Below are 57,671 nucleotides of genomic sequence, written 5' to 3' on the forward strand. Positions count from 1 at the left end.
GAAATTACGTGACTCATATTCAAAACTTGCAGAAATAATAAATATGCATGACCGAACACAGCTTAAAAAATCTCACAATATTGCATTACATGCATGGGCTAAAACGACTGGAGATAATGAGGATGCTATCTTATTATCACAATATTCCAAATCCGATATAGAAGAAGGTAAGGTTAAAATAGACCCAATAAATTGGAATGATTATTCCGTAAGGGTGATGAATAAAGGACGTATTGTACAATTTTACAACAAATCTAAGCCGACATACTCTCCATTAACATATCATTCTACTGACAGTGACGGCAGTGAAAGCATGGGTTATTACGCCCCAATGTTCTCCCTGATCAACGGTAAATTTGTTGTCGTCATCTAAACCGGAGCCCGATAATGCCAATAGCAGCAAAAGTGAACGATATAGGATCGCAGCATGAAGGGTACCCCGCGACACCCGTGATCGCAGGTTCAAATTCGGTCTTTTTCGACAGTTTACCGGCTGCCCGAATGGGCGATCCGCTTGTGCCGCACAGCTTACCTCTGCACCCTTCGCATCCGCGTAAGATTGCCAGCGGTTCCGCTACCGTGTTTATTGATGGGAAACCGGCGGCAAGAACCGGTGACAGCATCGACTGCGGTGGTGTTCTTATCGGAAGTGGCACTGTAAATATCGGTTGAAGCGACATCATGGCAGCGGTTTGCCCAAAAACCGCTGCTTTAATTATTGAACCGTCACCTCACGCCGCGCCCGTACACCAGCGACTCCGCGCCTATCTCCGCGATACTTCGTGCTCCGGTCAATGTCATCGCCACCCGCATTTCTTTTTCTATCAACGTCAGCAAATTAATCACTCCCGACTCACCCGCTGCAGCAAGCGCGTACACAAATGCACGGCCTAACAATACGCTGTCAGCGCCCAGCGCGATCATACGTACTACGTCCAGACCGGTACGAATGCCGGAATCGGCGAGAATTTTGATGTCGCCTTTCACCGCGTCAGCAATAGCCGGTAAGGCGTGGGCGGTGGATAGCACGCCGTCGAGCTGGCGGCCACCGTGGTTGGAGACCACGATGCCGTCCGCACCGAACCGGACGGCGTCTTTGGCATCTTCCGGGTCGAGGATGCCTTTGATGATCATCGGGCCTTTCCAGAAATCACGGATCCACTCGAGGTCTTTCCAGGAGATAGACGGGTCGAAGTTCGCACCCAGCCAGCCAATATAATCTTCCAGCGTCGTCGGTTTGCCGCGATATGCTGAAACATTACCAAGATCGTGCGGCTTGCCGTTCAGGCCGACGTCCCAGGCCCATTGCGGATGCGTCACTGCCTGCAACATGCGGCGAGCAGCGGCGTTCGGGCCGCTCATGCCGGAATGCGCGTCGCGATAACGTGCGCCGGGCACCGGCATATCGACGGTAAAGACCAGCGTTTTCACACCCGCAGCCTGCGCGCGTTCCAGCGCATTTCGCATAAATCCGCGATCTTTTAAGACGTAAAGCTGAAACCACATCGGCCGGTCGATGGCGGGCGCTACTTCTTCGATCGGGCAAACCGACACCGTGGATAACGTGAAAGGAATACCTTTTTTCGCGGCGGCGCGTGCGGCCTGCACTTCTCCGCGACGGGCGTACATGCCGGTCAGGCCAACCGGAGCGAGGATAACAGGCATCGCCAGTTTCTCGCCGAAGAGCTCCGTTTCGAGGCTCAAATCCGACATATTTTTCAGAATGCGCTGGCGCAGGGCAATATCGGCCAGATCGGTCGTGTTGCGCCGGAGGGTATGTTCGTTGTACGCCCCGCCGTCGATGTAGTGAAACAGAAACGGCGGAAGTTTGCTTTTTGCCGCTGCCCGGTAATCCGTTGAAGCAGAAATAATCATCGTAGTTTCTCGTTATTGTTGTTTTGGTGAACGTTGTAGGGACGCAGGTCATGCCCAGCAAGTGTAGTTTATATAAATCAAAGTGATGAAAATTAAACCAACGCGCTTTCCATAAACAGACTAAGCTGTGGAGAGACGCTCGCTACAGGTGTCTATTCCGAAATGCCTCCCTGCCCCTGACCTCTTTTTCTCATGATGTGAACTCTTATCGCAGCTCAGGCAACTGCCTTCTCGGGTCCGCGTAAGGAATGACGACGTGAAAAATGCTGTCTTCAGTTGGTTCAAAAGTAAAGGAGCTCCACCTGCATCACCGGCCACCCGACGTCACCGCGCCAGCGCGCTTGAACAGTCATCGCCGATCCGCGCCGAACTTTTTTCGGCTGACCAGATGGAACGCTACGGCGGAAAACTGGCCCTCTCGCATAAATTATCTAAAAAGAAACTTCCGTACTATTTACTGAAACGCCTCGATGACAACGAGAAGGTGTTAACCCGCAGCTGCCTGATTTTAAGCAGTGGTGAAAAAGCCTCGATTACGCCCGCCGGTGAGTGGCTGCTGGATAACTACTATCTAATCGAAGAACAAATCCGTGTCGTGCGCCAGCTTCTGCCGAAAAACTTTGGCAAGGGTCTGCCCTCCCTTGGATCACCGCATTTTTGCCCGCGCATTTACGATATCGCCACTGAAGTCGTCAGCCACAGCGACGGCCTTTGGGATATCAAAACCCTCACCCGCTTTCTCTCGACCTATCAGAGCGTCCGTCCACTGACGCTCGGCGAGCTGTGGGCGTTCCCGGGGATGTTGCGCCTGGCGCTGATCGAGAATCTTCGTCGCGTCAGTATTGAAGTGGCAAATGCCCAGAAAGAACGCAATCTGGCGGATTTTTGGGTCAATAAATTGCTCGACAGTGCTGAGAACGATCCGGCCAATCAGATCATCGTGATTGCCGACATGGCGCGAACCAATCCGCCGCGCACCAGCGCATTTGTCGCTGAACTGGTTCGACGTCTGCAAGGGCATGGATCGATGCTGGCACTGCCGCTGACCTGGGTAGAACAACGCCTCAGTGAAGTCGGACTGACGCAGCGCGAAGTCATCGATAAATTTAATCAGCAGCTGGCAGCCAATCAGCTGACGGTCAGTAACAGCATCATGGGATTACGCCACCTGACTGAGATGGACTGGGCAGATTTCGCCGAGAATCTCAGCGTTGTGGAGAAAATCCTGCGCACCGATCCGGCCGGTATATACGCTACGATGCACTTCGACACGCGCGATAATTACCGCCATCAGATCGAACGTCTTTCGCGCAATTCCCCTCATGACGAAGCCGCCGTTGCCGCCCGTGCGGTGGCTTTGGCGCAACGGCCCGGTGATTCTTATCAGCAGCAGCACGTCGGTTTTTATCTGATCGGTCCCGGCCGTCCGGCCCTGGAGAAAGATCTCGGGGTACGCTATTCGTTGCAGATCCGCGCCCGCGCCAAACTCAGCCAGACGCCGCTCCTTTCGTGGCTCGGCAGCCTGATGTTGCTGACCACCGCCGTGACTGCTGATGCGCTTTTCCGTACCGGTCATCCGGCCAGTAACTGGCTGTGGTGGGCGATGCTGGTGCCGGTGGTGTTAGTCGCCAGCCAGTTCGCCCTCAATCTGCTCAGTGAAATCACCACCCGCAGCCGTATGCCGCAACCCTTGCCGCGTCTGGAGTTTGCCGGGGGTATTCCCGAAAATGCCAGTACGCTGGTGGTGATCCCCTGTCTGCTCGGCAGCCGCAAGAATATCGACGAGCTGATAAACAGCCTCGAAGTGTGTTATCTCGGCAACGTCCTGCCGCATCTGAATTTCGCATTGCTGAGTGATTTTCACGACAGCGTGGAGCGGGATAATCCGGATAACGATGCCCTGCTGGCTTATGCCGCGCAGCAAATCCAGTTGCTCAACCGCCGCTATCCTGCCAGCCAAGGTGCGCGTTTTACCCTGTTACATCGCGACAGCGAAATGAATGCGCCGCAGGGCGTTTGGATGGGTTACGAGCGTAAACGCGGCAAGCTGAATGCGCTCAATCACTGGCTGCGCGATCGGGGCGACCCCTTCTCACTGATCGAAGGCAGCACTCAGGCACATTTGCGGCAAGTGAAGTACGTCATTACGCTCGACAGCGATACCGTGCTGCCGCGCGCGACAGCGCATCAGCTGGTTGCCGCGATGGCGCACCCGCTCAATCATCCGGTCTACGACGAGCAGCGCCATCTGGTGGTCTCCGGCTACGCGATTCTCCAGCCACGTCTGGCAGAGGAGATCCCTGCTCATGGTCAGGGACGCTATGCCGCCCTGTGCAGCAGCGTGCCGGGAAACGATCCGTACTCATCGATGTCATCGGACATTTATCAGGATTTATTCGGCGAAGGCTCATTTGTCGGTAAAGGCATTTACGACGTCGATACGTTTATCCGCGCCAACGAAAACACTTGCCCGGAAAATCTGGTGCTCAGCCACGATCTGCTGGAAGGCTGTTACGCCCGTTCGGGGATGCTCAGCGATGTGGTGTTGTACGAACAATATCCCGATCACTATCTGGCGGATGTGGCGCGTAAAACCCGCTGGATCCGCGGTGACTGGCAGTTGCTGAACTGGCTGCGTTTTCGTGTACGGCAAGAAGACGGCCAGCGCTGCCCGAACCCGTTGACTACGCTTTCGCGCTGGAAACTGTTCGATAACCTGCGCCGCAGTCTGGTTGCGCCTGCGTTTTTAATCATCATCTTTTGCACCGTGGGGCTGGTGCCGAACAAGCTCTACTGGCTTGGATTTATCGCCGTGATGCTTCTGTTCCCGGTGCTGGTCGCGCTGGTACTGGATTTAATGAATAAAGGCCCGCGCCGCAAACTTATCCCGCATCTGAAAAGCGTGGCCTCCGCCACCCTCAGCCGCCTTTCACGCATTTTTGTGACGTTAATGACGCTGCCGCACGAAGCGGTCTATTCCTTACAGGCAATTTTACTGACGCTGTGGCGGCTGGGCATCAGCCACCGGCACCTGCACGAATGGTCTAGCGTGAAGGTCAGCAGCAAAAACCGCGCACAGTCGCCGGAGTATTTCTATCTGCGGATGTGGGCGAATCCGCTGGCGGGGATCGCGATTGTGATGCTGCCAGCAATGACTCATCCGTCGCTGGTCTGGGCAGTATTACCCCTCGGCGTGTTGTGGTTCCTCGCCCCGCGCATCATGTGCTGGCTGAGCCAACCCGCCCCACCTCCGGCAGCCAATCTCGATGCGGAACAGCGGATATTCCTGCGTCAGGCTGCGCGCCAGACGTGGTCATTCTTCGAAACGTTTGTGACAGAGAAGGAAAACTGGCTGCCGCCGGATAATTATCAGGAAATTCCAAACCCGATAATTGCCCACCGCACATCGCCTACCAATATCGGCCTCTCGCTGCTGGCAAACATCACCGCGTGGGATTTCGGTTACCTCACGCAGGGCGAAGTGTTACTGCGCACCGGGCAGACGCTGGATACGCTGGACAAACTCGAACATTATCGCGGCCATCTTTATAACTGGTACGACACGCGCACACTTGAACCGCTGAATCCGCGCTACATTTCCAGCGTCGACAGCGGGAATCTTGCCGGCCATCTGCTGACCCTGAGCACCGGCCTGCGCCTGTGGCGTCGCCAGCTCGCGGTGAATATTCCGCAGTGGCTGACCGGTCTTGAAGACACCCTTTACATGGCCGAAAATAAATACGGTGCGGCACCGATGGCCAAACTCCGCGAGAGCTGGACGCTGGCGGCTGCAGCAAAAGGCGAAGCCATTTTCGATAGTTTGCGTGCGATGCGGGCACTGATCTCTTCATCCGCAGACGGCTGGCTGCAACAGCTCGCGTTACAGCTGGATGCAGGGCTTGCCGAGTGGAATGAATTTTATGGCTGGCTGTCCCCACAAGCGCATGACGAACCCTTGCCAACGCTGCTCTGGCTGGCGCAGCAGGACGCGCTGACGTCGCCGGGTTTATCCCGCGCTATCGGGCTGGCGCGTCAGCGTGTGGATATTATCGGCGAACTGGAACAACGCCTGAACGAACACGCGCACATGGATTTCCGCTTCCTGTACGACAACACCACGCATTTGCTGACTGTCGGTTACAACTGCGACGCGCACAAGATGGACAGCGGAAAGTACGATCTGCTGCCGTCTGAAATCCGCCTGACCAACTACGTGACCATTGCGACCAACCAACTGCCGCAAAAAAGCTGGTTCGCGCTGGGGCGGTTGTTCACCGTGATCGACAAACAGCCGTCGCTGATGTCGTGGAGCGGGTCGATGTTTGAGTATCTGATGCCGCAACTGGTGATGCCGGCTTATCCGGACACGCTGCTGGTACAAATGTGCCAGACCGCCGTTGACCGGCAGATAGCCTGGGGGAAAGAGAACAATGTCCCGTGGGGGATTTCAGAGTCCGCGTATGCCGCATTCGATATCAATCAGAATTATCAGTATCACGCATTTGGCGTGCCCGGACTCGGGCTGAAACGCGGGCTCGGCGAAGACATGGTGGTCGCACCTTACGCCACCATGATGGCGCTGATGATCCGCCCGCAGGAAGCTTGTCTCAACCTGGTCGAGCTGGAAAATCGCGGCGCACGCGGCGAATACGGCTTCTACGATGCGCTGGACTACAGCCCGTCGCGGCTGGTTCGCGGACAAATTTACATCGTCGTACGCTCTTACATGGCGCACCACCAGGGGATGGGATTCCTCGCGCTGGCCAATGTGTTACTCGATTCCCCGATGCCCGCGCGCTTTGCGGCCAATGCGGCCTTCCAGTCCGCCCGTTTGTTATTACAGGAACGCGTGCCGGATGCGGTCGAACTTTACAGCCCGCGCCGTCACTTCGAGTCTCACGACAGTACACTGCAAAAAGTGAACGTCGAACTGCGTGAATTTATCGACGTAGACAGCCCGACGCCTGAAGTTCAGCTGCTTTCTAATACGAATTATCATCTGATGGTGACGCAGGCCGGGGGCAGCGTCAGCCGTTGGAAAGACCTCACGCTCACCCGCTGGCGGGAAGATGCGACGCGCGATAATCGCGGCATCTTCTGTTATATCAGCGATCCGGCGACCGGCGAAGTGTCAAGCAACAGCTGGCAACCGGCAGGTAAGCAAAAAGGGTCTTATCACGCGGTGCTTACCGACTCCGGTGCGGAATTTACCCGCACACAGGGCTCGCTGACGATGAATACGCACATTGTGGTATCACCGGAAGACGACGTCGAAATCCGCCGCATGACGGTCACTCACCACGGACGCCGTCCGCGCACGCTGGAAATCACCACCTATGCCGAAGTGGTTCTGGCGCCAGCGGCCAACGATGCCAGCCATCCGGCGTTCAGTAATTTGTTTGTGCAGACCGAACTGGTGCCCGCGCAGGAAGGCATTCTCTGCCATCGTCGCCCGCGCGAGCCGGATGAACAGTGCCCGTGGATGTTCCACATGATGGCGATCCACGGCCCGGTGGAGCGGGAAACCTCTTTCGAAACCGATCGCGCCGCCTTTATAGGACGCGGCAACACCGCCGCCCATCCGCAGGCACTGCAACAACCGGGCAAACTCAGCAACAGCGCCGGTGCTGTTCTCGATCCGGTGCTCTCTATCCGCCAGCGGATTCGCCTCAAACCCGGCGTACCGGTAGTGATCGACATGGTATACGGCATCGGTGATACCCGGCTGCAAAGCCTGGCGCTGCTGGAAAAATACCGTGACCATCATATTGCTGATCGGGTATTCGAAATCGCCTGGTCCCACAGTCAGGTGGTTCTGCGCCAGCTCAACGCCACCGAAGATGACGCCGGGCTGTTTAACCGCCTGGCCGGTGCGGTGCTGTTTGCCAGTCAGGAAATGCGCGGCGAGGCACAAACCATCATCAATAACCGACGCGGACAGTCCGGCCTGTGGGGGCTTTCGCTCTCCGGCGATCTGCCGATTGTGCTGCTGAACATCTCCAGCAGCGAGAATATCAATCTGGTGAAACTGCTGATCCGCGCCCACAACTATTGGCGACTGAAAGGGCTGAAAGTCGATTTGGTCCTCCTCTCTAACGATCCGGGCGGCTACCAGCAGGCGCTGCAAAACCAGATCCTTGGATTAGTCGCGTCGGGCGCAGGCTCCAGTCAGACCGATATTCCTGGCGGCATTTTTGTCCGCAACGGCGAACAAATCACACAGGATGACCGTACGCTGCTGATGAGCGTGGCGCGTGTCGTGATAGACGATCGTCACGGCCCGCTCACGGATCAGCTCAATCAGCGGATGCAGATGCCCCATGTCGGCCTGCCCGCACTGCTGCCGGTTCGCAGCGACGAGCCACTGACGCCGGTTGCCGCCGAACCACGCGATCTGACCTATTTCAACGGCACCGGCGGCTTTTCACCGGATGGTCGCGAATACCAGATCCTGCTTAACGACGGGCAAAACACGCCTGCGCCGTGGTCGAACGTGCTGGCGAATGCGGATTTCGGTACCGTGATTTCGGAAAGCGGTCAGGCGTATACCTGGTACGAAAACGCACATGAATACCGCTTAACGCCCTGGGAAAACGATCCGGTCAGCGACAGCTCAGGCGAAGCGTTTTATCTGCGCGACGAAGAGACCGGACGCGTCTGGTCACCGGCTCCCCTGCCGGTTCGCGGCGCGGGCGGCTACTTGACGCGCCACGGCTTCGGCTACAGCGTGTTCGAACATACCGAGCGCGGGATCGCCAGCGAGATGACGGTGCTGGTCGCCGAACATGCGCCGGTTAAACTCATTATGCTGACCCTGACCAACCTCTCTGGCCGTCCGCGCAGGCTCTCGGTCACCGGCTATGTGGAATGGGTGATGGCCGATTTGCGCACCAAATCCGCCATGCATATCGTCACTTCACAGGCGCGGGTGTCCCAGGGTTGCGCCGTGCTGGCGACCAATCACTACACCAGCAACGGCGCTGATCGTACGGCCTTCTTCGCCGTGACGGGCGCGCATTGTTCGGTCAGCGGCGATCGCCGTGAATTCCTCGGCCGTGGTGGTTCACCGGCGGCACCTGCTGCGCTAAAAAATCAGCGGCTGTCGGATAAAACCGGCGCGGCGATGGATCCGTGCGGCGCAGTGCAGTCGGCGACCACACTTATCGATGGAGACCAGCGCACCTTCACCTTCGCGCTGGGTCTGGGACAAAACGTCGATGACGCCGAAACGCTGATTCGCCAGTTCTTACAGGAAGGCGAAGCGCAGGCCGAACTGGATCGCGTGCATCAGCACTGGCATCTGGTACTGGATAAAATCCAGGTCACCACGCCGGATCCTTCCATCAATTTACTCGCCAACGGCTGGCTGATTTATCAGACCTTAGCCAGCCGGATACTGGCGCGCAGCGGCTATTACCAGTCCGGCGGCGCATTCGGATTCCGCGACCAGTTGCAGGATACGCTGGCGCTCACTCACGCTGCGCCGCAGCGAATGCGCGAGCAAATCTTGTTGTGTGCTTCACGTCAGTTTGTTGAAGGCGACGTGCAACACTGGTGGCATCCGCCAACCGGTAACGGCGTGCGCACGCGCTGCTCAGATGATTATCTGTGGCTGCCGCTGGCCATCAGCCATTACATCTCGGTGACCGGCGATCATGAGATTGCCGAACAGCAGGTTCCGTATCTGGAAGCCCGATTGCTGGCCGCCGGTGAAGAATCGGTGTACGAGTTACCGGCGGTCAGCGCGACGCAGGAAACTCTCTGGCAGCACGGTGTTCGCGCCCTGAAGCACGGTCTGAAAATGGGTGAGCACGGACTGCCGCTGATGGGGGCTGGCGACTGGAATGATGGCATGAATCTGGTTGGTCTCGGCGGACGCGGAGAAAGCGTCTGGCTGGGCTTCTTCCTGTACGATGTTTTGCAACGCTACGGCGCACTGGCCGAAGAGCGGCAGGATATTGAAACCGCCGCGCTGTGCCGCGAACAGTCCGCGCTGCTCAAACAAAATCTCAACGATCACGCATGGGACGGCGACTGGTATCTGCGCGGCTACTTCGACAGTGGTGAAACGCTCGGCTCGCATCTCAATGATGAATGTCAGATAGACGCCATCGCCCAGAGCTGGTCAGTGCTTTCTGGTGCAGGCACGCCGGAGCGCACTGCCAGCGCCATGCGTTCAGTCGATAAGCGGCTGGTGGATAATGACGCAGGGTTAATCAAACTGCTGACGCCACCGTTTGACGGCAACGGCCCGAACCCCGGCTACATTCGCGGCTATCTGCCGGGCGTGCGCGAAAACGGCGGGCAATACACCCACGGCGCAATTTGGGCGGTGATGGCCTTCGCCAAACAGGGCAATATCGAACGTGCCTGGGAGCTGATGTCGATGATCAATCCGATCAATCACAGCCTCAGCGCCGACGACATCAGCCGCTACAAAGCCGAGCCTTACGTTATTTCCGCCGATATCTACTCGGTAGAACCGCACAGCGGTCGCGGCGGATGGAGCTGGTACACCGGCTCAGCGGGCTGGACGTACCGTCTGATCACCGAATCCCTGCTTGGCATCACCCGCCACGGCAATGCGCTGTCCATCCACAGCCACCTCCCGGCGGCATGGCCGGAAATCACGCTCAGTTACCAACAAGGCAGCAGTTATTACCAAATAACCGTCCGCCGCAGCGAAGGCGAATACCGCGTTCTTTTCGACGGTAATACGCTGGAAAATGATCGGATCCCGTTGCTGGATGACGGGGTGGCACATCGCGTAGAGGTGGAGTTGGGAAGTTAAAGGCAGACGTCAGTTCTCAGGGAGCCCCGTTCTGCGGGGCTTTTCTTTTTCCACACAAGTTAAGCCATCAGCTGTCAGGTTCAAAAAAAACCGAAGGAAAACATGATCATTACTCTTTCCGTCGCCGTGATAACCAGCGGTATCGGGCTGGCGATTATTCACGATCTGGCGCGTGACCATCGGGTTTACGCACTCGGGCGTAGTAAAGACAGCCTGCTGGCATTGCGGCTGATTGAAACTGTCGGAGCGGTGGAAATCTAATTGCTGCATTTCACTGCCGAACAAAGTTTTGAGTCGTATAGCACACACTAAATTAAAATTAATCCATTAATGTGTAATAAAGGTAACGGTATTTGAGGAATCGTCGAAGTTGACGTATTGGGACTAAAGCAGGATATTTTTGCCAAACTGACCGGCGTATCACGTAAGACATTATCTGAAGTAGAAAATGATAAGGGTAACTATACCTCTGACATTATCAATAAAGTCTTCAAGCCTTTTGGCTTAGAAGTCGGTCTGGTACCCACTTCTCGTCATACGCTGTCTGCTCTGTTTAAAGAATAATTATTAAACAAAAAAGCCGCTCTCCCCTGAGCGGCTTCCTGCAATTTACCCCTGACCTTATTCCTTGGTCGCAAATTTCAGCAGCACAACACCTGCGAAAATCAGAAACGCGGCGATTACGCGCAGCGGATTAAGACTCTCGCCAAACATCGTCACGCCGAGAATAAATGCGCCGATCGCACCAATACCCACCCAGACGGTGTAAGACGTGCCGAGCGGCAGCGTTTTCATGGCGATGGAGAGCAGCGCGAAGCTGAGTAACATGAAAACGATGGTGATGATGCTGGGAATCAGGCGGCTGAACCCGTGAGACTCTTTCATCGCCACCGACCAGACCACCTCGAAAATTCCTGCGAAAAACAGATATACCCAGGCCATGATGTTTCCTTTTTAGAATGCCAGGGTCGTCCCTGAATAATTATGCCGAATCTCTGGTCGTCCAGTCAGCGAATTAAGGCTGATTATAATGCAGTCTGCTACACCGGCACAGAAAACTGAAAACACGCGCCACGTTTCGGTTCTTCGATTAGCCGGATATCACTGCCGTGCAGCTGTAAAATACGGCGTACGATCATCAGCCCGAGGCCACCAGCACGATGTTTGTTGGCGCTGAGGATCGACGGGCGTACGAATAAACTGTCTTTTAGCTCCGCGGCGATACCCGGCCCGGAATCTTTCAGTTGCACCATCACCGGCCCTTCGCTTTTCCACAGTTTGATTTCGATGGTACCGCCTTCCGGTGTGTGGCGGATGGCGTTATCGAGCAGATTGGTCAGCACGCGCTCAATCATGCCCAGATCCGCATTCACCAGCGGAATGCCGGGAGTGATATCCGCCAGCAGTTTTTGCCCGCGTGTTTCAGTGGCCAGTTCGAATTTCGCAAACACGTCCTGCACCAGTTCGCACAGCGAGAACGGCTCTTTTTGCGGCTTCACGACGCCGTACTCCAGCCGCGCCAGTTCGAAAAGTTCCTGTGCCAGACGCCCGACTTTTTTACTCTGCGTCAGGGCGATGTTCAGGTAACGCTGGCGATCTTCGTTGCTAAGATGGTCCGATTTCACCGACAGCGTTTCCAGATAGCCGTGTAACGAGGTCAGCGGCGTGCGTAAATCGTGAGAAATATTGGCGATAAACTCACGGCGTTGTTGATCCTGAACCATCAGGCTTTGCCACTGTTGATCGATACGTTTTGCCAGCGCGACAAACGCCTGTTGCAGCTGTGACACTTCATCGCGCGGTGCAACGGCGGGCAGCTCTGTTTTCGCCAGCGCCTGAATAGCATCCATACCGCCGCTGTCGAGCTGGGCAATCTGCGCGGTGAGTTTACGCACCGGACGCGTCACCCAGCGGAAAGCCAGCGCACCGGCCAGCAAACCAAACAGGGCGACCAGTCCCATAGAACGCAGCGCCAGATAAATGGCCGACTGATATTGCGCATCGCTGGTCAGCGCGGTGTATTCGTCGCCGAGCAGGACGATATACACGTAGCCTTTAGTCACACCGTCCACTTGTAACGGCGCGGCGCTGAAGACCTGGCGGGTCTGCGGATCGCGCGGATTATCGCCATAGACCGGCATTTTCGCGCCCTGTAACAGCGCGGTCACCGGCCTGAGATCGATTTTTTGCTGTCGCAATCTGCCCGTCGGCGCAGCATTGCCGACGATCTTGCCGTTATTATCGAGCAGATACACTTCGACGCTCGGATTCACCGCCATCAGTTGGTTGAACAGCGTATGCACCGCTTTCGGATCCCAGTCACCCTGGCTGAGCAACGGATTATTGGCCGCGATCTGCGTCGCCAGATTGGCCGACAAACGCTGGATCACCGCCTGACTGTACTGATTGCTCGAACGCACCTGCATGTAGCCGGAAAGTGCGCAGCAGGCGAGCAGCAGCAGCGTAAATACCAGCGTCAGTCTTTGGGCCAGCGTGAGATTTTTCATGATTTACCCTTGCGCCTCTTCCGGGGAAGACGCGAATTTATACCCTTTGCCCCACACGGTCAGAATACGTTCCGGCTCAGCCGGATTGGTTTCTATTTTGATGCGCAGCCGGTTGATGTGGGTGTTTACCGTATGCTCATACCCTTCGTGTTCGTAACCCCAGACCTGATTGAGCAGGCTGAGACGCGAAAACACTTTGCCGGGATTTTTGGCAAAGAAATACAGCAGATCGAACTCACGCGGCGTCAGTTCCACCGGCTGATGATTGAGCATCACTTCGCGCGCAATCGGATCGATTGCCAGCCCGGCGAAACTCAGCGTTCCCGCATCCATCTTCATGTTGCGGCTCATGGCTTCCTGACGGCGAAACAGCGCTTTGACCCGTGCCACCAGCTCGAGCATGGAGAACGGTTTGGCCAGGTAATCGTCGGCGCCGAGTTCCAGCCCTAGCACGCGATGTACCTCGCTGGAACGGGCGCTGATAATAATGATTGGCGTGTAGCGCGTCATGTTGCGGGCGCGACGGCAGATCTCCAGTCCGTCAACGCCCGGCAGCATCAGGTCAAGAATTAACGCATCCCAGCCGCCCTTTTCCAGCAACGCCACGCCCAGATTGCCGTCGGCGGCGTGGGTGATCTCATAGCCTTCGTCGCGCAGATGAAGACTCAGTAAATCGGCAATATCACCGTCGTCTTCCACGATCAGGATCTTCTTCGTTTTATCCATTTTATTCTCAGCCCGTTCTTCCAAACCCTTCCCTGAGTCTACACAAGCGCATGCCGCAGAGTTATCACATTTAATTTAACTTTGCGTGAGGTCTTGGGGAACAAATCCGCCCAATACTCATTGCATCAACAGGGCAGATGGCGGGCAGACATCATGACGACGCACACAGAATTACCTCCGGTCGCGACACGCAAACCGGCCACGGTTCACCCTTTATGGCTGCGGCTGACCCACTGGCTGAATGCGCTGGCGGTGCTGATCATGGTGACCAGCGGCTGGCAGATTTATAACGCATCGCCGCTTTTTGATTTTGATTTTCCGTCCGCAGTGACGCTTGGCGGCTGGCTGGGTGGCGCGATTCAGTGGCATTTCGCCGGGATGTGGCTGTTCGGGTTTAACGGCATGTTTTACCTGCTGATAAACATTTTCACCGGCCGCATGAAACAGAAATTCTGGCCGCTGACGCCGCGCGGCATTTTCAATGATCTGCGGGCAGCATTACGCGGCAAGCTGCAACATGACGATCTGCGCCACTACAACATGGTGCAGCGCGCCGCTTATGTGTTCGTGATGTTCGACGGCATCGTGCTGGTGCTTTCCGGGCTGGTGGTGTGGAAATCGGTGCAGTTTCCGTTACTGCGTGAGCTGATGGGCGGTTACGACACCGCGCGCTACGTGCATTTTCTGGCGATGGCGTCGCTGGTGGGGTTCGTGGTGCTGCATCTGGTGATGGTGGCGCTGGTGCCGAAAACGCTGATCGCCATGATCCGCGGACGTTAAGGAAAACACATGAAAAACATCATCAAAAAAAGCATCAGTCACATTTTTAGCCCGTCCGACAGTGAGGCAATCGTGCAGGAAGCGCAGAAACAGATTATCCGTCAGCTGGATGCGCCATCCCGCCGCCTGTTCCTGCAACGCGGGCTGACGCTCGGCGGCGTGGCGATGCTGACCGGCTGCGACATCAGCGATAACGCCAGCGTGGAAACCGCGCTGGGTAAAATCTCCGGTTTTAACGACCGTGTTCAGGGCTGGCTGTTTGGCTCCGTGCGCCTCGCGCCGGAATATGCCGAATCGATGATCACCCGCCCGTTCCCGTTTAACGCTTTTTATGCCGAAGACGACGCACCTGAAGTTGACGGCACCGCTTATCGCCTGAAAATCGCCGGGCTTGCACTGGATAAGCGCGAGTGGTCATTGCCAGCACTGTACAAAATGGCGCAGGTCAGCCAGGTGACGCGGCACATCTGCGTCGAAGGCTGGAGCGCCATCGGTAAATGGGGCGGCGTACCGTTCGGAGATTTTCTCCGTCTGATTGGTGCTGACCTAACCGCTGAATACGTCAGTTTCAAATGCGCCGACGAGTATTACACCAGTATCGACATGGCGACCGCCCTGCACCCGCAAACTCTGCTGGCGCTGACCTATGACGGCCAGATTTTGCCGCGTAAATACGGGTTTCCGATGAAGCTGAGAATGCCTACCAAGCTCGGCTACAAGAATCCGAAACACATCGAAGTGATTGAAATTACCAATAAGTTTACCGGTGGCTACTGGGAAGATCAGGGCTACAACTGGTTCGGCGGGAGCTAAACCTTCCGGACTCAAAAACCATTACCTCAATAAGACCCTAATAAAGGAAATACCATGAAAAAGTTAACCGTAATGATGATGTCTGCCTGTCTGATGATGGGCGCAGTGAGCACCACCTATGCCGCTGACGCGATGATGAAAAAAGACAGCATGTCCAAAGACTGCATGAAAAAGGACAGCATGAGCAAAGATTCCATGGCAAAAAACAGTATGAGTAAGGACTGCATGTCGAAAGATAAAATGTCGAAAGATCACATGAAAAAAGACAGTATGTCTAAAGACACCATGTCAAAAGATGCAATGAAAAAAGACACGTCCAGCCAGTAAATTTCGCGCAGTCTGATTTTTTTAACGCCTCCGTCCTTTCTGGCCGGGGGCGTTTTACTGTTCCTGGCAGCCAAACGTTGAGGATCACCCGCTTTCGGCGTAATATACGGTTCATATATGATTCGTATACTGCCGAGGTCACCCAATGGGTATCATCAAGATTTCAGAACTGATGCATGAAAATCTGCGCATCGCCAGTCTGGCTTACACCCGCTCGATGAATGCGCAGGCTGAACACTGGATGAAAATTGGCATGCTGATGGAGACGCATCCCGATATGACGCACAGTGAAATTTCGCGCCTGCTGGTGCAGTGCAGCCTGGAATCTGATGAAAATACCGGCAGTATCCGCACGCTGTTAAACGTGGGTGGCACACACAGGAAGGCAAGTAATGAATAATGGTTTAGACAGTAAGTACTTTGTGAACAATAACCGGATGATCAAAACGCCGGAAGGCATCGACAAAGCCCGCATCGCTGGCAAGCTGGCCGCCCGCGTGCTGCACATGATCACACCGCACGTCGTGCCGGGCGTAACCACCAATGAGCTGGACCGCCTTTGCCATGATTATATCGTCAACGAATTGCAGGCGATCCCGGCGAACATTGGCTATCACGGCTACGAAAAAACCGTTTGTACGTCAGTCAATCACGTGATTTGTCACGGTATTCCATCAGACAAAGCGCTGAAAAAAGGCGATATCGTCAATATTGACGTCGCACTGATCAAAGACGGCTGGTACGGCGATACCAGCCGGATGTATTACGCCGGTGAGCCGGGCATTATGGCGCGCCGCCTGGTGGATACGACACTCGAAGCGATGATGGCCGGGATTGACGTCGTGCGTCCGGGTGCGACCCTGGGTGATGTGGGTTTTGCCATTGCCGCCGTCGCACACCGTGAAGGATTTTCTATCGTCGAAGAGTATTGCGGTCACGGCATAGGCATGGGCTATCACGAAGATCCGCAGGTGCTGCATTACGGCGAAAAAGGCCGTGGTCTGGTCTTGCAGGAAGGCATGTTATTTACCATTGAGCCAATGCTCAACGCCGGTAAGAAGCAGAATAAAGTGCTCGGCGATGGCTGGACGGTAGTCACTAAAGATCACTCGTTGTCTGCACAATGGGAGCATATGGTAGCGGTGACTAAAGACGGATATGAAATCCTGACACCGTGGCCCGAAGAGAATTAATTCCCCTGTGAAAAGCAAAAAGCCTCCAAATTACCCGGAGGCTTTTTCTTTTTATCACAGGTCAAGACATCAGCTGCGCTCAATTTCTTTGGTCGCGCGATCCAACGCATCAGTAATTTTATACAGCGTCTCCTGCTCGATAGGGCCTTTGGCCAGCCGCAGATTTAACGCCATGCGGATATTGTTTATCGCACGCTGCATTTCAGGAATACTGCGGTTATTGGATAATATCGCCAGCGAATGCAGTTTTTCAGTCACTGATTTCAATAACTCACCCTGCCCCGCCAGCGATTCTGCGCCTTCCGCCGTGATTGCATATTGTTTTTTACCGCCCTCTTCCTGGCTGGACGTGATTAACGCCTGCTCTTCCAGAAACGTCAGATTCGGATAAATAATACTGGCGCTCGGCGTGTATTCGCCTTTGGCTAATTCTTCTATTGCTTTGATAAGCTCATAGCCATGTGCCGGGCGCTGCTGTAAAAAATGCAGCATCAGTAACCGGATATCTCCGGTTTCAAACATCCTTTCGCGGCGGTGTTGTTTATTCATCAGCATTATTTATCGTGCCAGTACGCCACGCAGCGCACATAGGCCGGATCCAGCCCCTGATCCACAGTGAAATAATCATTCAAACCTTTTACCAGCTTGCCTTCGCCGGTCGCCCAGACGTAGTAATTGTTGTCCGGCAGCGGCAGACTTTTCACCTTTTGCACCAGCGCGTCTTCGCCGACAATCCATTGAATATCAAAGCCGGATCGCTCTTGCAGATAACCCTCGCAACCGGCGTTTTTCACTTTCACCAGCACGGTGATTTTCACATCAGTTGCCGCCTGTTCCAGTTCACCGAGACGACGTTTCAGCGCCGGAAGGCCAGTTTCATCGCACAGATACAATTGCCACTGATAGTCGGTCGGGATGATAAGCGACCCGCGCGGACCGCCAATGATCAATGTGTCACCAGGTTTTGCGCCAGCCGACCATTCACTCGCAACGCCGCCGTCGTGGAGATAAAAATCGAGCGTTAACTCATTTGCCTGTGCATCAAAATGCAACGGCGTGTATTCGCGGTTTAGCGGACGCGGGCCTTCGCCCCAGACGATGCCCTCTTCGGTGGCGACCGGTGCGGTGATCACATCACCCACATTGGCTGGGAAAAACAGTTTGATGTGATCATCAAAGCCACGAGAACTGAAGCCCCTGAGGTCTTCACCGCCGAGGACGATGCGTTTAAAACAACCCGCCACGCTTTCGCTGCGTTTCACGGTGAGGGTGCGAAAAACCAGTTCATTTTTTACACGAACCGGCAAGTTTGCAGCAGGGGAATCTTGACGAGGTTGTTCCATATTGTTTTCTCTTTCAGGGAATCTGTTGCCCTGAAAGATATATCTTAGCAATATTTTCCGCAAGCGTCTTAGCGCACGCCACCGCGTAAAAACATATCGACGGCGTTGAGAACCAGCTGGCGGATCTCGGCGATCTCCAGCGGCTCGGGATTTTGCTGATAAAGCCGCATATTGGTTTGTGCCGTGACCAGCGCCAGAAATTGTTGCGCGCGCAAAAGTGCGTCGGCCTTCGCCAGTTGCCCCTTTTCCATCGCTATCGCCATAAATCCGGCCAGCGCATGAATGGCTTCTGCCGGCCCGGAATCGTGGAACAGCATACCGATATCGGAATGCCCGGCTTCCGCGATCACCATGCGGTATACCGCCAGCGCTTCGCCGTCGTTGGTCAGCACCAGCAGCATTCTTTCGCCAAAACGCGTGAGTACGGTTTCTAAATCGAGATCCGGGAACGGCGCAGCGAGGCCGTTAACTGCTTCTGAAAGATGCCCGGTGGTGCAGGCTTTCACGACGGCAACCAGCAGCGCTTCTTTTGATGGGAAATAACTGTACAGCGTGGCTTTGGAACCGCCGAGGCGTCTGGCCAGCTCGTTCATGGACGCGCGCTCATAGCCCGTTTCTTTAAACAACGTGGCGGCAGCTTCGACAATTGCTTCCCGTCGGGCTTCGGTACGAACTTTCATCCTCACTCCTGTTCACTATTCAAGCCTGACAGCAGATGCCTGCCGGGCGCTAAACTGTACTGTACAGTTCTTATAACCACTCTAACGGCGGGTTTAGTGGTTGTAAAGATGCGTGCCCTAACGCAAATCCGCCGACAAAGTGCAAAGATTTCGTTAAGAAAGGCATTTATCTTTAACATTAGTTGATAACAATTATCAGTATCATTATCATTCGCACCAAGCCAAAGTGGGTATCGCGTATCAATAAACCCATACTTTATAAGGACAAAGGCATTCTCAGGAAGAGATCCTAACTTGCGTCTTAGCATTTGCAGGGCAGTTTTGTTGAGCAGAACTTAAAAATTAGTGCAGGACTAAAAACACATGTTCAAATCCTTTTCACAGCAGGGTTTGGTGAAAAACGTCGTTTTAATGGGGACGATTCTCACCACCACCTTTAACGTTAACGCAGCGGATGCCGTTAAAGAAAGTACCGATCTGGCACAAAACCAAACAAAGCCTTCTGACGTGATCAAGAAGAAACCAGTACGCACCGCTCAGGATCTGGCGCAGAGCCACGAAGAAGTGATGACCGTGACTGAGACGCTGCCGGATAAAAAACCGGGCTCAAAAACCACAATTTCCGCTGCCGATATGCAAAAAAAAGGCGGCAAAAATTTCGGGTCGATCATGCGTTATGAACCGCTGATCAGCGCAACGGGTTCCAGCGGCGGTTCCGGCAACGGTAAAAGCGGCTTCGACCGCGCAGGCTACACCGGCTATAACATCCGTGGTCTGGAAAGTAATCGCGTCAGCATTGACGTCGATGGTATTCCTCAGCCAAGCGCCACTGGCCGCGCTTATGCAAGCCGCGCGGGTCTGGGCACTTTCGGCATTGGCCGTGATTACATCGACCCGTATATGTACGGTCAGGTGGATATCGAGTCCGGCGCCACCTCCGCCGAGCGCGCCAACACCTCCATCGGCGGTGCCGTCTCCTTCCTGCCGAAATCCGCAGACGATTACCTGCGTCCGGGCAAAGAAACCTACTTCGGTTATCAGTCGGATTACAGCTCTTCAGATCGCTCCTGGCATAACGGTATCACCGCCGCCGCGGGCGATCAGGAGTTGCGTGGATTAGTGGCGATCAGCCGCCGCGACGGTCAGGAAACCAGCAATAACAGCGGCACACATGATGCGTATCCGGCTAACTGGCACTCCACCGCTATCATGACCTCCGGGATCTGGCAGCCGAATGATGAGCACAAATTCACCGGCACGCTCGATTACTACGAGAAAGTGAATCACACCCATTACGATGCGTGGGACAGCTCTGGCAACAGCGTGCTCGGCACGGCGCAGCAGCAAAGCAACACCCGTCGCTGGGGCGCGAGCCTGAAAGACGAATGGACGCCGTTTAACGATTTCGCCGATGCGGTCGTTTCGAAAGTCTATTACCAGTACACGCAGGCGCACGACAACACCTACATGCCAAACGCCAGCAAGCAGATGATGAACGTGTATTCTAACTATGACACCGACACCTACGGCGCAGAAACCAGCTGGCTGAAAACGTTGGGACGTCACGAACTGAGCGCCGGGATCAACGGTCGCGTGTCTGACACCGAACGTCCGTTCCGCGAAACGCCTGCGCAGAGCATTTACACCACCACCATGCAACCGGAAGCTAACAGCCGGACTTACGTGTTAGGCGGCTTCCTGCAAGACACCATGAAGTTTGACCTCGACGGCCATAACTTCTCGGTGATCCCGGCGGTGCGCGTGGCGTATCAGAACACTAAGTCGAAAGACCTGTCCGATCTCTCCAACAACGTCGTTTCAGAAGACTCCGTCTCAACCCTGTACGGTAAAGCCAATTCGGATACACAGGTTCTGCCGTCTCTGGCCTTCACCTATGATCTGACGCCAAAATTGATGACGTACCTGCAGTACAAACGCGGCGCACAGTTCCCGGATGCCAGCCAGCTTTACGGCTCATGGAACCTCGGCTCTTCTTACGCCGGTGCGGCGCAGTACGCGCTGATCGGTAATACCGATCTGAAAACTGAAACCAGCAATAACGTCGAGTGGGGCGTGAAAGGTGAAGCGACGCAAGGCGTGAGCTTCAAAACGTCGGTGTTCTACAACACCTACAAAAACTTTATCGCCAATACCCGTTACACCCGTGCTAAAAACGGCAACATGTTCACCAACGTGCCTTCCAACATTTATACGATCTATCAGGCTGAAAACCGTGATAAAGCGTATATCTACGGCGGCGAGCTGAGCACCAAAATCGATTACGGTACATGGTTTAGCGACGTGAACGGTTTGAGCACGACCTTCGCTCTGGGTTATGCGCAGGGTAAATCCAAATCCAGCTATGCGGGCGACAAGTACGTCGATCTCGACAGCGTTCCGCCAATGAAACTGGTCGCGGGCGTAGCATGGGATGATCCATCCGGCGTTTACGGCACCGCCGTCACTGCGACCTTCGTCAAAGGCAAAAAAGCCGAAGCCACCAGTCGTCAGAGCTATACCAACAGCGGTACGCCAATCGCGGATTCCAATGTGGATTACATGAACGTGCCGGGCTACGGCATGGTCGACGCCACCGCCTATTGGCAGGTCGCGAAGAACGTGAAAATCAACGGCGGCGTGTATAACATCACTGACCGTAAATACTGGGATTATCTGAGCAGTCGTACGCTGACCGACACCACCAATCAGGATGCTTACAACAAAGCGCTGGCGGTGATGCCAGGCCGTAACTTCCAGCTGGGCGTGAACGTCGATTTCTAACCGGTTATTAATCCGATAAAAGTCGTTAAGGGCGCAGGTGTGAATCTGGCGCCCTTTTTGTTTTCAACTCATGACGATGTTTTCGTGGGCAACCAGCAGTATAGGTTTTCCTAAAAAACTGAATATTCGTCATTTGAAATTGCTGTTATATACAATCCCCATAAGGCATAGCATTTTTAGCAATCATTTCCGTGCGCACAACATTCGCCGTGCGAGCACCTTGCATACGGTCGTGCATTTTGTACATTTTCTGCAACGCACAATCAACGGCATGAATCGCCGTAGGCGTAAAGCAATCCTCGTTCCAGCGGATAATCATTCCGCCCGCATTAGGATCAAAAATAAAGATTTCATCCCCGGTACCGTAGAAAGCTATCCCCTCATGATTCATTGGATAAAAGCTGTTTTTTAAGAATGCACAATTATCAGTACGTTTGCAGGTATCTCCCACCGATAAAACCAGCAATACTACACCGCACCCTTTCACAAATGGCTTTTCAGGAAAAATAGTGCAGGTATATCGGGAGTGCAGATTAAAAATTCTTTGACGGAAAGTCTGAAATCCGGGCGTAGTCGTATCTTCCAAAATATTACCGGACATACGAACCGCGCCCATATACTCTTTTATATATTTATACGCCTGAAGCGGTGTCAGTGGGAGTGACAAACCTTCTGCACATTCAGTGAGATGTACTGCCAATGCTATACTCAGCCCACAACAAAACCCACCCTGAGTTTGTAATTCATACTGACGACAACGAAAGCGATTAAGCGCCTGAATAGACATTTTTACATTCCTTTATCATAAACATCCCTTAAAGACTTAAACATGAGTCATTTGAAATGGCTGTTATGTATAATCCCCAAACGGTAAATAGTTGTCAGCTATCATTTGTGGCATCACGACATTCGCCGTGCGAATACCTTGCATGCGGTCATACATTTTGTACATTCTCAGCAACGCACAATCAAGGGCATGAATCACCGTAGGTGTAATACTATCTTCGTTCCAGCGGATAATCATTCCTCCCGTATTAGGGTCGAAAATAAATATTTCATCTCCTGTACCATAAAATGCTATTCCCATGTGATTCTTCGGATAATAGTCTGGGCTTTTTAGGTAAGCACAATTATTACCACGCCCGCGAGTTTTCGCCACAGATAAAGCCAGCAAAACCACTCCGCATCCTCTCACGAATGGCTTCATAGGATTTTTAATAATCCTATGTCGTGATTGAAGATTAAAAATCCTTTGACGAAAATGCTGAAATCCTGGCGTGGTCGTATCTTCCAAAATATTCCCCGACACACGAACAGCTCCCATATATTCTTGTACATAATCGAAGACATGTACCGCGCTAAGGGGGTGTGAAAACCCTTCGCCACATTCAAGAAGATGTGTCGCAAGCGCTACACTAATCCCACAACAAAACCCGCCCTGAGTTTGTAATTCAAACTGTCGACAGCGAAAACTTCTTAGCTCCTGAATAGACATTTTACCTCCCTTTACACTAAACACGCCGATCACAAATCTTATTTATTAGTAATATTACTAACACATACAGATAAATAATTAATGGGATTGCTATTATCCTATAAATATTTCTGGTTGAAAAAATCAACACAGATGAATATAAACGAGACAGATAAAAAATCTCATTATTTATTCTGCTATTTATTGATAATACTCATTTTTTAGAAAACCATCATAAGAAGATAAGACCATGCCTTTTCGTATGTTGGGGGTTGTCGATTAAAAGAATCCGTGCTTTTACATTATCCGATCATTTTTTAATTTTTCAGTTACAACCCTCTTTGCACTACTGGTTTGTATCCCTGCGCACAAGGGAACGTGGCGCGTCGCATCAGGTGTGAAAATTTACGCCGCCAGCCCGAACTTGGTATCGTTGGCCATCGCAACGGTCTCCGCTCGTCAGTAAAGCGGAAGACGGGCGCAACTTGCCTCGCCTTGCGAACCGAGCCGGTCTGGGCACTTTCGGCATTGGCCGTGATTACATCTACCCGTACATGTGCGATCAGGTGAATATCGAGTCCTGCGCCACTGATAACTCGCTATTCGCTGCTGATATCGGCGGCAATGAATGATGGCTGCAAAAAAAACCTTAGGCCAAATATCTTTTACGTTTAAGACCTTATATAAATTAAGAATAGCTAAAGTGTAAGTTCATTTTCAATTAATTATCATAACCTATTGATTTGAAATTAAATAGATCAAAACAACGTGAGTTATTAAAATGAATTTACATTCAGCTTATGTTTAAACATTCATTTTCTGGTTTAATAGATTCTTATGGTCAACTTTATTTTTTGCCGTCCTTCCAATAATTGGACAAGGAGTGTCTCCGTGATTAAACCTTCTAGAAAAAAATTACTTACCAGTATCTTATACGGTCTTATGTTCCCAGCCAGTTACTCCGGTGCTCAGGATCCTATCTCTTTGGTAGACGGTGAAACCGGGACTTTTGAGGGTGCATCAATTTCTATCGACCAACCCAATCAGGTTGCAGTAAAAGTTACCGATTATAATAGTGATGCCATTCTCAACAATAGCAATCTCTCTATTACCGGCAAGAACGATGTTGCACTTTACGCACTAAACAACGGCAATATAAATTTCGTTAATGGTGAAATCACATCGGCTAACGGTCAGGCAATCTATGCCAAAATCGGTGGGACAATTAATTTAAATACCGTAACTGTAAATACTAAGGGTGGTGATACAGACACCATCATCGCTGATGGAGATGGTTCAAAGATTACTGGTCGCGGAATAAATATTGTTGACACATCAGATTCGTCTTTGAGTTCTGTTGTTACAGCCATGAATGGGTCAGTTGTAAACTTTTATGACAGTACAATTGACAGTACCAGCGTATCTTCCTTTAACGCTCAGTCATCTACTGTATCAATTAATAACTCAAAAATAAACCAGGCGAGTGATTATTCACAAAATGTCATTAATGCATTAGGGAAATTGAAAAAAAAGGCAGTCGTTAATATTTCCAACAGTAACATTTCCGGGCACGGAACAGGTTCACCGGGATTACTAATCAACAGCAATGCGTATAGTGAAACCACTATTAGTAATTCAACCTTTACAGCGACTGGTGATAGTTATGTTGGAATTTGGGTATCTGGATCCACTGCCAATCTAAATGCTGAAAATATATCTTTATCAACGAATGGTACAGGATGTCATGCTGTAGAAGATTATGGTTATATGAATCTTAAGGATAGCGATATTACAACGTATGGCGAACAATCATACGCGTTGTATAGTACATATCAGCTCCATTCCGATAACCTTGATTTAAGTACATTCGGAATCAATAGTCCGGCGGCAGTGGTAGCAAGAGGTGGAACACTAACACTCAATAATAATAAAATTAAAACACAGGGTGTGAACAGTGCAGGCATATATAATATGTATGGCTCAAAAATTATCGCAGATAGCACTACCGTAGAGACAGTCGGTGATGATTCAGCGGCTATACGAGTTTCCTACGGTACCACGACTAAAATTTCTAATAGTCAATTTACAACTCAGGGAGAGAGAGCTAATGGGATCTTTTCAGCCGGTTCCAGTACATCTGATCCAACATCAACATTAGCAATAACTCACTCTACTTTTAACACAGAGAAAAGTAGTGCAATAGCCTTGGTTGGAGCAAAAATAAATATTGATCTGCAAGATAGTTCTGAACTCATTGGTGGAAATGGCATTTTGCTTGAAGCAAATACCGGTATTGTTAATAAATCCCCTCTATTAAGTACAGTCAATCTTGCCGCGAGTGGTGATTCTTATTTGCAAGGTGATGTCATTACTCAACGAGATGAATACGGCAATAACACGTCAAACATTATGCTCTCCGATAGCTCAAGATGGCAAGGCAGTAGCACATGGGTGGATAGCGTAACCGTTGATGAGTCAAGTCAGTGGGATATAACTGATAGTTCAACCGTCAATCATTTAGCATCAAATGGTACATTAAACTTCCTCTCCAATGGTAATCAATTTTCAACACTCAATGTTGCAGGTAACATGACAGGAGGAGGAAAATTAATATTAAATACCCAGCTTGGGGATGATTCCTCAGCGAGTGATGTTCTGCATGTATCAGGAAATATGGAGGGGGATTACAATCTAACGGTAAATAATACTGATGGCACTGGGGCGCTGACGACCGGTGACGGCATTGATATTATTCAAGTAGATGGAACGACACAAGGTAATGTGAAACTTGCTAATCGTGTTGCAGTGGGTTCCTATGAATATCTCTTATATAAGGGTAGTTCAACAGACGCGAATGACTGGTATTTGCGTTCATCATTTACCCCCGACCCAACGCCTGTGCCAGACCCAACACCTGAGCCAGACCCAACGCCTGCGCCAGACCCAGCACCTGCGCCACACCCAACGCCTGCGCCAGACCCAACATCTGAGCCAGACCCAGCACCTGTGCCAGACCCAGCACCTGTGCCAGACCCAGCACCTGTGCCAGACCCAGCACCTGAGCCAGACCCAACACCTGTGCCAAACCCAGCACCTGCGCCGACCAGCACTGATATTCCATGGCGGCAAGAAGTTGCGGGATATATAGCAGCACCGTCCCTCAATCAGCGCTACGGTTTCGATTCAATTGGTACCTATCATCAGCGAACCGGCAACGGAGTTTCACACAACAGCAATGTTTGGGGCAGAACTTCTGCCAGCCACCAGCGCAATGATCCAAACCGTTTTAGTTATTCTACTGATACCTGGTTCGCTCAGCTTGGAATAGATCTCTATGAGAATAAAGACAATGAGCAAACCGAACACAAAGCCGGGATAATGACAACTATTGGTAATCAGAAAACGGATGCTGAAGATAGTGCGCGGGGAGTGAATCCTTTACTGTCTGTTAATACCGGGAGTATCAATTCTGATATTTATAGTCTCGGTGGCTATTACACGATAATGGGAAAAAACGGCGGATATATTGATGCTGTTTCGATGGCTAGCTATTACCGTAACCATTACAATAGTGCAAGCGATGCCCAGCAGCAGGGTTATGGGATCGTCGGATCTGTAGAGGCAGGGAAACCTTACACATTATATAACCATTTTAAAATTGAGTACCAGGCACAAGTAAAATATCAGTATCTTAATCTTGATAGTTTCAGTGATGATATTAGCGCTATTTCTGGAGTCTCTCAAAGTGCAGTTGAGGCAAGAGGTGGTATACGTCTTATGAGAGATGACCCGGTATTTATTCCTTACATCACCCTTGATGCTGTAACGTCCACAGGTACGGATCCTGATGTTACGATTGCCGACCAATCTTTAAGCAGCCAAATGAGCGAAGATTATTGGCAAACAGGAGGGGGTATTTCATACAAGTTCACGAATGAAAGTGAACTCTATGCCGAGGGGCAATATCAAAAATCCTTCAATAACGCCTTTGAAGGTTACAGTGGTATAGTCGGAGTCAAGGTCAACTTCTAAGTGAAATGTTAAAAAGCCAATCCCTTAGGATTGGCTTTTTATTACGTAAATCAATTTGCGCACTTCAGAACATTTAGAAAAGTACCGTACGTTCAATAATAGGTAATAGTAACATTAGCCTTCGCAGTGATCTTACCAGTAAAACTATTCCCCCCGGAATCCGTTACATTGGCTGCTGTCTGCACAATTGCCGCCTGGAAAGAGGCGGTATTTTTACCCTGCTGCCCCACCCCCAGATTTTGTTTCACGCCGGTTTTGACCACCTTTCCCTCACTGTCATAAATCTCAACAGCGATACCGCTGAGCGCTTTGTTGTCAGCCGCATCATGAACTACCAGAGTATCTTTCCCATTAATCACGGCATTCGCATCGTCAAAGGTAAACTCTACATTGCTGGTGTAGCTGCTACAGGTAAAATCCATCCCAAAACGGGTCAGTGGCCCTTCCTGAGGGAAAGTCCCACTGCTGCTTTTGCGGATACCGCCTAAATCAACTACCTGATGTTTGTTATCCAGCGAGCAGGAAGGCGCGGCGATATAGACGCCAGAACCAAGAGGTACATCAACAGTTGCAATGCCGCTAAGCCCGTCGATAGTGAAGGTCAGATGTGCCCCCGGCGGGATCACCGCCTGGGAACCGTATTCCATCCAGCCAAATTTAATAAGCTCCGCGCGCATTGATTCGATGGCGAAGTTATATTTATTATCGTATTTGTACAGCGTCTTTGCGGCGTTATATTGCGCACCGAACTCCACCAGTGTGGTGTCATCTTTACCATTAATGATGGGATACTCCACGCCAAGGCGTTTTCCCGCAGCCATTGCCGCAGGTGGATAACTGTTTGGCAGAGTTTCTTCATTCATTGAAACTGCCTTAATGTACATCTTAAGCTTGATGCCGTTGTTTGTGGTATCCGCCTCGCCGGTCCAGTTCAGTGCCTTATCATTCACCGCACTCAGACTAAGGGTTATCGTGCCATCGAAGGCCACTGGCGGTTCAAATTCTTGTCCGTCAGAAGTGCATGTCATACGCATATTGGGCAAAAACTGTGCGTAATCCAGTGAAAGCACAACCGAATAGTCGGGTATGTTTTGATCGGCGGCAATAGGGTTTTCCCGGGTATAAGGCGAGAAAGGCTGAGCACCTCCGGAATCAATATCACAATGCAAAACCGCAGCAAATGTTGTGGCTGGAAATATACAGAACAACATGAAAGCCGCAGTATAAGAAGGGACGTTAAATCCCGAGACCTTTCTTTTCATATTTGCTGCCCGCTAAAATTTCAAAGACTGATGCAACACTGGCGTTTCGCCACCAAAATCATTGATCGCAGAGTAATTCAATGTACCTGTTTTCCCGACAACACCCGCGGGCAGTGCATAACGGGTTTCACCTTTCGCCGGAACCATCGCGTTTTTATCAGCTAACGGTATTGGTTTTCCCCCGGCCGTGACACTTAACTCGGAGAAACTGGCATAATATTCGGTCGGATTTTTCGCGATAAGCCAGATTTTTCCATCCTGACTGCTGACATACCACTGTAATTTATTAATGGTATCAGCGGGTCTTTCTTTTAGCGCGGTAGGTCGAATAAAGACTTTCAGACGCGTTCGTACGGCGACCTGCAGCTGATTACCCTCGACTTTGCTTACCGGCGGTATCTCCTGGATCCACAGCCAGTAAACGGATTCGCGATCTTGCTGCACTTTGCCCGGCACAATCACCATGCGTAATTTACCTTCGCGCCCCGCGCCGATTTTAAATAACGGCGGTGTGAGGATCACCGGCAGATTCTTATCATTACCTTTTTGATCCTCAACCCAGGATTGGACCAGATAGTCATGGGTTTTATCGTCGTTGAGTAACTTAATAGAGGTCTCTTTATCACTTTCCAGTGCGATAACCCTTGTCAGAGCCGGCCGTACTGCCGCTGAAGCTGCATTCGTTAATAATAGAAGGCTCATCAATACTGGCACTGCAATGTTAGTCAATTTCATACATTCCTCTGTTAGCGACAAATCGCATTAACTTGTTGATACCAGGGTTCTGACTGGTCTTTGGATAAAGGTAAAATAAACTGACACTGGGTGTTGTTTTCCATTGTCAAATGCAGGGCTGAATCTCCATCATCCAAAACACCATTGAGATACAGCAGCCCGTTATCGGCCACCATGCCGATCTGCTCCTTGCCTTGCCATGCACTGGCACCAAAAGGTGCCGGTTTACCGTCGGGCATCGATAGCATGACGATTGCCCGGCGCCCGACTTTGGTCTGAAAGCGGCGGACAACGACAGCGCCGTGGGTAGGGATGACGTTTTCACCGCCATCAACCAGTTCGACATTATCCGCAGCGTGACGCGTATCAAGTGACAATGAGTTATCACGGTAAGCCGATATCGAGGGTACAACAGCACGTCCCCAGCGATTGGTCGATACTCCCGGCTGCCCTTCCACACTGATGTTCTCCGCCCCTGGCGTTTCAATGATGGCAATGGTATCTCCCAATTGCTGGGAGAGCACGACCCCCTGTCCATACGCCACTACGCCGCCCGAAATCCCGGCTGAATACTGATTGCCGCCCTGGCTTGCACTTGCGCTGGCATTCATATTTGCCATGCTATTGCGATAAGCCAGTGAACCCGCCGGTGAATAACCGTTGCTGTCGTGCTGCGCCGAGAGTGAATAGTTCAGGGCGCTGTCCAGCTCAGTGCCGGATACGGTCGCCATCTGCGATCCGCCAGAATGGTTACTGCTGTTGGTGCTATAGGAGAGATTGCGGCTGCGTTTTTCCCCCATATCCAGTGGCACAGAGAAATTCAATGACAACTGGCGATCAGGGCTGTTGCCCGCGGACGAGTCATCTCCGGAATTAGCCTGATAGCTATAGCTCACATTCACATTGACGGCCCGGACATTGAAGCTATACCCCATAGTTAAGGACGTATCTTTCACGTTTGAGTCATAATAACTGTCTTGCTGTAACGTGAAATAACCACTGCCAAATTTGCCTAAGCCTTGATTTACAGTGGTTTGAATTTCATTTTTACGATGATACCGCGTCTCCTCATCCCCCCATCGCCAGCCCGCGTATTCGGGAAAATCCATAAAATCCTGGGTTTGATAGCGATATCCCATAACTTGCAGAGAGGTATCCGAGCTGTCGAACCGCCTCGCATAAAGCAGACGTAACGCCCGGCCGCCGTCTCCCACGCTCTCAGCCTGAGTGTAGTTCTGGTTGCTCCGATTTCCATCACTCGTTGACTGATGTTGCTCCAGCGCCCAGTCCAGCGAAACACTCCCCAGCACGCCCATATTGAACGCGCTGCTCAGCGCCATAGACTGATAACCTTCCCCCATGACCAACAGGTCACTGAGGGTTAATTGATCCCAGCCGTACTGTAAACTTCCCTGAGCAACCATTGGCTGATAAGAAATGCCACTATCGCGATAACGGCCTCCGCTGATACTGTAACGCCAGGTGCCTGGACGCAGCATGTTGGGTAGCGACGTATAGGGCACCGTAAAATGTTGCTGGCTACCGTCGCTCTCTTCGACCGTGACGTCTAAATCAGCGCCTATCTGCCCGTTATTTAAGTCCGAAATGGCAAAGCTGCCGGGTGAGACCGTTTTACTGTAAATAATGTTGCCACGCTGGCGGATAACAACGCGCGCATTGCTGCGTGCCACGCCACGTATGACTGGTGAATAACTGAACGTGTCTGACGGCAGCATCTGGGCATTCGTTTCCAGCGTCATCCCGCGTACGGGCAAAATGCCTAAGACGTCACTTGAAGTACTTGCGTACACATCACCGACGGTAAAACGGGATACCAGAGCGGCGACATCTCGCTCAGCATATGCACGGTCGTGGTTTTGCTCCCAACCCCTTTCAGATTTGTTGAAAGTATCAAAACTGTAGAAACGCCAGTTGCCAAAGTTTACGCCTGAATTAAGGCTCAGATAGGCTGTATCACTGCTGGAAGGATCGGTATTCGTATCATGATTTTCAGTATGGTAGACATAGCCGGAGTAACTTAATCTCAGGGCGTTCACCCCGTTGTCCCAAAGCGTAGGGTCAATCATCTCGGTTTGTGTAGAAACATTCATTGCCGCCTGAGGTGCGGTGACAACTAATTGCTGCATGGATTCGTCATATTGAATTCTTGCATCCGGCCATTTGGCTGAAAGGTCATAGCAAACTTCATCGCCATTCTTTGCCAGTTCATTCAGATGGTGATCTAATCCCATTTGATGTAATAAAGCCTGGGTTAAACAAGGTACAGCCCCTTCTCTGCCTTTTACGGAAATAAATTCGACTTTTGTTTTAAATAACATCCGGCCATTGAGAACAATATCTGCCGTTTTGACACCAGGTTCTGTTTGATCCGGATGATAAAACTGTTGTGGGACTGTCTGAGTATCTTTGCGTAAAAAGTCAGCATCGAAGGAAGGGGACTCGGATGAATTTGGTGCAGGAGTATCTTGCGCGTGACTATTAAATGAATAAAAAGCAGACATACATATGATAATAACCATTAACAAATTAGAATGAATTTTCATCAAAATATGTCTGCTTTTGTTATTTAACAATACGAGAACTTAAATTACCGGTAACACAAATATTACTGATAAGTAATATCTACAAACGTTTTTGCGCTAACATTACCCGCGGTCACTGCCGGGGTAGAGGTATTGGCTTTATAAGCCACCTTAAATAAAAGTGAGGTATTCCCGACAGAAAGAGCCTGAGCTTTTGAAGGCGTACCCCCGTTAATATCTACCAGCGTAGAACCGTCGTTTTCCAGAATTGCGATACCAACACCTGATGCAGGCCCGCTGGTTTGGCTATTCTTAAGTATTGAATTATCAATAATATCTGGTGTTCCGCTGAAAGAAACCTGTGCGTTTTTCACCGTAGTCGTATCACAATCTTTAAGATCGATTGTGAAATCTTTCATACCTGCATAACCACCTGCTGAAGCGAACGAGGATGGGGTTACTGAGGCTAATGACATCACCGCACCATTAGCAGAAGTACCGCCGTTAAAGCCGCTAAGGGTGCACGCAGAAGCTACTACCTGACCATTAAAGGTAATATCACCATCTGAAGCTGATGCCAGCGTGGTATAGCCCGTAGCAGAGAGAAAAATGAATGCGGGTAGTGATTTAAGAACAAAACGTTTCATTATATAGTCCAATGTTGATCATTATACATTCGACACACCATTTAATGTGCACCAGTATTATTCCAGAGATATCAGTATAATCCAAATAATATCAATTAACATTTAGCCACACTGAAACCGTAATTTAGAAAAATTTAATCAAGATCTTTATTTCTAAAACACTTCCATTAAATCAACACATTCAGAAAGCATGAAAATCGCACACCACATTCATTAACTATATGAATCGACACCATAATGAGTGATTTCGTAAATACAAGAGGAGGGATACTGAGGAATGAGACAACAAGCTTATTATATTTTAGACTGGGCATCGCCCAGTCATGTCGAATGAATATCAGATGTTTTTATCAGGGCCACGCATATAACCCTGCATCGTTTTTACAACACGGGAAAGCTCCGGGTTTTTCACTAAATTTTTATGATATGTCATGTAGGTTTCAACTATTGGCAAAACAAAGTCACATGTTAATATTTTAAGATTAAAACATTCTGCGAATTTCTCAGCAAACCAGTCAGGAACAAAACTGATATAATCTGAAGATTCTGTCATACCCAGAATAGTGATAAGTGAACTACTGCTGTAGGCAAAGTGTCTTTTTACGAAGAAGTTTTCAATAAGTACCTGAATGTTTTTCACGGCATCCGTTTCATTCAGCAAGAAGGTCGACATTTCATTTTTCATATCTTCTCGTAACAGTATGTCACCGATGCGTGGATGACCTTTACGGCAAACGGCAACAGCCTGAGCGGAGTCGAAAACCTCCGTAATGGTTGAAAAACTATAATAGGGAGCTGAATCAAACACCAAATCGGCTTTACGGTAGGTCAAAACATCCTCCGTAGAGTCCACCATTCCATCAGAACTGATATGCTTTATACCACAGTGTAAACCGGCATCTTTTAACGCCAATGCAAGTGATGGCATGACCCGAAGTGCTGTAAATGGCGTGCAATAAATCGTCACCTGGTTGAACGCGGCAGGTTCAGAAATCAGCAATTGTTCAAAAAGCAATCCGATGTTTTCGCTGATGCTTTCATGTATTTTGTCGGCAAAACTGGTCGGAGAGACCCCTTTCCCCTCACGGATAAAAAGCGGATCATTAAAAAAGATTCTGAGTTTTTGCAATGACTGGCTTATCGCCGAAGCTGTGACACCCAGAATTTCCGCGGCACGAACACCACTGCCGCTGATGTAGACTGTTTCAAATACCCTCAACAGATTTAAATCGAAATCTTTGAGTTTGTGCAGATTTTCAAGAACATTTGTGTCTTTCACAACTCCTCCCTAGTTTATATACACAGGTTTCATCGTCCCTAAGTATCGGTGGAGTTATAAGAAAAAGCCAAATTATTGAAGAAGATAATTAACCAGAGTAGGTAAGTAACCGGAAGTGGTAGCACTCCTCGCGTTTACGGCAATAAAACAGCCTGGCAAAAGCAAGGTTTACGAGGTGTCATACAGTCCAGCATCTCCAGGGACTTTTTTTGCCCGGAGACAATCGTTAACTTAACATTCGCATTCTGAACAATACCGATATTTTTATAATGATCGGAATGTGGTGCCATACTGTTTAAACGCATCAGCAACCGTAGTGCCTGCGAGACAATCAGTAATATTGACTGACAAAATTAAGTATGAGGATACAAATTCTGTTGCTTAAAATAAGGAGATAATCTACAGAACTATTTTGATGCAACTCTAATTTCGTCTTTTTGTGCTTGTTCTAATGCTTTTATCAAGGAGTTAAAGTTGTCATTACACATTGATGATTTATTGTAAGTCATATAGGTCACAACAGGGTCAGTGACCATTGCCGACTGAAGAATGCGAACATCAAAACTTCCTGCGACCTTTTCCGCAAACCATCTTGGCACATAACCTATGCAATCCGTTTTCTCCACCATGGCCATCGTCGCCATGACAGAGCTGCTGCTAAACAGAAACTCACGGTCACCGTAATATCTGTTTATTTGGGTTTGAGTCAGATGTAACATGTCGGAATCTATTGTCAGGAAAGTCGACTTTTCATTTTGAACAGCTTCAGGTGTTAATACATCGGCCAGCCTTGGGTGATCGTTCCGGCAAATTGCCGCCACACTGTCTTGCAGATAGGCTTGCGTTACCGTCGAAAAACTGTAATGCGGATTGGTATCAAAAACAATGTCTGCTTTGCGGTAACTAAGTAAATCCTCAGTAGAGCCAATCATATCGTCTGAACTGATATGGGTAAATTCAAAGTCCAGCCTTTCACGTTGTAGTATATTGACCATGTTAGGAAGAATACGAGTCGCCGCATAGGGCGATGAATAGATAATGAATTTTCGCGAGTTTTCCTGCCCCGAAAATTCACTTAAGGTATTCACAATTCGCCCGAACCCCAAGCCTATCTGTTCATGCAGGTTGCTCGCTACCGATGTAGGAGCGACGCCCTTTCCGTCACGTACAAAGAGCGGATCCGAAAAGTAATTGCGCAATTTTTGCAAAGACTGACTGACGGCTGAAGGGCTGACACCCAGCACGGTTGCAGCTCTCATCCCACTTTTGTAGGTATATATTGTTTCAAACACCACGAGAAGGTTAAGATCAAATTCTTTTAAACTTTCGATATTATCTATGACGTTATTTTCTTTCATTGTAACTATCCGTTATCATTTATAGTAAAGCTCTAGATTTGCTCAAGGCAATGAAATATCAGGATGTAAATGAATATAATTGATTATGGGTAATATTAGTGACACACGCTGTTCTGCATCACGTTTTATATTACCCATCAAGTAAGTCATAAATAAATTCCGATAGGGTATGACATTATTTTCCAAGCAAAAAAACAACCTCATCTTTATCTTAAAATACTTTAATAATGATGGCAGAGTATTACTCGTTTATGGGCGTTATTTACTCATATGTCATAGTCAGATAAGCCACAGCACTCACCTTACCCTCCGTGATAGCTTTCTGAGTCTGATAAATACGCGTAGCCAGATTAATACTTGCAGTTGTTGAGGAGGAAGTTACCAATAACTTTTTAGTACCAAAACTCACAGATTCTCCCCCAGAATAATAAAGTTGTACCCCAAACCCGGTCGCAGTCCCAGTGCCGGATGTTGGTTTAATAACTGAGGTCGCTCCGGAAGAATCTTTGGTAGCATCAATGGTTGTGGATATCTTCGTACCCGAGTAACAGTTCAATGGAATGGTGAAATCCTTCCAGGCACTTGCTGAACCCACGCCAGTAAAAACGGTGCTACTTATGCTACCAAGATCAACATTGACTGAAGATGCCACATTACACCCTACTATAGTGGCTATAAAGGTCGTATTGCTGAAGGTAGCCTGGTTTGTTAACAAAGAACCGTAATACAAGTTGGCGATTGGAGATGGGAATGAGGTGCGACCACTCTTATAAGCCCCCGTGCTCCAGAACTCGACTTTATATTCCGATGCAGGAATATAATTCATATAGTTATTGAAGTTATCAACAGTCGATTTTCTTGGCCAATCTAGATATTGCATATTTCCGCCAAGGGTATGACTGTTTGAATAGTATACTCTTATACCTATTCCAGGTATGCCTGTGTCATAAATGCTGTATCCAGCAGAAGATAGCTTAATAGCATTTGCATATCCGACTTCCGTTGTAACCGAATCGCTCATTGTAAAACCGGTGGAGGTACATGTTACGTGAGTTTCACCACCATTAATCCATCCAGAACTCCATAAGAGAGTACTAGTAGGAAGGTCTCCACGAATTCTCACGGTAGAGGGGAGAACAATTGTTGTTGAATTAGCTGAATATCCGCTATCAAAAGAACATTTTGATGCATATGCACTAGGAAAACCCGAGAGCAAAAATAAAGCCAAAATAATAAATATTTTATTCATAATACGCCTCAATATTTACAATGATTTTTCTTGGGTTTGTGTTTTCTCACCTGAGTCTTGAATCGCTTGCCAGGTTATGATTTTGGTACTTTTTTTATTTTCTGGGACTTTTAATAATAAGGCGTTTCTCGGGGGTACCATTTTTGCGTCTTCTACCTCTTCGCCATTGAACTTCAACGAATAAAAAGATACATAAAACGGTGTGGGATTAGTCACTTTAAGCTCTTTCCCATTAACACTGAAAGTTATTTTTTTATAAGCCTCCTCTGGGTCTCCATCTAAACTTTTAGGACGATAAAATAATTTAAGCCGTGACTTTACGATCAGTTGCAAAGAGTTTTTTGTATTCTTATCATCCACACTCGGTATTGCTTTAACATCCAGCCAGAATTGGGACTCGCGATCTTTAGGTAAATTATCACCCGTCTTTATAATTCTTAATGCATGTTCTTCATTACCTCCACAACGAAATAAAGGAGGGACGATAGTAAACGGAGGCCTTACACCAGAATCAGATTCCACCCAAGACTGAACTAAGTATGTATCCGTTGCAGCGGTGTTTTTAATTGATAATGAAGCTTCTTTATCATCAAAGTTATAAATAACTCTGGTTGCCTCCATCTGCACACCAGCCATGACTGAACTGGACACTAAAGACAACATACTGACAAATAACACAGGGATGATTTTTTTCATAATTTCAGCTTTGATTTATTCACTGTGACAAGATGATTATTTCATTCATTATAGCACTGAGATAATCCATGGAAATAACAGCAATGGTATTATTAGCACCATCACGCTCTATCACGAATGTATCCTGATGATAACTCTAAAATTATTTCAAAAATAAGCCTGGTCATATCAAGAATTAATTAATACTAAATACCCATAACAATATGATTCAATGGGCATAGTATAAGGGAGGCAAATTCGCCCCCTTATTTATTGGAAGTCAAAAGATAACTCCATTACCCCTGAAACACTACCCGATGTGGCTTCACCCTGCGGTGATGTCATCCTGCCCTTCAGATCCATTTTTGCCTGATGCTGCGAATCTACTGTTAAATTACGCACGGAATTGTTGCTTAGCCGCGTGCCAGTATCATCTGCAACTTCAATCGCGACACGTTCACTGGTACCTGTGTTTTTAAAAAAAACAGGATAATCAGGATCTGACGTGCCTGTAAAATGCACGACAACTTTCGTTGTCGTAGATGGGCATTCTGTCAAATTGAGCGAAAAAGCTGTCCAGTCAGTAGCATCGCCTGCACTGTGTAGGCGATTGGTATAGACCTTACCTAGATTGACGTCTCCCTTGACAGTATCCGGTGTAATGGTACAGGGAGAAGCCAATACGCTACCGGTGATGGCCAGTTCGCCATCACCATTGGCTAATGCCATCAGCGGAATATTCATTACAAAAAACACGGCTGAGTAGACCAGAAAGAATACGACTTTGTTCGTTTTCATAACCGCTCTTCCTCTGAAAACTTTATTTGTAAGTGAAAGCAACTGAGATTGCCGCACTGACTGCACCTGGCGCCACGGAACCAGCTTTGGTGTACATGCGTGCTTTAATCGGGAAAGTAACCTTCCCGCTGGTCACTGCGGTATCACCAAAAGAAGCTCCATTTTTCAGGAATGTTGTGCCGTCAGTTTTAGCCAGTTGAACACTCACAGCAGCTGAGCCACTCCCTGCATTTTTATATCCATTAGTATCATTAGTATCTGCCGTGCCGCTAAATGTAGCGTTGACTGTCGAGGTCGTTGCAGGGCATGAGCTCAGCGTCAGGTTATAAAGTGCAGTCCACGCTGATGAACCGGCGGCGGCAGCCAAAACGGAAGCCTGAACATCGCCGAGCGGTATTGCCAACGTTTTAGTCGCTGCATCAACCGTGCAAGGTGAAGCAACTACATTGCCGCTAACATTAAGCCCTGAATCTGCAGCCATGACAGATTGAGTACACAGCCCACCGAGAATACATGCCAGCAGAGTGGCGGTTTTATTAAAACTCATGTCTATTTTCCTTGACGTAATATTATTTGTAAGTGAAAGCAACTGAAATTGCAGCACTGATGGCACCCGGCGTCACACTACCCTTTGAAGTGTACACTCGAACCTTAAAGGGTATTGCGGCTGCACCGGAAGTTACTGTCTGCGTTAAAGTAGCACCATTCTTTAGATCAGCAGAGCCAGCAGCATCCATTACATGAACACTCGCAGCAGATGATCCTGTCCCGGTATTTTTATACGCAAACGCCGCATTTGTATCGGCAGTACCCGTAAATGTAGCTACAACCTGACTGGTGGTGCTGGGGCAATTGGTTAACTTTATTGTCCCGTTTACCCATGGACTGCCGACATTAGCAGCCGCTAAAGTACTCGCCTGAATATCACCGAGATTTATTGAAAGATTTTTTGATGCAGTATCAACAGTACAAGGCGAAGCAACTATAGTCGCTGTAATATTAATAGTTGAATCTGCAGCCATAACAGATTGGGTACATAGTACACTGAGTATGCATCCAAGCAGGGTGGCAGTTTTTTTAAAAGTCATGCCGATATTCCTTAATGCTAATTTATTTATAGGTGAAATTTACCGAAATTGCAGCACTGACCACACCCGGCGTCACACCACCCTTTGAAGTATACATTCGGGCCTTAAAGGGTAATGCGGCTGCACCTGAAGTGACTGCCTGCGTTAAAGTGGCACCATTTTTGAGATCAGCAGAAAGATCCTTATTCATAATATGAATACTCGCCTGGGATGATCCCGCCCCGGTATTTTTATACGCAAACGCCGCATTTGTATCGGCAGTACCCGTAAATGTAGCTGTAACCTGACTGGTGGTGCTTGGGCAATTGGTTAAATTAATTGTCCCGTCCACCCATGGACTGCCGACATTAGCAGCCGCTAAAGTACTCGCCTGAACATCACCGAGGTTTATTGAAAGATTTTTTGATGCAGCATCAACTGTACAAGGCGAAGCAACTACATTACCGCTAATATTAAGCGATGAATCAGCAGCCATAGCAGATTGTGTACATAACGCAGTGAGTATGCATCCCATCAGGGTTGCGATTTTAAAATTCATGCTAACTTTCCTTTATGTTAATTTCTTTCCAAGTAAAAATTTATGGAAAAACTATTTTTATCTGCGGCTATGGTAGATTGGGTACATCGCCCATTGGCATATATCCCAACAGGATAGCCACTTCTTTAAAATTCATATTTTATCTATCCTTTTCCATAACCTATCCTTGATTAAGTTAAAATATAGTTATTTAAATCCTAATAATATTTATTACAATATAAGAATTTAAATGCTTGGCGCGTTATCTACTATTCGGGAATACACTGCCCTTCTAAAGCCATTAAAGTTTCTTCGGCCTGTTTTTCATTGACCTCGTAATGCACAGTACAGTGCTCATCTGCTTCTTTACCCCACTGTGCTTTAAGTGAGCCTTTAGCGGGCAGACCACTCAAGTATGCTTCACCTTGTTCACCCACAATACCGGCATCCGTGACCTTGTCGTCCACCAGGGCCACCGTGGTACCGAAGGGTACTGGCTTACCGGAAGGGCGCATCATGATCATCATCATGCGATACCCCACGTGTGTGGTAAAAGTAGCTCGAACCACAGCCCCACGGGTTGGCACAACATCTTTGGCGCTTTCATCAATTTCGACGTTTTTACCGAGACTGGTTGCATCCAGACCTACGTTGTTGTGCCTGTAAGGAGTAATATAAGGCAATATGGCATAGCCTGAGCTGTCAGTTCTGACGCCATTGTTATTCCAGATTTTAGTATCCGCTGCACCCGGTGTAGCAACTAACGCTACGGTCTCACCCAGAGGTTGTGAAAGTGTTACCCCTCCGCTGTGGGCAATGACACCCCCTTGCAGACCATAGTTAATCCGTCGTGAATCAGTGGTATAACTGTAACCTATATTGGAATTACCGTATTTCCCCTGATAGTTCAGCGAGGTATTTCCGGTATTTCCCTGGCCTTTATTTCCAAACCCTTCACTGACGTTATAATTAAGGTTACGATCTTCGAGTAACGTGCCATTTAAGCTGGTTTGACGCTGCACTCGGCCATCACTGCCGTGAGTGCTGTTATAACTGACGGTCGCTGACTTCAACCATTTATCTAACGGAATAGAGACATTCAGTGAAATCTGGCGATCTCGTTCCTGTTCGGTTACGTAACTGTCGCTAACTGCAATGTTATAAGAAATACTCTTCCAGCTATTGCTATAACCCCACTGCAACGTCTGCTCTTTGGTATCGTCCCCCCAATAATTCTGCACGCTGGCAGAAAAATAGAATGAGCCCCAATTCTCTGGCAGTGACTGGTTGACGGAGCCTTCAACCCGACTGCGTTTGTGAGTACGGATATCAAATAACGACAGGGTATTCGCATCATCATTGAGGTCGACGGATTCCTGTAAGGTGTAGAAACCGCTGGTTGAATAGCGATACCCCAGTAAACGAAAATCCGTTCCGCTATCTGCGAATGATTTTGAATACAAAAATCTGTATGACTGGCCTTTGGAGACCTCACCTTCCGGCAGATTAGTTTTGGCTTGTGTAATATCGACTGATACTGCACCAAAATCACCGAGATTTTGCCCAAGCCCAACTGCGGCCGAGGTATAATTCTCGCTACCTTGCATACCTCCATAAGCCGTCACCCCGCGGCTGAAACCACGAATCAACGTAAACTGACCAAATTTAGGTGTCGAACCACTATAGCCATTTCGATACTGGCCAGCGGTCAGGCTGTATTTAGTCCGCCCCTCACGTTGCAACATTGGAACTGACGCATACGGTTGGATAAAGGTCTGCTGGCTGCCATCTTGTTCTTTAATCACTACCGTCAAGTCACCACTACCGCCACTTGGATAGAGGTCATTAATTTCAAATGCACCCGGTGAAACATAACTCTGATAAATAGTGTAACCATTCTGAGTAATGGTGACCTGTGCATTGGTTTTTGCAATACCACGAATAATTGGCGCAAATCCCTGCTGGCTATCCGGTAACATATCGTCGTCTGATGCCAACTGGACGCCACGAAATTGCGAGCTGTCAAAAATATCCGCTGGAGAATAGCTGTCGCCCAATGTTAAAAGGGATTTCAACGGCACTATGTTACGCTGTAAATAGGTATTAACGTTCTGGAATTCCCGGACACCATTATTATCGTTCCAGGTTGAATAATTACGTAAACGCCAGGCTCCAAAATTTAATCCAGAACGCAGATTAAGATAATAGCTATCGTCATTGCTACTCTCTCCCCCACTTTTATTCGTTCCGTTAGCCCCGGAGAAGTTATAATCTATCAGCGCAGCTGTTATACCATCATCCCAGTATTTGGGATCGACATAACCCCTGGCAGAACGTGAAATCAGCGCCTGAGGGATACTCAGGTTTAACTTCTGCTTATTAAAATCGAATTCTGCCTTGGCTGAAGGTATTGACAGTAAAACATTGCTACACTTTTCTTCGCCTGTTGGGCCTTTAGTTTTGACGTCTTCGGCTACGACTACAGCAGCATCCTGCGCTGTAGTAGATTTTTTGAAAGCTTCGATAGCGTCCGTTTTTAGGCCGTAACCTTTTAAGTCTTCTAATGTCAGACAAGGGATTAAACCCGTTGCTTGTTCATTACTTTTCGTGCCGACCTGACTTTTATCAGCAACGAACTCTACTTCCCGATGATCGGTTTCTTCGCCATTGATATAAATATCAACGGTGTATTTCCCTGGCAACTGACCACCCGTTGGGGAAGAGAACGCTGATAAATCAGCTACATTACTGCCATCACCCATGTTTTCCAAAAAAGCTGGGTTAAAACTTGAGTCAGCAAAGCAATGTGTCGATAAAATAATAAGTGTCAGGGCACTTAGTTTAAAATATCTATTACTTCCTTTTGATAAAGAGCGATTCAATACAGGCACGCTCTTTTTAGATATTTTTACGGCTTGCATTTTTCTCTCTATCAGCTATGCCGGATAACTACCGCATATCAATTAAGTGGTGAAGTTAATGGGGGAGTTAGCCCGCCAAAATCAGTGATACTGGTGTAGGTAACATTACTCGCACTTTCACTTCCTGCAGGCAGGGTGTAATGGGCTTCTTCTTTCGGTAACACCAAATCAACTCCCGGTACATCTTTACCTGCAATTTTCACTTCACCGAGGGTGACTGAATAAGCAGACGGATTTTTAACAATGAGCTGGTTACCCTGATGCGACCATTTTAATTGTGCAGGAGCATCTTCTACTTTGCCTGCCAAGCCTACCGGACGGTAAAACATTTTGATTCGGGTCTTTATGGCCAACTGTAATACGTTCTGGCTATCACCTGCGGCAGGTGCTGGCGGAATAGCCTTAACATTTACCCAGTACACGGATTCACGGTCTGCAGGAACCTCACCCGGTGTTTTAATGATACGCAGCATATTTTCATTTTTTGCATTCAATCTAAACAGCGGGGGTGTAATAGCGAAAGGTACTTTCTTATTGCCATTTTTGTCATCAACCCAGGATTGCACCAGAAAATATTGCTCCGTATTTTTGTTAGTCACATTAATGGAAGTTTCTTTACTGCTTGCATTGTAGATTACCCGTGTGGCACCTAAAACAACTCCGCCAGCAGCAAATACGGAATGTGAAGCTGCCATAAGAAAAATAGCAGCTACGATTTTATTGCTTTTCATAATAATCTCTCTGAGTTACCGGCATCAATAATGATGCCGGTTGATATATACTTATTTATAAGCTAACTGGAAATCAGCCTGTGCATTGGCATGGCCAGATACAACAGGGATAGCAGTCGCTTTATAACGTGCTTTGAAATATAAAATATTTTGACCTGCAACCAGAGTGGTATCGTCACTGGCTTTGTTCATTGAAACAATTTTTCCAGCCTGATCGGAAATTTCAATACCAACACCCTTCGCTGCACCTGCTTCACCGCCAACGGCCAGCAAATCAGTATCCAGTACATCAGATGTGCCGCGGAAGGTAACCGTTGCAGTTTTCAGAGTTGCAATGTTGCACTCCTCCAGATTAATTTTGAAGTTAGTAAAGGCTGAAGTATCTTTAGCTTTAGCGAAGGTAGATGATTTTACCTGGCCCAAGTTAACATCTTGGTACTGACTATCACTTGCAACAACACAAGGGGTTTCAACAATATCGCCTGTGAAGTTGATTGTGCCATCTTTTGCCATAGAAGACTGACTGAAAGCCACAAGAGAAAGCGCAACACACAAGATAGATTTATTCAGAGTCATGATTTTTTCCTTAATATATAGATGAAACATCCATTCACTTGGATATTTGTTTTGATGAAAGTGACAGCATTCATATATCAAATACAGTAATAAATCAGGCCGCCTTACATCGTGACTCGCATATTAATGGATTTATGAAATAAGTCACCTATAAAAAACAGAGAAAGAGAAGGAGAATGAGCGACAGCGAGCAAGTTATTGTTTTTAAAAAATTTATTTTAATGAAGTATTACTTAATTTTAAATTAAGATAATTAAAAACAAATTTCCATTGCATAAGCACTCTAAATAACGTGTACAAATTTCTCTTTACTGTGCTAACTTACAATTATGTAACACCCACTAATCTAGAGTATTTTCATTTTTGCTTAATACAACGACGAATTAGTTAAGTGAATCTTAATTGAGGTAATATGAGAAAGGACAGCAGCAAGCAGATAGACTTAAATCTACTAAGGTGCTTTACCCTACTTTATCAAAATAAAAGTATTTTTCTGACAGCAAAACAACTTGAGTTATCGTCGTCGATGGTTTCTATCCACTTGCGTAAGCTCAGGTTTTACTTTGATGATGCATTATTTATTAGACGAAAGAAGTTATTTTTACCCACCCCTTTTGCAGATTCACTTTACATGAAAGTCTCTCCAGGGATGGCATTAGTGGCGTCTGCATTAGAAAGGCTAAATGTTAGCCAGGCAGGACAGCGTTTGATAACCATTGGTTCAACGCCGTATATTACCAGTCAGGTAGTGCCGCTCATAATGCAGCTAAAGTCTGAGGATGAGAGCTTGTCAGATATAGGGATCAGCCATGTGGAGCTGCCCAGTACGATAGAGGCGATTACTTTGCTTCTGGATAGTTCGAAAGCGGATATCGTTCTGTCTTATACTCCATTAAACAATATCGGCCTGGAGTGCAGGAAGTTATTCACTGATTCAGTTGAAATTATTTGCTCAAAGCAACATAGCTGCCTTACTCAAAAATCCATCACTAAAGCGGAGTACCAAAATGGAACGCATGCTGTGCTGGACACGCTATCGCCAGCCATACATAACATCAAGCAGATGGTCGAAACACAATTTCCAAACCGAAATATAGGTTTCAGTAGTAGCTATTATCTCGACTTGCTGGCAGTGGTTGAAATCTCAGATATGATCTGTCTGGTACCACAAATGCTATTTAGCAAAATGCGCGCTTCATTTAACATTAAATCTCTTTCGTATAATTTTTCTTTAGGATTCAGGCCGCCACCCTTGTACGTGGTTTTCCGTAAAGACAGGCTGCTTGATCCTGGCATGAAATGGATATTTGATATTTTGAGCAAGCTCGAAGAGGGCTAACTGCACGATATTTAAAGTAAAACACCAGAATTGTGTTCTGGTGTTTTGACTGTTTACCCTGAAGCTATAGAAGCGGCTGTAGCACCAATGAATCTTAGTGTGTTTCCCGCTATCCTCCAGCGAATTATTTTACGGCACGCCCGCCGGAATTCACCGTAAGAGCGTGGCGTGCCTATTATTAAAAACATTCGTAGTGGCTGCTTCACAGCCCGTCATCTTGAGTCTTACTCACCAAGCTCGATGCACAGGTATTTCATTTCCAGATAATCGTCCATACCGTGACGTGAGCCCTCACGTCCCAGCCCGGACTGTTTGATGCCACCGAACGGCGCGACTTCATTGGAAATCAGCCCGGTGTTAATGCCTACCATCCCGTATTCCAGCGCTTCAGGCACCCGCCACTGGCGTGCCGCATCACGCGTGAAAATGTATGCCGCCAGCCCGAACTCTGTGTCGTTGGCCATCGCCACGGCCTCGGCTTCGTCAGTAAAGCGGAAGATGGGCGCGACCGGTCCGAAGGTTTCTTCGCGGGCGAATTTCATCGCCGATGTGACATTCCCCACCACCGTTGGCTGAAAGAACGTACCGCCCAGCGCGTGCTGTTCCCCGCCGGTCAGCAGCGTTGCGCCGTGAGACAGCGCATCCGCAATGTGTTCGCTCACTTTAGCAATCGCCGCATCATCAATAAGTGGCCCCTGCGTCACGCCAGGTTGCATACCCTCGCCAACACTGAGCTTTTCTACTTCTGCCACCAGTCTTTCTACCAGCGCGGGATAGATGCCTTGCTGGACATAAATACGGTTGGCGCAGACGCAGGTTTGCCCGCTGTTACGAAATTTCGATGCCATAATGCCCGCTACCGCGCGTTCCAGATTGGCATCATCAAAGACGATAAACGGCGCGTTGCCGCCGAGTTCCAAAGAGAGTTTTTTCACCGTTGGCGCACTTTGTGCCATCAGGATACGTCCCACTTCGGTCGAACCGGTAAAGCTGAGCTTGCGAACCACCGGGCTGTCGCAAAGCACTTTACCGACTTCATGGGCGGAACCGGTGATCACCTGCAGGACGCCATCAGGAATACCGGCTTCAATCGCCAGCTGCCCGAGGGCAAGCGCAGTGAGTGGCGTTTGTTCAGCCGGTTTGACGATCATCGCGCATCCCGCCGCCAATGCAGGCGCGGCCTTGCGGGTGATCATCGCCGCCGGAAAATTCCACGGGGTGATCGCCGCGCACACGCCAATCGGTTGTTTCAGCACCAGCATGCGCTGTGTCGTCTGAACCGGCGCCAGCACGCTGCCTTCGATACGTTTAGCTTCTTCCGCAAACCATTCTATAAAGGAGGCGGCATAAACAATTTCGCCCCGCGCTTCCGCCAGCGGCTTGCCCTGTTCTGCGGTCAATAAGGCCGCCAGATCGTCCGCATGTTCGATCATCAGTTGCGCCCATTTTTGCATCAGCGCAGCACGTTGTTTGGCGGTTTTCTCCCGCCAGCCCACTTGTGCCTGTTCCGCATGGATAATCGCCTGCGCCGTTTGCGCGGTAGTGATTTGTGGAACACTGCCGACAACCGCACCGGTCGCCGGATTGATCACGTTTTCACGTTCGCCATTTTCGCTGTCCAGCCATTCACCATTGATCAGGCATTGCTGGCGCAGCAGTATTTGATGTTTCAGTTGCATGAGATCCCTCAGTCAGCCAGAACGCGAGATAAAATCGCCAGTGCTTCTTTGAACTGGGCGTCAGGGATAGTCAGCGGATACAGAAAGCGGATCACGTTGCCGTGTACGCCACAGCTCAGCATCAGCAAACCGGCATCCAGCGCCTTGCGCAGATATTGTTTGGTCAGCTCCGGCGAAGGCCTTCCGGTAGTCGGATCGTTAAATTCGGCGGCTACCATCGAACCCCGAGCGCGGACATCCACCAGCGCAGCACAGTTGCCTTTCGCGGTTTCCAGCACCTCGACCAGTTCTGCCCCCAGACGATTAGCACGTTCACACAGTTTTTCTTCGTCGATAATGTCCAGCACCGCCAACGCAGAGGCGACGGCCAGCGGGTTACCGGCATAAGTGCCGCCAAGGCCACCCGGTTCCGGCGCATCCATCAATTCAGCGCGGCCAGTCACGCCAGAAATAGGCAGACCGCCGCCGAGGCTTTTCGCCATAGTGACAAGATCAGGTTTCGCATTGCCGTAGTACTCCATTGCGAACATTTTGCCGGTGCGCGCAAAGCCGCTCTGCACTTCATCGGCGATCAGTACAATGTCGTGGCGGTCGCAGATGTCACGCAGAGCCGTGACGAAATCATCCGGTGCGATGTTGAAACCGCCCTCCCCCTGGACAGGTTCGAAGACAATCGCGGCGACCTGCGACGGACTGATGTCACTGCGGAAAATACGTTCGATGCTGTCGAGCGCCATTTCTGTACTAACGCCATGTCGGGCGTTCGGGAATTGCGCGTGGAAAACGGACGACGGGAACGGCCCGAAACCTACTTTGTACGGCACCACTTTGCCGGTGAGCGCCATGGTCAGTAACGTGCGTCCGTGAAATGCGCCGGAGAACGTGATGATGCCGGGGCGACCGGTTGCGGCTCGGGCAATTTTCACCGCGTTTTCCACTGCTTCAGCACCGGTTGAGAAAAAGGTCGTTTTGACTTTTCCGGCCACTGGTGAAATTGCGTTAATACGTTCCGCCAGAGTGACATAACTGGAATAAGGCACGATCTGATAGGCCGTGTGCGTAAACAGGTCGAGCTGTTTTCGGATCGCTTCAACGATTTTCGGGTGGCGGTGACCGGTATTCAGCACGGCAATCCCTGCCGTAAAATCAATATATTCCTTACCCTCTTCATCCCACAGCGTGGCATTCTCAGCCTTCGCTGCGTAAAAATCACACATGACGCCGACACCGCGCGGTGTCGCTTCTTTACGGCGTTTTTCCAGTTCGCTGTGACTCATGTTTTTCTCCTGCCCTAAGGCTGATGCTTTTGTGGGTTACGGGGTCAATCAAGTATGAAAGTTGTTATCTACCCTTGTTTTTTATCCTGTCAGCGGCCCTATAATCCAGAACCAGTTCTGTTTATTTCGAGGATCCACTTTTGCGATCACTGCTTTCTGACCTCATTTTTCAGCGGCTGAACCGTATTGCCGATGCCACTCCAGGCACCCTGCTCAAGCGGGTTTATCAGGCATTACAACAGGCTATCTTCGACGGCAGCATCAGTCCTGGAAGCCGCCTGCCCGCTTCTCGAGATCTCGCCAAAGAATTGGATATCTCCCGTAATACGGTGCTCGCGGCCTATGAACAATTGCAGGCCGAGGGATATATTCAGACCCGGACGGGAAGCGGGACCTTCGTCAGCGCTGATTTACCAAAAGACGGCGTGATTGCCGATAAAACGCTAACGAAGTGCGAACCGGCGCGTAGCCACGTCACGCTTTCTAAACGCGGCTCGCAGTTGCTGACTCGCACCGGTGTCGCCTCACACCAATGGGGTGCATTTATGCCAGGCGTGCCCGATGTCACTCAGTTCCCGCACGATATCTGGCGTAAGCTGCAAAACCGTCTGAGCCGTCGCCTGCATCCTGAATTTCTCACCTACTCCCGACACGGGGGTTGCCCGCAACTGCAACAGGCACTGACGGATTATCTGCGCATTGCACGCTCTGTAGAGTGCGCGCCGGACCAGATCCTCATCACCGCTGGTACCCATCAGGCACTGGACTTGCTGGCGAAAATGCTGTGTGACCCGGGGGATATAGCATGGATTGAAGAACCGAGTTACTGGGGGATCCGTAACGTCCTTTCGGTGAACGGGGTAGAAATTCATCCGATTGCCGTGGACGATAACGGGATGGACCCGCCCGAAAATCAACCAGAATCTCGTGCACCAAAGTTGATATGCGTGACACCGTCACATCACTATCCGTTGGGGTCCGTAATGGGTCTGGCGCGTCGACAAAAAATCCTCGCGCTGGCTGCGCTGCAAGGCAGTTGGGTGGTAGAAGATGATTACGACAGCGAGTTTCGCTATTCCGGCAGCCCCATCCCCGCACTTCAGGGGCTGACCAGCGATGCGCCGGTCATTTATATCGGAACGTTTAGCAAAACATTGTATCCCGCAATGCGTATCAGCTACGTCGTTTTGCCGCGTCCGCTGGCGTCCCGACTGAAAATCGCGCACTCCGAGTTGTATCGTGGGGGGAACGGGCTGACGCAGCTGACTTTGGCGGAGTTTATTCGTGAAGGGCATTACGCCGCGCATATCCGCCGCATGCGGTTGATTTACGGCAAGCGCCGTAGCGCATTGACGCGATTGATCGAGCAAGAACTCGGCCAGGAATTTATGTGCGAAAACAGTAACGCCGGGTTACATCTGATTCTTTCCTTACCGGATTCAATTGACGATGTGACTCTGAGTGCAGAGCTCGAACAAAAAAATGTGCTCACCCGGCCGCTTTCTGCTTACTACCTGCGCCCTGCTCCACGGCGGGGATTATTGCTAGGTTATGGATGCGTGGCTGAAGAAGATATCGAAGCGGCTTTTGGACATATCGTTGATTCACTAAAGCGAAGGATGAAACCCCAAAGGGCAATAGCGAATGTAAATGCGGTTACGGTGGGTGGAGACCTGCAAGATTGTGAATCGGCTTTAACCTTAAGGGGTACCAAACATCATATTGGGCACTGACGTTTTATTCCCCAGCCTGCCGATTATCTTCAGGCTTTAGATATGGGACACAATAAAATCTCTGGAGGTGTCATAGCGATGCCTCCTGCAATCTTGTAATTCTGTAATTCTGTAATTCTGTAATTCTGTAATTCTGTAATTCTGTAATTCTGCCACATCAGGATTCATGAATCTCCGAATCCAATAATCCATAAATCAAATAATCCATAAATCCTGTGATTCCTAATCCACCCTTTGAGTCAATCCTATAATCCCATAAGCTTGGAATCTCATAGGGATTGTATCTTCTCTCTTCAGAATCATCCCAGCTTGGGATGACAGAATCCTACAATCCTGGCACTTACTAAATACTGATAATTGAATCTCAGGATTGCATAATCCCATAATATAAATCCTATGATTACCGGATTAGTCTTCTGTTAATGAGAATCCGCTGTCAGAACAGAATCCTGTGATCTTATGATTTATAAAACATAATTACTTATAACACATTGATATTATTACTATAATTACGAAACCCCATGATGAGATAGATCATAATAATCCCAGGATTATGGGATGTTTATGTAATCATGTAATCCTAAAATCATCTTCTTCATCTCTTTAAAGACACATAGCAAAAAAATTTACACTTTGTCATTGTAATCTCAGAATCTTTGAATCATCCCTTATGCGGGGATTCTGGAATCCAGAGATAATTATCATTCGCCCTGTGAATCCCGTGATACCATATTCACCGAATCACCACATCCTATAATCCTGACGCACTGCATGCGCTAATCACAGAATCCTATAATTACAAAATCCCAGAATCGTTGACTGAATGATTCGGTGATTCCAGAACCTAAGAATCATACACTTCTACAATTTAATGATTCAATACTCATTAACTCTTAGGATGGTGAGATGGTGAGATGGTGAGATGGTGAGATGGTGAGATGGTGAGATGGTGAGATGGTGAGATGGTGAGATGGTGAGATTTTATGTGGGCGATCTGCCTTGTCCAGTAAATTTATTGAATGCTGTTTGACGATACTCATTTTCGAGCGGATAGGATCAGAGGAAAAGAAGATTTTAAAATCATAGCATCTCTGAATCTAGCAATCCTGGAATTCCAGAATCACATAACGTTGAACTTCTCGAATGATGGGATAACGAGGTTTACTGAATCTCCTAATCTCCTAATCTCCTAATCTCCTAATCTCCTAATCTCCTAATCTCAGGATTGAAACATCCCCCATATTGAAATCCACACTACACATCAAATTCATACCCATACCTCACAACTACCTATGATAAAAAAAGATTACATAATCCTTGAATCACAGGATTTTATAATTCAATAATCCTTAAATATTGAAATCCTCGGATGCAAACCTTATAGTAGCAGCTCAATCCTATGATTCATGGATTTAGAAATCTCATAATCCTAAGATTACAAACTTTTTGTATCCTGAAATCTCAGAATTTTAGGATGCGAGTAACTCACCGAACGCTTCATCAAGAGGGTGTTATGGCAGCGAAAATTATTTCCTTCCTCAACGGGAAGGGCGGGGTAGGGAAGACCACGACGTCCATTAACATTGCTACCTGTCTTGCGAGACAAGGCCATAAGGTCGTGATGGTCGATACCGACCCACAAGGAAGTATCAGCAACTGGTACGACGATAGCAAATGTCAGTTCGATCTGGCGGAAGCCGCCTCTGAAAAAGAAGTCTATACCGTACGTAAGCAATTGAAAGAATATGATTACGTGGTAATTGATGGAGCAGCCGCAATTTCAGCAATTTCATCGGCCGCTGTCATGGTCAGTGATTTGGTGCTGATCCCCGTGACACCGTCACCTTTAGATTTTGCCGCCTGTGGCGCTATTCTAGCCGTCGTGGAGGCACGCGAAAACTTGCAGCCGGTGATAGCGCGTTTCTTGATCACTAAAAAGGTCGCATCCGCTAAGATGCTGGAAGTACTTAAAGCCTCGATTGCTGATACAGGCGTTCCTGCACTACGTACCGGCACGACTCAGCGCCAGGTTTACATACGTACGATGATGGACGGGGGCACTGTTTTCGATACAACGGATGGTAACGCGAAGGGCGAGATTGAAATCATGACAAAAGAAATTACGGAGTTGTTGAAATGAAAATGAAACTTGGGCAGCACAGACAACTGACTACAGCACTGGACGCTGTAGCGAAGCCACCTGCTTCCGTGAAAAAATTGCAGACCAACATTGATGAAGAGCTGCATCGCCGCTTCAAAACCAGCTGCTTCCTACAGGATCGCGAGATGAAAGACGTATTGACTGAGTTGATCCAGGGCTGGCTTATCAATAACGAACGCTCGTGAGTCACTGATCTTGAGCAGAAGCGGGCCAAAGCAGGCCCGTTTCTGGCAAATACCGCACTAACCCTTTGCCAGATAAGCAATATTTTGCGCTTCGATATTTCCCCAAAGACCCTACCAGACTTAAAGAAGATCCCAAGATCAAATAATGTTTTGTTTCTTTTTAAAGTTTAGATCTTTCTCTTTAAGGGGCATTTTTAACCTTATTTATTAATAGGTTACACGCTTTATTGTGGAGGGTTTTCCTGTCTGGGGTGGAGATCATTCCTGTTGGATGTGGATCCTTTTCATGGTCAATGTAGAGTTTTTTCCTGTGGATAAACTCTTTAGGGATCAGAAGATTATCGACGTGGAGAGATTTCCTGTGGATATCCTGTCTGATACGCTAATCCTACGCCCATTCTAGCCATTTCTTCGCTAACTTACCGTCAGAAAACACTTTTTCTCCAAGGTGGAGGGATTTCCTGATCACCTGAGTTATTCCATATGTGGAAGAATTTCCTGTGACAGCGTCACGTGATGCCACAACTGTCACTTTTGAATCGTGATCGCGCTATGTCTGGCAAATCTGCTTCATCACTTTCACAGTAAAAGTGCATATGTGGAAAGATTATCTGATCGCTAAGTTCTCTTATGTGGAAGAATTATCTGATCAACTTATTCCATAGAGAGGAGACGTTAAGTTGATTAATCATTTTAAATCAATATTTTACTTGTTTAAGTGACATTGTCACATCTGCATATGTGGAGACATTACCTGATCTCTTAACGTTATTGATGTTAGATAAATTCGATCCGATGAAGAGTTCCGCTCACATAAGTGGAAAGATTTCCTGATCCACAAGCTGGGGGATACGTGGAGACATTTTCTGTGATCCTGCCAAAAACCAATGTGGAGAGATTTCCTGATCATGCGATTGCTTTTCGCGATATGTGGAAAGATTATCTGATCCCTCAGTGAGAAATAGGTGGAGATTTTTCCTGTTCAGCTTCGTGGATAGGGCACTTTCGGCAATTCCGAAAAAGTGAGATGCCGATCTCAAAACTACTACGTATGATTAATCAGCACTCAGGGCACTTATGTGGAGTGATTTTCTGTTATCTGGGAAAATTTTATCTTTCCACGATGAAGAATAACCGCGAACGTCAAAAATGATCGTCGATGGTATATGTGGAGTGATTTCCTGTAAAAAGAGTCATGATCCAAGATGTTAAAAAAAGGATCCTCAGTCGTTCTGAAATCAATATGTGGAGATTTTTCCTGATCCATCTTTTTCGATCCTCACTTAAATTATTGAAATTTAATGAGTAAATAACACCTGTTTTTACTTTACGTTAGTATTTTTTATGTGGAATAATTTACCTACTTTCCACCTATGGATCCTGCTACATGGAACTGAATAAACTGACCGTAGTTCAGGGGAACGATCTTCTGGAAGGCGCTTACAGCGTCACTCTGGATGAAATGCGCCTGCTGAACCTGGCTCTGGCACAAATTGATAGCAGGAAACCGCAACCAGACACGTTGTACCGTCTTTTTCCTCAGGATTATCAGCGTATCTACGGGGTAAACCCGACCAGCAGCCACCGGCAGCTGCGCGAAGCGGCGGAAAGCCTGATGAAAAAACCGGTGACGATCTACAAACCGGACGTCAAAACCGGCAAGGTACGTACCGTGCAATTGTCCTGGTTCTCGCGTCTTGAATACGTCAGTAGCGACGATCATAGCGCGGTGGTACTGAGGTTTGGGCAGGATGTTGCGCCGTATCTCTATGAACTCAAAGAATCTTTTACTAAATTGAATTTTGCCAACATTGCAAAACTCGATACCCCTTTCTCCGTTCGCCTGTATGGCTGGCTAATCAAAGCTAAGAACCTCTACGGACGCCGCAGCGGTAAAGCTATTGAAGTGACCCTGGATCTTAACTGGATGCGCGAGAAGGCCGGTTTGGCGGGCAAATATGAGGATTATCGTGACTTCCGCCAGAAGCTGCTGGAGCCAACGATTAACCGGATCAATGCCAACACGGATATCTCCGTGGTTTGGGAACCGGTGAAGCAGGGCAGAACGGTCATGTCCATCAAGTTCGCCTACGTGGATGAATCCACACCAGAGGCCAGTAAACCACTGCGTCCGCGGTTACCACGCCGTCCGCGTGCTGTTGCGGGCTCTGCGCTGGAAGGCGAGTGGGCGCGGCGCTGTATCGCTATCTTTGAAGAGTATCGCGATAAATTAAGTGCTTACGATGTGGATGAGAAAGCGACATTACCGGATCTGCGCAAACTTTCAGGTTGGTACAAGATGATTGGCGAGAAGAACAAACAAAAAGAGATCCTCTCCGAAGTCAGCGCCCGTAGCAAGAAAGCTGTCGCGTAGTCGCCTTACTGCTGAATCAGTAATCACGGCGTATCTTTCACGAGATACGCCGTTTTTTATTGCCCGAGATCCCACCGTCTTATTCGGTCTGTTTCTTCGGATCCGCTGCTTCTCAGTGCCAAGGAGTTAGTAAGTACTTACTGGGTGTGATCAGGAAAAGTTTCCACATAACCGTTTTGGCGACTTTTAAAGCAATCTCTCCAAAAGCTATAAGCCATATTTTTTCGTTGTTAGACAAGGACAAACCCCAACCTTACTCTTCGTCATGTTTTGTAAACTGCATGCACACATATTGATGAGGGATGTCTTTTGGCTACAGTACCGAATTCTTTTAAAATCGCATTACTGGCCAGTGCCGTAATGTTTTCTTCTTTTGGATTTGCTGATGACGTGCTCAAAGAAGGCATCACGCCAGCGACCGATGCCAGTCAGGTACCTGCTTCTGCAAAACTGCGCACCGACACCGTAATAGCTGGGATCTCCGAACCGCAGGGGATTTTCAACCCGTACTTCTTTGTAAATGGGTGGGACGAGAACGTCACTAACGTTATCTTCGCTCGGCTGGTCGACTGGGACAGTCAGGGCAAGCTGGTTCCCGGCCTGGCTGAAAGCTGGACGGTGAGCCCGGACGGTAAAACCTACACCATCAAGTTGCGACCGGACCTGAAATTCAGCGATGGCTCACCGCTGACGGCAGAGGATGTCGCTTTCACCCTGACCGTGCTATATGACCCGAAATATGACGGTGACACGGATATCACGCTGGCACACATCGCAGGTGGTGATGATTACAAACAAGGCAAAGCTGACAGAGTCAGCGGCCTGAAAGTGGTGGATCCGCTGACCCTGCAAGTTACAACTACCCAGCCCGGTGCGACCACGCTGCAAAAGATCGGCGGCCCGGTGCTGTCGAAAGCGTATTACGGCAAAGACTATCAGCGTGGAAATCTCGATTACCTGCGCACGCTTCATGGCAAACCGCTCGGTAACGGTCCGTATGTCTATGATAAATACATTCCGGGGCAGGAGATCCGTTTCCACGCTAATACTAATTACTACCGTGGCGTCCCGCCAACCCCGCGCTTCATCTATCGTGTCACTAATCCATCGACTAACTTCCAGTTATTCCAGACCGGCGATACCGATTACGATGCGTTCACTTCCCGTCCGGATGATATCGAACAGCTGAAGTTACTCGGCTTTGCCAACATCAACCTGTATGGATCCAGCGATTACAGCAAGATTGAATTCAATTTAAAACGCCCGGCTTTGCAGGATGCGAAAGTGCGTCAGGCGCTTATTTACGGGCTGGATCGTCAGAAACTGATCGACGTGGTGTATCAGGGCTACGGTACTGTCGCTATCGAGCCGATTTCGCCGATCTCCTGGGCTTACAACACAGAAGGTGTGAACCCGTATAAATTCGATCCGGCGCAGGCGAAGAAATTGCTCGATGAAGCGGGATGGAAAACCGGCGGCGACGGCATCCGTGTAAAAGACGGCAAACGTCTGGAACTGACGCTGCTGGTGAGCAAAAAAGTGCTGAACGATGCGCTGATCCCGATCGCTAAAGAGGATTATCAGAAAATTGGTGTGCTGCTGAAACCTCAGGTGGTGGACTTCAATGCGCTGATGTCACAACGCAAGGCCGGTAACTACGATCTGGCGTCCTTCAGCACCAGTACGCTGAACGATCCACACGATGGCGTATGGGACTTCTACAGCACCGAGGCTGCCGTTCAGGGTTATCACAATGCTGAAGTGGATAAGCTTATCAACGAAGGGAACGCCACGCTGGATATCGAAAAACGTAAGCCGATTTATCATGAACTCTATAAGGTGCTGGCTAATGATCCTCCGGTGATCTTGCTCGGTAACCGTAAGATTCTTTCGGCCAGCAGCGCCCGCGTGACCGGCTTCAAACCGGACATCTATAACGGTCTGACCGGCAGTCTGCCGGATGTCAAAATCGTCAAATAATCAAAATCACGTTGCTGCCGGTTTTTACCGGCAGCTTCAATGAGAAAGTCATGAGAAATTTCATTCTGCGTCGTTTGCTTCAAACCATTCCGATGTTGTTCCTCGCTTCATTGCTCATCTTTATGCTGTTTGCCAAAACGCCGGGCGATTTCATCGACGGAAATATTACCCTTACGGCACAACGCGCTGCCGAGTTGAAAGCGTTATACGGCCTCGATCAGCCTTTACTCAGCCGCTATTTGCGCTGGCTTAGGCATCTGTTACAGGGCGATCTCGGGTTCTCGCTGCAATATCAGATCCCCGTCAGCCAGCTTCTGAACCAGTACATCTGGAACTCCTTCCTGCTGGCGACTATCGCGATGGTTCTGTACTGGGGGATTGCACTGGCAGTTGGCATTGTCTCGGCGATGAAACCCTATTCTCTGTTTGATCATGTGGTCAGCGTGGTGATTTTCGCCGCAATGTCCTTTCCGACATTTTTCCTCTGTCTGCTGCTGATTAAATGGTTTGCGGTGGATTTGCACTGGCTGCCGGTCGGCGGAATGACTAACACCGGCAGCGATGCCACGGGCTGGGCCTGGGTGATGCAGGTGGCGGCGCATCTGGTGCTCCCGGTGGTTGCGCTGGTGATGTTGCAGGCGGGCAGCCTGACGCGCTATTTCCGCGCCAGTATGCTGGATGTCGTGCGTATGGATTTCATCCGCACCGCACGTGCCAAAGGGCTGCGTGAACGCACGGTCATTCTCAAACATGCGCTGCGCAATGCGCTGTTGCCGATCATCACGCTGCTGGGCTTCGAGCTGCCTGGGCTATTTTCCGGTGCGCTAATCACCGAGAAAGTCTTTAACTGGCCGGGAGCGGGGCACATTCATATTGATTCGCTGGCGGCGCGGGATTACCCGGTGCTGATGGGATTCACGCTCTTTCTGGCGGTATTAACCATTCTGGGCAATCTGATTGCCGATGTACTTTACGCGTGGGCTGACCCACGTATCCGTGTGAGGTCGTGATGTTCGGATCGCTATTTTCAACTCAACGCCGCCTGCGCGACGCACAAATCCCGGCGATGGCACAAGTGACACCGTCACCCTGGCATCAGGCGTGGAAGGCACTGCGCGAAAACCGGCTGGCGATGTTTTGCCTGATCTTACTTCTGGTGATGGCGGTCTGGTGCGTAGTGGGCCCTTACTTTTCGCCGTGGCGGGATGATGCCACTGATGCCCTGATGATTAATAAAGCCCC

The 57,671-nt window shown here is 49.1% G+C and carries 46 protein-coding genes and 1 pseudogene (2 of these 47 cut by a window edge); 21 read left to right on the forward strand and 26 right to left on the reverse strand.

Translation table 11 applies throughout. The features are described 5' to 3' along the window. Both ACMHLI_RS18495 and ACMHLI_RS18500 read left to right on the forward strand, forming a co-directional pair. A protein-coding gene (locus ACMHLI_RS18495; RefSeq protein WP_413530729.1) for a hypothetical protein crosses the window boundary here: on the forward strand, positions 1 to 373 show its end. Its footprint begins 629 nt before the window's first position; only the last 373 of its 1,002 coding nucleotides appear in the window; its start codon lies off the left edge, out of view; its stop codon occupies positions 371 to 373. Between the two features lie 14 nt (positions 374 to 387). Next, positions 388 to 672: a type VI secretion system PAAR protein gene (locus tag ACMHLI_RS18500; RefSeq protein WP_413530730.1), complete on the forward strand. Its 285-nt coding sequence runs from the start codon at positions 388 to 390 to the stop codon at positions 670 to 672. Between the two features lie 54 nt (positions 673 to 726). Here ACMHLI_RS18500 and lldD read toward each other — a convergent pair whose 3' ends face one another. Beyond that, positions 727 to 1,875, reverse strand: a complete 1,149-nt coding sequence (gene lldD, locus ACMHLI_RS18505; protein ID WP_413530731.1) for an FMN-dependent L-lactate dehydrogenase LldD — start codon at positions 1,873 to 1,875, stop codon at positions 727 to 729. 256 nt (positions 1,876 to 2,131) lie between these two features. Between lldD and ACMHLI_RS18510 the strand changes: the two genes are divergently transcribed. The 3 genes from ACMHLI_RS18510 to ACMHLI_RS18520 all read left to right on the forward strand — a co-directional run bounded on the left by ACMHLI_RS18510 (position 2,132) and on the right by ACMHLI_RS18520 (position 11,230). Next, positions 2,132 to 10,666 carry a GH36-type glycosyl hydrolase domain-containing protein gene (locus ACMHLI_RS18510; protein WP_413530732.1) on the forward strand — a complete coding sequence of 2,845 codons (8,535 nt, stop codon included), beginning with the start codon at positions 2,132 to 2,134 and terminating at the stop codon, positions 10,664 to 10,666. Between the two features lie 102 nt (positions 10,667 to 10,768). Continuing rightward, complete coding sequence (locus ACMHLI_RS18515; RefSeq protein ID WP_413530733.1) at positions 10,769 to 10,927, forward strand: hypothetical protein; 159 nt, start codon at positions 10,769 to 10,771, stop codon at positions 10,925 to 10,927. 117 nt (positions 10,928 to 11,044) lie between these two features. Then, positions 11,045 to 11,230, forward strand: coding sequence for a helix-turn-helix transcriptional regulator (locus ACMHLI_RS18520; protein ID WP_413530734.1), 186 nt, complete (start codon positions 11,045 to 11,047; stop codon positions 11,228 to 11,230). Between the two features lie 57 nt (positions 11,231 to 11,287). Here ACMHLI_RS18520 and ACMHLI_RS18525 read toward each other — a convergent pair whose 3' ends face one another. From ACMHLI_RS18525 to ACMHLI_RS18535, 3 genes are all read right to left on the reverse strand, one after another. Then, complete coding sequence (locus tag ACMHLI_RS18525) at positions 11,288 to 11,608, reverse strand: DMT family transporter (RefSeq protein WP_413530735.1); 321 nt, start codon at positions 11,606 to 11,608, stop codon at positions 11,288 to 11,290. 98 nt (positions 11,609 to 11,706) lie between these two features. Beyond that, positions 11,707 to 13,173, reverse strand: a complete 1,467-nt coding sequence (locus ACMHLI_RS18530; protein WP_413530736.1) for an ATP-binding protein — start codon at positions 13,171 to 13,173, stop codon at positions 11,707 to 11,709. Between the two features lie 3 nt (positions 13,174 to 13,176). Next, a complete protein-coding gene (locus ACMHLI_RS18535; RefSeq protein ID WP_413530737.1) occupies positions 13,177 to 13,899 on the reverse strand; it encodes a response regulator transcription factor in 723 nt (240 codons plus the stop codon). A gap of 153 nt (positions 13,900 to 14,052) precedes the next feature. Here ACMHLI_RS18535 and ACMHLI_RS18540 point away from each other — a divergent pair, with 153 nt between their 5' ends. The 5 genes from ACMHLI_RS18540 (at position 14,053) to map (ending at position 17,012) form a co-directional block, all read left to right on the forward strand. Further along, the gene (locus ACMHLI_RS18540; RefSeq protein WP_413530738.1) at positions 14,053 to 14,679 is read left to right on the forward strand and encodes a cytochrome b/b6 domain-containing protein; all 627 of its coding nucleotides are present in this window, start codon (positions 14,053 to 14,055) and stop codon (positions 14,677 to 14,679) included. Positions 14,680 to 14,688: 9 nt separating this feature from the next. Further along, entirely contained in the window at positions 14,689 to 15,492 is an 804-nt protein-coding gene (locus tag ACMHLI_RS18545; RefSeq protein WP_413530739.1) for a molybdopterin-dependent oxidoreductase, read from the forward strand. 54 nt (positions 15,493 to 15,546) lie between these two features. Beyond that, positions 15,547 to 15,819, forward strand: coding sequence for a pentapeptide MXKDX repeat protein (locus ACMHLI_RS18550; RefSeq protein WP_413530740.1), 273 nt, complete (start codon positions 15,547 to 15,549; stop codon positions 15,817 to 15,819). A gap of 145 nt (positions 15,820 to 15,964) precedes the next feature. Then, a complete protein-coding gene (locus tag ACMHLI_RS18555) occupies positions 15,965 to 16,219 on the forward strand; it encodes a ParD-like family protein (protein WP_056779560.1) in 255 nt (84 codons plus the stop codon). Continuing rightward, positions 16,212 to 17,012 carry a type I methionyl aminopeptidase gene (gene map / locus ACMHLI_RS18560; protein WP_413530741.1) on the forward strand — a complete coding sequence of 267 codons (801 nt, stop codon included), beginning with the start codon at positions 16,212 to 16,214 and terminating at the stop codon, positions 17,010 to 17,012. The genes ACMHLI_RS18555 and map overlap by 8 nt, the downstream gene beginning before the upstream one ends. A gap of 69 nt (positions 17,013 to 17,081) precedes the next feature. On the opposite strand, the gene ACMHLI_RS18565 is transcribed toward map, so the two are convergent. The 3 genes from ACMHLI_RS18565 to ACMHLI_RS18575 all read right to left on the reverse strand — a co-directional run bounded on the left by ACMHLI_RS18565 (position 17,082) and on the right by ACMHLI_RS18575 (position 19,035). Further along, positions 17,082 to 17,561, reverse strand: a complete 480-nt coding sequence (locus ACMHLI_RS18565) for a PadR family transcriptional regulator (RefSeq protein WP_413530742.1) — start codon at positions 17,559 to 17,561, stop codon at positions 17,082 to 17,084. A gap of 5 nt (positions 17,562 to 17,566) precedes the next feature. Continuing rightward, on the reverse strand, positions 17,567 to 18,355 hold the full coding sequence (locus ACMHLI_RS18570; protein ID WP_413530743.1) for a siderophore-interacting protein: 789 nt from the start codon (positions 18,353 to 18,355) through the stop codon (positions 17,567 to 17,569). A 68-nt stretch (positions 18,356 to 18,423) separates the two neighbouring features. After that, the gene (locus ACMHLI_RS18575; protein ID WP_413530744.1) at positions 18,424 to 19,035 is read right to left on the reverse strand and encodes a TetR/AcrR family transcriptional regulator; all 612 of its coding nucleotides are present in this window, start codon (positions 19,033 to 19,035) and stop codon (positions 18,424 to 18,426) included. A 363-nt stretch (positions 19,036 to 19,398) separates the two neighbouring features. Here ACMHLI_RS18575 and ACMHLI_RS18580 point away from each other — a divergent pair, with 363 nt between their 5' ends. Further along, positions 19,399 to 21,816, forward strand: a complete 2,418-nt coding sequence (locus ACMHLI_RS18580) for a TonB-dependent receptor domain-containing protein (protein ID WP_413530745.1) — start codon at positions 19,399 to 19,401, stop codon at positions 21,814 to 21,816. Positions 21,817 to 21,961: 145 nt separating this feature from the next. Here the strand turns inward: ACMHLI_RS18580 and ACMHLI_RS18585 are convergent, their stop codons facing one another. Together ACMHLI_RS18585 and ACMHLI_RS18590 are read right to left on the reverse strand one after the other, a co-directional pair. Further along, a complete protein-coding gene (locus ACMHLI_RS18585; protein WP_413530746.1) occupies positions 21,962 to 22,603 on the reverse strand; it encodes a hypothetical protein in 642 nt (213 codons plus the stop codon). A gap of 63 nt (positions 22,604 to 22,666) precedes the next feature. After that, positions 22,667 to 23,311, reverse strand: a complete 645-nt coding sequence (locus ACMHLI_RS18590; protein ID WP_413530747.1) for a hypothetical protein — start codon at positions 23,309 to 23,311, stop codon at positions 22,667 to 22,669. Between the two features lie 482 nt (positions 23,312 to 23,793). Between ACMHLI_RS18590 and ACMHLI_RS18595 the strand changes: the two are divergent. Both ACMHLI_RS18595 and ACMHLI_RS18600 read left to right on the forward strand, forming a co-directional pair. Beyond that, a pseudogene (locus ACMHLI_RS18595) lies at positions 23,794 to 23,916 on the forward strand (hypothetical protein); the annotation flags it as partial. Between the two features lie 265 nt (positions 23,917 to 24,181). Further along, a complete protein-coding gene (locus tag ACMHLI_RS18600) occupies positions 24,182 to 27,322 on the forward strand; it encodes an autotransporter outer membrane beta-barrel domain-containing protein (RefSeq protein ID WP_413530748.1) in 3,141 nt (1,046 codons plus the stop codon). A 92-nt stretch (positions 27,323 to 27,414) separates the two neighbouring features. Here the strand turns inward: ACMHLI_RS18600 and ACMHLI_RS18605 are convergent, their stop codons facing one another. From ACMHLI_RS18605 to ACMHLI_RS18675, 15 genes are all read right to left on the reverse strand, one after another. Beyond that, on the reverse strand, positions 27,415 to 28,584 hold the full coding sequence (locus ACMHLI_RS18605; RefSeq protein ID WP_413530749.1) for a fimbrial protein: 1,170 nt from the start codon (positions 28,582 to 28,584) through the stop codon (positions 27,415 to 27,417). A 12-nt stretch (positions 28,585 to 28,596) separates the two neighbouring features. After that, positions 28,597 to 29,319: a molecular chaperone gene (locus ACMHLI_RS18610; RefSeq protein WP_413530750.1), complete on the reverse strand. Its 723-nt coding sequence runs from the start codon at positions 29,317 to 29,319 to the stop codon at positions 28,597 to 28,599. Between the two features lie 11 nt (positions 29,320 to 29,330). After that, positions 29,331 to 31,883: a fimbria/pilus outer membrane usher protein gene (locus ACMHLI_RS18615; protein ID WP_413530751.1), complete on the reverse strand. Its 2,553-nt coding sequence runs from the start codon at positions 31,881 to 31,883 to the stop codon at positions 29,331 to 29,333. 62 nt (positions 31,884 to 31,945) lie between these two features. Next, positions 31,946 to 32,509, reverse strand: a complete 564-nt coding sequence (locus ACMHLI_RS18620) for a fimbrial protein (RefSeq protein ID WP_413530752.1) — start codon at positions 32,507 to 32,509, stop codon at positions 31,946 to 31,948. Between the two features lie 337 nt (positions 32,510 to 32,846). Then, positions 32,847 to 33,788: a LysR family transcriptional regulator gene (locus tag ACMHLI_RS18625; protein ID WP_413530753.1), complete on the reverse strand. Its 942-nt coding sequence runs from the start codon at positions 33,786 to 33,788 to the stop codon at positions 32,847 to 32,849. 407 nt (positions 33,789 to 34,195) lie between these two features. Continuing rightward, the gene (locus tag ACMHLI_RS18630) at positions 34,196 to 35,146 is read right to left on the reverse strand and encodes a LysR family transcriptional regulator (protein ID WP_413530754.1); all 951 of its coding nucleotides are present in this window, start codon (positions 35,144 to 35,146) and stop codon (positions 34,196 to 34,198) included. Between the two features lie 262 nt (positions 35,147 to 35,408). Next, positions 35,409 to 36,395 (reverse strand): fimbrial protein, encoded by a 987-nt coding sequence (locus ACMHLI_RS18635; protein WP_413530755.1) that lies wholly within the window; start codon positions 36,393 to 36,395, stop codon positions 35,409 to 35,411. 15 nt (positions 36,396 to 36,410) lie between these two features. Continuing rightward, positions 36,411 to 37,091, reverse strand: coding sequence for a molecular chaperone (locus ACMHLI_RS18640; RefSeq protein ID WP_413530756.1), 681 nt, complete (start codon positions 37,089 to 37,091; stop codon positions 36,411 to 36,413). Between the two features lie 249 nt (positions 37,092 to 37,340). Then, entirely contained in the window at positions 37,341 to 37,868 is a 528-nt protein-coding gene (locus tag ACMHLI_RS18645) for a fimbrial protein (protein ID WP_413530757.1), read from the reverse strand. Positions 37,869 to 37,890: 22 nt separating this feature from the next. Beyond that, positions 37,891 to 38,415, reverse strand: coding sequence for a fimbrial protein (locus tag ACMHLI_RS18650; protein WP_413530758.1), 525 nt, complete (start codon positions 38,413 to 38,415; stop codon positions 37,891 to 37,893). Positions 38,416 to 38,437: 22 nt separating this feature from the next. Further along, positions 38,438 to 38,956 carry a fimbrial protein gene (locus ACMHLI_RS18655; protein ID WP_413530759.1) on the reverse strand — a complete coding sequence of 173 codons (519 nt, stop codon included), beginning with the start codon at positions 38,954 to 38,956 and terminating at the stop codon, positions 38,438 to 38,440. A gap of 22 nt (positions 38,957 to 38,978) precedes the next feature. After that, on the reverse strand, positions 38,979 to 39,494 hold the full coding sequence (locus tag ACMHLI_RS18660; RefSeq protein ID WP_413530760.1) for a fimbrial protein: 516 nt from the start codon (positions 39,492 to 39,494) through the stop codon (positions 38,979 to 38,981). A gap of 248 nt (positions 39,495 to 39,742) precedes the next feature. After that, positions 39,743 to 42,394, reverse strand: coding sequence for a fimbria/pilus outer membrane usher protein (locus ACMHLI_RS18665; RefSeq protein ID WP_413530761.1), 2,652 nt, complete (start codon positions 42,392 to 42,394; stop codon positions 39,743 to 39,745). A gap of 38 nt (positions 42,395 to 42,432) precedes the next feature. Then, complete coding sequence (locus ACMHLI_RS18670; protein ID WP_413530762.1) at positions 42,433 to 43,125, reverse strand: molecular chaperone; 693 nt, start codon at positions 43,123 to 43,125, stop codon at positions 42,433 to 42,435. Positions 43,126 to 43,176: 51 nt separating this feature from the next. Next, a complete protein-coding gene (locus ACMHLI_RS18675; protein ID WP_413530763.1) occupies positions 43,177 to 43,701 on the reverse strand; it encodes a fimbrial protein in 525 nt (174 codons plus the stop codon). A 412-nt stretch (positions 43,702 to 44,113) separates the two neighbouring features. Between ACMHLI_RS18675 and ACMHLI_RS18680 the strand changes: the two genes are divergently transcribed. Continuing rightward, positions 44,114 to 45,040, forward strand: coding sequence for a LysR substrate-binding domain-containing protein (locus ACMHLI_RS18680; protein WP_413530764.1), 927 nt, complete (start codon positions 44,114 to 44,116; stop codon positions 45,038 to 45,040). Between the two features lie 224 nt (positions 45,041 to 45,264). Here ACMHLI_RS18680 and ACMHLI_RS18685 read toward each other — a convergent pair whose 3' ends face one another. Beyond that, positions 45,265 to 46,719, reverse strand: a complete 1,455-nt coding sequence (locus ACMHLI_RS18685) for an NAD-dependent succinate-semialdehyde dehydrogenase (protein ID WP_413530765.1) — start codon at positions 46,717 to 46,719, stop codon at positions 45,265 to 45,267. Positions 46,720 to 46,727: 8 nt separating this feature from the next. Next, the gene (locus tag ACMHLI_RS18690) at positions 46,728 to 47,996 is read right to left on the reverse strand and encodes a 4-aminobutyrate--2-oxoglutarate transaminase (RefSeq protein ID WP_413530766.1); all 1,269 of its coding nucleotides are present in this window, start codon (positions 47,994 to 47,996) and stop codon (positions 46,728 to 46,730) included. Between the two features lie 140 nt (positions 47,997 to 48,136). Between ACMHLI_RS18690 and ACMHLI_RS18695 the strand changes: the two genes are divergently transcribed. The 7 genes from ACMHLI_RS18695 to opp4C all read left to right on the forward strand — a co-directional run. Next, on the forward strand, positions 48,137 to 49,729 hold the full coding sequence (locus ACMHLI_RS18695) for a PLP-dependent aminotransferase family protein (RefSeq protein ID WP_413530767.1): 1,593 nt from the start codon (positions 48,137 to 48,139) through the stop codon (positions 49,727 to 49,729). Positions 49,730 to 51,242: 1,513 nt separating this feature from the next. Then, complete coding sequence (parA, locus tag ACMHLI_RS18700; RefSeq protein ID WP_056779683.1) at positions 51,243 to 51,869, forward strand: ParA family partition ATPase; 627 nt, start codon at positions 51,243 to 51,245, stop codon at positions 51,867 to 51,869. Beyond that, a complete protein-coding gene (locus tag ACMHLI_RS18705; RefSeq protein ID WP_056779680.1) occupies positions 51,866 to 52,075 on the forward strand; it encodes a plasmid partition protein ParG in 210 nt (69 codons plus the stop codon). Before parA ends, ACMHLI_RS18705 begins: the two co-directional genes overlap by 4 nt. 1,387 nt (positions 52,076 to 53,462) lie before the next feature. Continuing rightward, positions 53,463 to 54,449 carry a replication initiation protein gene (locus ACMHLI_RS18710; protein ID WP_413530768.1) on the forward strand — a complete coding sequence of 329 codons (987 nt, stop codon included), beginning with the start codon at positions 53,463 to 53,465 and terminating at the stop codon, positions 54,447 to 54,449. A 360-nt stretch (positions 54,450 to 54,809) separates the two neighbouring features. Next, entirely contained in the window at positions 54,810 to 56,429 is a 1,620-nt protein-coding gene (locus ACMHLI_RS18715; RefSeq protein ID WP_413530769.1) for an ABC transporter substrate-binding protein, read from the forward strand. Positions 56,430 to 56,479: 50 nt separating this feature from the next. Next, positions 56,480 to 57,439 (forward strand): ABC transporter permease, encoded by a 960-nt coding sequence (locus ACMHLI_RS18720; protein WP_413530770.1) that lies wholly within the window; start codon positions 56,480 to 56,482, stop codon positions 57,437 to 57,439. Further along, on the forward strand, positions 57,439 to 57,671 hold the 5' end (the start) of the coding sequence (gene opp4C / locus ACMHLI_RS18725) for an oligopeptide ABC transporter permease (RefSeq protein ID WP_413530771.1). Its footprint extends 715 nt past the window's final position; the window shows 233 of its 948 coding nt (coding positions 1–233); the start codon lies at positions 57,439 to 57,441; its stop codon lies off the right edge, out of view. The genes ACMHLI_RS18720 and opp4C overlap by 1 nt, the downstream gene beginning before the upstream one ends.

It is taken from the genome of Rahnella inusitata, from assembly GCF_965118895.1.
GTDB lineage: Bacteria > Pseudomonadota > Gammaproteobacteria > Enterobacterales > Enterobacteriaceae > Rahnella > Rahnella inusitata_A.

What these genes read in the sequence shown, in the direction of transcription:
- ACMHLI_RS18500 (WP_413530730.1), top strand. Translation starts at nt 388, where the DNA reads ATGCCAATAGCAGCAAAAGTGAACGATATAGGATCGCAGCATGAAGGG.
- lldD (WP_413530731.1), bottom strand. Translation starts at nt 1,875, where the DNA reads ATGATTATTTCTGCTTCAACGGATTACCGGGCAGCGGCAAAAAGCAAA.
- ACMHLI_RS18515 (WP_413530733.1), top strand. Translation starts at nt 10,769, where the DNA reads ATGATCATTACTCTTTCCGTCGCCGTGATAACCAGCGGTATCGGGCTG.
- ACMHLI_RS18525 (WP_413530735.1), bottom strand. Translation starts at nt 11,608, where the DNA reads ATGGCCTGGGTATATCTGTTTTTCGCAGGAATTTTCGAGGTGGTCTGG.
- ACMHLI_RS18530 (WP_413530736.1), bottom strand. Translation starts at nt 13,173, where the DNA reads ATGAAAAATCTCACGCTGGCCCAAAGACTGACGCTGGTATTTACGCTG.
- ACMHLI_RS18535 (WP_413530737.1), bottom strand. Translation starts at nt 13,899, where the DNA reads ATGGATAAAACGAAGAAGATCCTGATCGTGGAAGACGACGGTGATATT.
- ACMHLI_RS18540 (WP_413530738.1), top strand. Translation starts at nt 14,053, where the DNA reads ATGACGACGCACACAGAATTACCTCCGGTCGCGACACGCAAACCGGCC.
- ACMHLI_RS18545 (WP_413530739.1), top strand. Translation starts at nt 14,689, where the DNA reads ATGAAAAACATCATCAAAAAAAGCATCAGTCACATTTTTAGCCCGTCC.
- ACMHLI_RS18550 (WP_413530740.1), top strand. Translation starts at nt 15,547, where the DNA reads ATGAAAAAGTTAACCGTAATGATGATGTCTGCCTGTCTGATGATGGGC.
- ACMHLI_RS18555 (WP_056779560.1), top strand. Translation starts at nt 15,965, where the DNA reads ATGGGTATCATCAAGATTTCAGAACTGATGCATGAAAATCTGCGCATC.
- map (WP_413530741.1), top strand. Translation starts at nt 16,212, where the DNA reads ATGAATAATGGTTTAGACAGTAAGTACTTTGTGAACAATAACCGGATG.
- ACMHLI_RS18565 (WP_413530742.1), bottom strand. Translation starts at nt 17,561, where the DNA reads ATGAATAAACAACACCGCCGCGAAAGGATGTTTGAAACCGGAGATATC.
- ACMHLI_RS18570 (WP_413530743.1), bottom strand. Translation starts at nt 18,355, where the DNA reads ATGGAACAACCTCGTCAAGATTCCCCTGCTGCAAACTTGCCGGTTCGT.
- ACMHLI_RS18575 (WP_413530744.1), bottom strand. Translation starts at nt 19,035, where the DNA reads ATGAAAGTTCGTACCGAAGCCCGACGGGAAGCAATTGTCGAAGCTGCC.
- ACMHLI_RS18580 (WP_413530745.1), top strand. Translation starts at nt 19,399, where the DNA reads ATGTTCAAATCCTTTTCACAGCAGGGTTTGGTGAAAAACGTCGTTTTA.
- ACMHLI_RS18585 (WP_413530746.1), bottom strand. Translation starts at nt 22,603, where the DNA reads ATGTCTATTCAGGCGCTTAATCGCTTTCGTTGTCGTCAGTATGAATTA.
- ACMHLI_RS18590 (WP_413530747.1), bottom strand. Translation starts at nt 23,311, where the DNA reads ATGTCTATTCAGGAGCTAAGAAGTTTTCGCTGTCGACAGTTTGAATTA.
- ACMHLI_RS18605 (WP_413530749.1), bottom strand. Translation starts at nt 28,584, where the DNA reads ATGAAAAGAAAGGTCTCGGGATTTAACGTCCCTTCTTATACTGCGGCT.
- ACMHLI_RS18610 (WP_413530750.1), bottom strand. Translation starts at nt 29,319, where the DNA reads ATGAAATTGACTAACATTGCAGTGCCAGTATTGATGAGCCTTCTATTA.
- ACMHLI_RS18615 (WP_413530751.1), bottom strand. Translation starts at nt 31,883, where the DNA reads ATGAAAATTCATTCTAATTTGTTAATGGTTATTATCATATGTATGTCT.
- ACMHLI_RS18620 (WP_413530752.1), bottom strand. Translation starts at nt 32,509, where the DNA reads ATGAAACGTTTTGTTCTTAAATCACTACCCGCATTCATTTTTCTCTCT.
- ACMHLI_RS18630 (WP_413530754.1), bottom strand. Translation starts at nt 35,146, where the DNA reads ATGAAAGAAAATAACGTCATAGATAATATCGAAAGTTTAAAAGAATTT.
- ACMHLI_RS18635 (WP_413530755.1), bottom strand. Translation starts at nt 36,395, where the DNA reads ATGAATAAAATATTTATTATTTTGGCTTTATTTTTGCTCTCGGGTTTT.
- ACMHLI_RS18640 (WP_413530756.1), bottom strand. Translation starts at nt 37,091, where the DNA reads ATGAAAAAAATCATCCCTGTGTTATTTGTCAGTATGTTGTCTTTAGTG.
- ACMHLI_RS18645 (WP_413530757.1), bottom strand. Translation starts at nt 37,868, where the DNA reads ATGAAAACGAACAAAGTCGTATTCTTTCTGGTCTACTCAGCCGTGTTT.
- ACMHLI_RS18650 (WP_413530758.1), bottom strand. Translation starts at nt 38,415, where the DNA reads ATGAGTTTTAATAAAACCGCCACTCTGCTGGCATGTATTCTCGGTGGG.
- ACMHLI_RS18655 (WP_413530759.1), bottom strand. Translation starts at nt 38,956, where the DNA reads ATGACTTTTAAAAAAACTGCCACCCTGCTTGGATGCATACTCAGTGTA.
- ACMHLI_RS18660 (WP_413530760.1), bottom strand. Translation starts at nt 39,494, where the DNA reads ATGAATTTTAAAATCGCAACCCTGATGGGATGCATACTCACTGCGTTA.
- ACMHLI_RS18665 (WP_413530761.1), bottom strand. Translation starts at nt 42,394, where the DNA reads ATGCAAGCCGTAAAAATATCTAAAAAGAGCGTGCCTGTATTGAATCGC.
- ACMHLI_RS18670 (WP_413530762.1), bottom strand. Translation starts at nt 43,125, where the DNA reads ATGAAAAGCAATAAAATCGTAGCTGCTATTTTTCTTATGGCAGCTTCA.
- ACMHLI_RS18675 (WP_413530763.1), bottom strand. Translation starts at nt 43,701, where the DNA reads ATGACTCTGAATAAATCTATCTTGTGTGTTGCGCTTTCTCTTGTGGCT.
- ACMHLI_RS18680 (WP_413530764.1), top strand. Translation starts at nt 44,114, where the DNA reads ATGAGAAAGGACAGCAGCAAGCAGATAGACTTAAATCTACTAAGGTGC.
- ACMHLI_RS18685 (WP_413530765.1), bottom strand. Translation starts at nt 46,719, where the DNA reads ATGCAACTGAAACATCAAATACTGCTGCGCCAGCAATGCCTGATCAAT.
- ACMHLI_RS18690 (WP_413530766.1), bottom strand. Translation starts at nt 47,996, where the DNA reads ATGAGTCACAGCGAACTGGAAAAACGCCGTAAAGAAGCGACACCGCGC.
- parA (WP_056779683.1), top strand. Translation starts at nt 51,243, where the DNA reads ATGGCAGCGAAAATTATTTCCTTCCTCAACGGGAAGGGCGGGGTAGGG.
- ACMHLI_RS18705 (WP_056779680.1), top strand. Translation starts at nt 51,866, where the DNA reads ATGAAAATGAAACTTGGGCAGCACAGACAACTGACTACAGCACTGGAC.
- ACMHLI_RS18710 (WP_413530768.1), top strand. Translation starts at nt 53,463, where the DNA reads ATGGAACTGAATAAACTGACCGTAGTTCAGGGGAACGATCTTCTGGAA.
- ACMHLI_RS18715 (WP_413530769.1), top strand. Translation starts at nt 54,810, where the DNA reads ATGTTTTCTTCTTTTGGATTTGCTGATGACGTGCTCAAAGAAGGCATC.
- ACMHLI_RS18720 (WP_413530770.1), top strand. Translation starts at nt 56,480, where the DNA reads ATGAGAAATTTCATTCTGCGTCGTTTGCTTCAAACCATTCCGATGTTG.